The sequence below is a fragment of the Hyphomonas sp. L-53-1-40 genome (genome assembly GCF_000682775.1).
Classification (GTDB): Bacteria; Pseudomonadota; Alphaproteobacteria; order Caulobacterales; family Hyphomonadaceae; genus Hyphomonas.
Genome location: NZ_AWFI01000016.1, coordinates 171,299 through 228,969, shown reverse-complemented (window position 1 = coordinate 228,969; position 57,671 = coordinate 171,299). Strand labels below are relative to the sequence as shown.

The 57,671-nt window shown below is 56.8% G+C and carries 54 protein-coding genes and 1 tRNA gene (2 of these 55 running past the window's edge); 37 read left to right on the top strand and 18 right to left on the bottom strand.

Features of this window, described 5'->3' with window-relative positions:
* On the top strand, positions 1-1,050 hold the 3' portion of the coding sequence (locus tag L53_RS12075) for a Do family serine endopeptidase (protein ID WP_233347789.1). 372 nt of this gene lie to the left of the window's left edge; 1,050 of the gene's 1,422 nt are visible here — the last part of the coding sequence; the start codon falls outside the window, past its left edge; it ends in the stop codon at positions 1,048-1,050.
* 9 nt (positions 1,051-1,059) lie between these two features.
* Here L53_RS12075 and L53_RS12070 read toward each other — a convergent pair whose 3' ends face one another.
* The 3 genes from L53_RS12070 to L53_RS12060 form a co-directional block, all read right to left on the bottom strand.
* The gene (locus L53_RS12070; RefSeq protein WP_034815666.1) at positions 1,060-2,448 is read right to left on the bottom strand and encodes an alkaline phosphatase family protein; all 1,389 of its coding nucleotides are present in this window, start codon (positions 2,446-2,448) and stop codon (positions 1,060-1,062) included.
* A gap of 150 nt (positions 2,449-2,598) precedes the next feature.
* Positions 2,599-3,864: a cytochrome P450 gene (locus L53_RS12065; protein WP_034815664.1), complete on the bottom strand. Its 1,266-nt coding sequence runs from the start codon at positions 3,862-3,864 to the stop codon at positions 2,599-2,601.
* 57 nt (positions 3,865-3,921) lie between these two features.
* Entirely contained in the window at positions 3,922-4,764 is an 843-nt protein-coding gene (locus tag L53_RS12060) for a TauD/TfdA family dioxygenase (RefSeq protein ID WP_034815662.1), read from the bottom strand.
* A gap of 59 nt (positions 4,765-4,823) precedes the next feature.
* Between L53_RS12060 and L53_RS12055 the strand changes: the two genes are divergently transcribed.
* Together L53_RS12055 and L53_RS12050 are read left to right on the top strand one after the other, a co-directional pair.
* Entirely contained in the window at positions 4,824-6,131 is a 1,308-nt protein-coding gene (locus L53_RS12055; protein WP_034815661.1) for a replication-associated recombination protein A, read from the top strand.
* A 90-nt stretch (positions 6,132-6,221) separates the two neighbouring features.
* Positions 6,222-6,863: an RluA family pseudouridine synthase gene (locus tag L53_RS12050; RefSeq protein WP_233347787.1), complete on the top strand. Its 642-nt coding sequence runs from the start codon at positions 6,222-6,224 to the stop codon at positions 6,861-6,863.
* 61 nt (positions 6,864-6,924) lie between these two features.
* Here L53_RS12050 and sppA read toward each other — a convergent pair whose 3' ends face one another.
* Entirely contained in the window at positions 6,925-8,697 is a 1,773-nt protein-coding gene (sppA, locus tag L53_RS12045; protein ID WP_051607892.1) for a signal peptide peptidase SppA, read from the bottom strand.
* A gap of 203 nt (positions 8,698-8,900) precedes the next feature.
* Here sppA and L53_RS12040 point away from each other — a divergent pair.
* The 9 genes from L53_RS12040 (at position 8,901) to L53_RS12000 (ending at position 16,050) form a co-directional block, all read left to right on the top strand.
* Positions 8,901-8,975, top strand: a tRNA-Gln gene (locus L53_RS12040).
* A 407-nt stretch (positions 8,976-9,382) separates the two neighbouring features.
* Positions 9,383-10,150, top strand: coding sequence for a DUF3450 domain-containing protein (locus L53_RS12035; protein ID WP_034815659.1), 768 nt, complete (start codon positions 9,383-9,385; stop codon positions 10,148-10,150).
* A 33-nt stretch (positions 10,151-10,183) separates the two neighbouring features.
* Positions 10,184-11,581 (top strand): MotA/TolQ/ExbB proton channel family protein, encoded by a 1,398-nt coding sequence (locus tag L53_RS12030; protein WP_034815657.1) that lies wholly within the window; start codon positions 10,184-10,186, stop codon positions 11,579-11,581.
* A gap of 35 nt (positions 11,582-11,616) precedes the next feature.
* Positions 11,617-12,126: a MotA/TolQ/ExbB proton channel family protein gene (locus L53_RS12025; protein WP_027838575.1), complete on the top strand. Its 510-nt coding sequence runs from the start codon at positions 11,617-11,619 to the stop codon at positions 12,124-12,126.
* Positions 12,126-12,542 carry a biopolymer transporter ExbD gene (locus tag L53_RS12020; RefSeq protein WP_034815654.1) on the top strand — a complete coding sequence of 139 codons (417 nt, stop codon included), beginning with the start codon at positions 12,126-12,128 and terminating at the stop codon, positions 12,540-12,542. The genes L53_RS12025 and L53_RS12020 overlap by 1 nt, the downstream gene beginning before the upstream one ends.
* Positions 12,543-12,553: 11 nt before the next feature.
* Positions 12,554-12,973 (top strand): biopolymer transporter ExbD, encoded by a 420-nt coding sequence (locus L53_RS12015; RefSeq protein WP_034815652.1) that lies wholly within the window; start codon positions 12,554-12,556, stop codon positions 12,971-12,973.
* Positions 12,974-12,984: 11 nt separating this feature from the next.
* A complete protein-coding gene (locus L53_RS12010; protein ID WP_034815649.1) occupies positions 12,985-13,611 on the top strand; it encodes an energy transducer TonB in 627 nt (208 codons plus the stop codon).
* 317 nt (positions 13,612-13,928) lie between these two features.
* Positions 13,929-14,447: a TonB family protein gene (locus L53_RS12005; RefSeq protein ID WP_198019806.1), complete on the top strand. Its 519-nt coding sequence runs from the start codon at positions 13,929-13,931 to the stop codon at positions 14,445-14,447.
* Positions 14,448-14,646: 199 nt separating this feature from the next.
* Positions 14,647-16,050 (top strand): tetratricopeptide repeat protein, encoded by a 1,404-nt coding sequence (locus tag L53_RS12000; RefSeq protein WP_034815645.1) that lies wholly within the window; start codon positions 14,647-14,649, stop codon positions 16,048-16,050.
* 54 nt (positions 16,051-16,104) lie between these two features.
* Here the strand turns inward: L53_RS12000 and L53_RS11995 are convergent, their stop codons facing one another.
* Complete coding sequence (locus tag L53_RS11995; RefSeq protein WP_034815642.1) at positions 16,105-17,442, bottom strand: VWA domain-containing protein; 1,338 nt, start codon at positions 17,440-17,442, stop codon at positions 16,105-16,107.
* A gap of 12 nt (positions 17,443-17,454) precedes the next feature.
* Positions 17,455-18,435 carry a MoxR family ATPase gene (locus L53_RS11990; protein WP_051607891.1) on the bottom strand — a complete coding sequence of 327 codons (981 nt, stop codon included), beginning with the start codon at positions 18,433-18,435 and terminating at the stop codon, positions 17,455-17,457.
* A 139-nt stretch (positions 18,436-18,574) separates the two neighbouring features.
* Between L53_RS11990 and L53_RS17390 the strand changes: the two genes are divergently transcribed.
* The 8 genes from L53_RS17390 (at position 18,575) to L53_RS11950 (ending at position 28,738) form a co-directional block, all read left to right on the top strand.
* The gene (locus tag L53_RS17390; protein WP_198019805.1) at positions 18,575-19,546 is read left to right on the top strand and encodes a hypothetical protein; all 972 of its coding nucleotides are present in this window, start codon (positions 18,575-18,577) and stop codon (positions 19,544-19,546) included.
* Between the two features lie 70 nt (positions 19,547-19,616).
* Positions 19,617-21,407, top strand: a complete 1,791-nt coding sequence (locus tag L53_RS11980; RefSeq protein ID WP_034815640.1) for an NAD(P)/FAD-dependent oxidoreductase — start codon at positions 19,617-19,619, stop codon at positions 21,405-21,407.
* A gap of 59 nt (positions 21,408-21,466) precedes the next feature.
* Positions 21,467-23,635 carry a primosomal protein N' gene (locus L53_RS11975; protein ID WP_034815637.1) on the top strand — a complete coding sequence of 723 codons (2,169 nt, stop codon included), beginning with the start codon at positions 21,467-21,469 and terminating at the stop codon, positions 23,633-23,635.
* A 178-nt stretch (positions 23,636-23,813) separates the two neighbouring features.
* Complete coding sequence (atpH, locus tag L53_RS11970) at positions 23,814-24,374, top strand: ATP synthase F1 subunit delta (protein ID WP_034815795.1); 561 nt, start codon at positions 23,814-23,816, stop codon at positions 24,372-24,374.
* An 8-nt stretch (positions 24,375-24,382) separates the two neighbouring features.
* Positions 24,383-25,918: a F0F1 ATP synthase subunit alpha gene (atpA, locus tag L53_RS11965; protein ID WP_034815635.1), complete on the top strand. Its 1,536-nt coding sequence runs from the start codon at positions 24,383-24,385 to the stop codon at positions 25,916-25,918.
* A gap of 41 nt (positions 25,919-25,959) precedes the next feature.
* On the top strand, positions 25,960-26,838 hold the full coding sequence (locus L53_RS11960; RefSeq protein WP_034815633.1) for a F0F1 ATP synthase subunit gamma: 879 nt from the start codon (positions 25,960-25,962) through the stop codon (positions 26,836-26,838).
* A gap of 47 nt (positions 26,839-26,885) precedes the next feature.
* Entirely contained in the window at positions 26,886-28,310 is a 1,425-nt protein-coding gene (gene atpD / locus L53_RS11955) for a F0F1 ATP synthase subunit beta (protein ID WP_034815631.1), read from the top strand.
* A 20-nt stretch (positions 28,311-28,330) separates the two neighbouring features.
* Complete coding sequence (locus L53_RS11950; protein WP_034815629.1) at positions 28,331-28,738, top strand: F0F1 ATP synthase subunit epsilon; 408 nt, start codon at positions 28,331-28,333, stop codon at positions 28,736-28,738.
* A gap of 79 nt (positions 28,739-28,817) precedes the next feature.
* Here the strand turns inward: L53_RS11950 and L53_RS11945 are convergent, their stop codons facing one another.
* The 4 genes from L53_RS11945 to L53_RS11930 form a co-directional block, all read right to left on the bottom strand.
* Positions 28,818-29,486, bottom strand: a complete 669-nt coding sequence (locus L53_RS11945; RefSeq protein ID WP_034815627.1) for a DsbA family oxidoreductase — start codon at positions 29,484-29,486, stop codon at positions 28,818-28,820.
* A gap of 43 nt (positions 29,487-29,529) precedes the next feature.
* Entirely contained in the window at positions 29,530-30,996 is a 1,467-nt protein-coding gene (locus tag L53_RS11940; RefSeq protein WP_051607890.1) for a pyridoxal-dependent decarboxylase, read from the bottom strand.
* A gap of 78 nt (positions 30,997-31,074) precedes the next feature.
* Positions 31,075-32,205, bottom strand: a complete 1,131-nt coding sequence (gene ubiA / locus L53_RS11935; protein ID WP_051607889.1) for a 4-hydroxybenzoate octaprenyltransferase — start codon at positions 32,203-32,205, stop codon at positions 31,075-31,077.
* Positions 32,206-32,304: 99 nt separating this feature from the next.
* On the bottom strand, positions 32,305-33,678 hold the full coding sequence (locus L53_RS11930) for an NAD-dependent succinate-semialdehyde dehydrogenase (protein WP_034815624.1): 1,374 nt from the start codon (positions 33,676-33,678) through the stop codon (positions 32,305-32,307).
* 47 nt (positions 33,679-33,725) lie between these two features.
* Between L53_RS11930 and L53_RS11925 the strand changes: the two genes are divergently transcribed.
* Positions 33,726-34,496 carry a 16S rRNA (uracil(1498)-N(3))-methyltransferase gene (locus L53_RS11925; protein ID WP_034815622.1) on the top strand — a complete coding sequence of 257 codons (771 nt, stop codon included), beginning with the start codon at positions 33,726-33,728 and terminating at the stop codon, positions 34,494-34,496.
* Here the strand turns inward: L53_RS11925 and L53_RS11920 are convergent.
* On the bottom strand, positions 34,493-35,125 hold the full coding sequence (locus tag L53_RS11920) for a hypothetical protein (protein ID WP_051607888.1): 633 nt from the start codon (positions 35,123-35,125) through the stop codon (positions 34,493-34,495). The two genes, L53_RS11925 and L53_RS11920, sit on opposite strands and share 4 nt — an antisense overlap.
* 108 nt (positions 35,126-35,233) lie before the next feature.
* On the opposite strand from L53_RS11920, the gene L53_RS11915 reads away from it, so the two are divergent.
* Positions 35,234-36,613, top strand: a complete 1,380-nt coding sequence (locus L53_RS11915) for a glutamate--cysteine ligase (RefSeq protein ID WP_084333411.1) — start codon at positions 35,234-35,236, stop codon at positions 36,611-36,613.
* Between the two features lie 206 nt (positions 36,614-36,819).
* Entirely contained in the window at positions 36,820-38,520 is a 1,701-nt protein-coding gene (locus L53_RS11910; protein ID WP_084333419.1) for a peptide MFS transporter, read from the top strand.
* A 53-nt stretch (positions 38,521-38,573) separates the two neighbouring features.
* Here L53_RS11910 and L53_RS11905 read toward each other — a convergent pair whose 3' ends face one another.
* The 3 genes from L53_RS11905 to L53_RS11895 all read right to left on the bottom strand — a co-directional run bounded on the left by L53_RS11905 (position 38,574) and on the right by L53_RS11895 (position 41,145).
* On the bottom strand, positions 38,574-39,014 hold the full coding sequence (locus L53_RS11905) for a rhodanese-like domain-containing protein (RefSeq protein ID WP_084333409.1): 441 nt from the start codon (positions 39,012-39,014) through the stop codon (positions 38,574-38,576).
* Positions 39,015-39,123: 109 nt separating this feature from the next.
* A complete protein-coding gene (tldD, locus tag L53_RS11900; RefSeq protein WP_034815620.1) occupies positions 39,124-40,527 on the bottom strand; it encodes a metalloprotease TldD in 1,404 nt (467 codons plus the stop codon).
* 63 nt (positions 40,528-40,590) lie between these two features.
* Entirely contained in the window at positions 40,591-41,145 is a 555-nt protein-coding gene (locus L53_RS11895) for a tetratricopeptide repeat protein (protein ID WP_034815617.1), read from the bottom strand.
* Between the two features lie 165 nt (positions 41,146-41,310).
* Here L53_RS11895 and coxB point away from each other — a divergent pair, with 165 nt between their 5' ends.
* The 10 genes from coxB to L53_RS11845 all read left to right on the top strand — a co-directional run bounded on the left by coxB (position 41,311) and on the right by L53_RS11845 (position 50,660).
* Positions 41,311-42,309, top strand: a complete 999-nt coding sequence (gene coxB, locus L53_RS11890; protein WP_034815614.1) for a cytochrome c oxidase subunit II — start codon at positions 41,311-41,313, stop codon at positions 42,307-42,309.
* Positions 42,310-42,329: 20 nt separating this feature from the next.
* A complete protein-coding gene (gene ctaD / locus L53_RS11885) occupies positions 42,330-43,994 on the top strand; it encodes a cytochrome c oxidase subunit I (RefSeq protein ID WP_233347782.1) in 1,665 nt (554 codons plus the stop codon).
* Positions 43,995-44,098: 104 nt separating this feature from the next.
* Positions 44,099-45,052 carry a heme o synthase gene (locus L53_RS11880; protein WP_034815611.1) on the top strand — a complete coding sequence of 318 codons (954 nt, stop codon included), beginning with the start codon at positions 44,099-44,101 and terminating at the stop codon, positions 45,050-45,052.
* Between the two features lies 1 nt (position 45,053).
* Positions 45,054-45,368: a hypothetical protein gene (locus tag L53_RS11875; protein WP_034815610.1), complete on the top strand. Its 315-nt coding sequence runs from the start codon at positions 45,054-45,056 to the stop codon at positions 45,366-45,368.
* Entirely contained in the window at positions 45,365-45,943 is a 579-nt protein-coding gene (locus tag L53_RS11870) for a cytochrome c oxidase assembly protein (protein WP_034815607.1), read from the top strand. The genes L53_RS11875 and L53_RS11870 overlap by 4 nt, the downstream gene beginning before the upstream one ends.
* 77 nt (positions 45,944-46,020) lie before the next feature.
* A complete protein-coding gene (locus L53_RS11865) occupies positions 46,021-46,893 on the top strand; it encodes a cytochrome c oxidase subunit 3 (protein ID WP_034815604.1) in 873 nt (290 codons plus the stop codon).
* A gap of 86 nt (positions 46,894-46,979) precedes the next feature.
* Positions 46,980-47,672, top strand: a complete 693-nt coding sequence (locus L53_RS11860) for an SURF1 family cytochrome oxidase biogenesis protein (protein WP_034815601.1) — start codon at positions 46,980-46,982, stop codon at positions 47,670-47,672.
* On the top strand, positions 47,669-49,048 hold the full coding sequence (gene thrC / locus L53_RS11855) for a threonine synthase (protein WP_034815599.1): 1,380 nt from the start codon (positions 47,669-47,671) through the stop codon (positions 49,046-49,048). Before L53_RS11860 ends, thrC begins: the two co-directional genes overlap by 4 nt.
* Positions 49,049-49,051: 3 nt before the next feature.
* Positions 49,052-49,621, top strand: a complete 570-nt coding sequence (locus tag L53_RS11850) for a GNAT family N-acetyltransferase (RefSeq protein ID WP_034815597.1) — start codon at positions 49,052-49,054, stop codon at positions 49,619-49,621.
* A 10-nt stretch (positions 49,622-49,631) separates the two neighbouring features.
* Complete coding sequence (locus tag L53_RS11845; RefSeq protein WP_034815595.1) at positions 49,632-50,660, top strand: EAL domain-containing protein; 1,029 nt, start codon at positions 49,632-49,634, stop codon at positions 50,658-50,660.
* Here the strand turns inward: L53_RS11845 and L53_RS11840 are convergent, their stop codons facing one another.
* A complete protein-coding gene (locus tag L53_RS11840) occupies positions 50,661-51,221 on the bottom strand; it encodes a YqgE/AlgH family protein (RefSeq protein WP_034815592.1) in 561 nt (186 codons plus the stop codon). It abuts the gene before it with no gap.
* A gap of 119 nt (positions 51,222-51,340) precedes the next feature.
* Between L53_RS11840 and L53_RS11835 the strand changes: the two genes are divergently transcribed.
* From L53_RS11835 to L53_RS11825, 3 genes are all read left to right on the top strand, one after another.
* Positions 51,341-51,823: a peroxiredoxin gene (locus L53_RS11835; protein ID WP_034815591.1), complete on the top strand. Its 483-nt coding sequence runs from the start codon at positions 51,341-51,343 to the stop codon at positions 51,821-51,823.
* Between the two features lie 140 nt (positions 51,824-51,963).
* Positions 51,964-52,875 carry an SPFH domain-containing protein gene (locus tag L53_RS11830; protein WP_034815589.1) on the top strand — a complete coding sequence of 304 codons (912 nt, stop codon included), beginning with the start codon at positions 51,964-51,966 and terminating at the stop codon, positions 52,873-52,875.
* 4 nt (positions 52,876-52,879) lie between these two features.
* Positions 52,880-53,350 (top strand): NfeD family protein, encoded by a 471-nt coding sequence (locus L53_RS11825; RefSeq protein WP_034815586.1) that lies wholly within the window; start codon positions 52,880-52,882, stop codon positions 53,348-53,350.
* Between the two features lie 77 nt (positions 53,351-53,427).
* Here L53_RS11825 and L53_RS11820 read toward each other — a convergent pair whose 3' ends face one another.
* From L53_RS11820 to L53_RS11810, 3 genes are all read right to left on the bottom strand, one after another.
* The gene (locus L53_RS11820) at positions 53,428-53,949 is read right to left on the bottom strand and encodes a polymer-forming cytoskeletal protein (RefSeq protein WP_034815584.1); all 522 of its coding nucleotides are present in this window, start codon (positions 53,947-53,949) and stop codon (positions 53,428-53,430) included.
* A complete protein-coding gene (locus tag L53_RS11815; protein ID WP_034815582.1) occupies positions 53,933-55,156 on the bottom strand; it encodes a peptidoglycan DD-metalloendopeptidase family protein in 1,224 nt (407 codons plus the stop codon). Before L53_RS11815 ends, L53_RS11820 begins: the two co-directional genes overlap by 17 nt.
* Positions 55,157-55,363: 207 nt before the next feature.
* Complete coding sequence (locus L53_RS11810) at positions 55,364-55,828, bottom strand: peroxiredoxin (RefSeq protein WP_034815580.1); 465 nt, start codon at positions 55,826-55,828, stop codon at positions 55,364-55,366.
* 86 nt (positions 55,829-55,914) lie between these two features.
* Here L53_RS11810 and L53_RS11805 point away from each other — a divergent pair, with 86 nt between their 5' ends.
* Positions 55,915-57,671 carry the 5' portion of a DUF3971 domain-containing protein gene (locus L53_RS11805; RefSeq protein ID WP_034815579.1) on the top strand. The gene runs 1,624 nt beyond the window's last position, so 1,757 of the gene's 3,381 nt are visible here — the first part of the coding sequence; it begins with the start codon at positions 55,915-55,917; its stop codon lies beyond the right edge, outside the window.

Here is a 57,671-nt window from a genome sequence, read left to right as displayed (position 1 = left end):
TTGAGTGATCGCCGGGAGTATCCGGCCGAACTTGTGCTTGCGGACGAGCGGACAGATCTGGCTGTCCTCAAAATCGACACTGAAGGCGCTGTGCTGCCCACTCTGCCATACGCGGATACCCGGGCAGCCCAAGTCGGCGACCTTGTGCTGGCGATCGGCAACCCATTCGGGGTTGGTCAAACGGTGACCAGCGGCATCATCTCAGCAACGGCCCGCACGGATGTGGGCATTTCCGACTACGCCTTCTTCCTTCAGACGGATGCTGCGGTGAACCCTGGCAATTCCGGCGGGGCGCTTGTGAACACGAAGGGGGAGTTGGTCGGTGTGAACACTGCAATCTTCTCCCGATCCGGTGGGTCCAATGGTATCGGTTTTGCCATCCCGGCTGAGATGGTGAAGCGCGTTGTCGACGCCGGCATGAATGAGGGCACCTTCGTCCGTCCATGGCTGGGGCTCGCCGCGCAGTCTGTCAGCTACGACATCGCCAAGGCGCAAGGACTGGATCGCCCTGTCGGAGTCATGGTGACGGAAGTTTACGATGATGGCCCAGCGGACAATTCCGGTCTGCGTCGAGGCGATCTCGTGACCGCCATCGATGGGCGGGAAGTGTTTGACGAAAAGGGCCTGAAGTTTCTGGCCGCTGTTCGTAGCCCCGGCGACGAAGCGATACTGACCGTGCTGCGGGGGGGGAAGACGCAGAACATCGGAGTCACGGTCGAGCCGCCACCCGGCGCTCGCGAAGCGGATATTGTACTTCTAGATGGACGAACGGCTTTTTCGGGTGCGCGAGTTGTAGAGCTGTCTCCCCGGCTCGCCGAGGAGAACGGGCTCGACCCGTTCCAGAAGGGATCCGGAATCTATGTGCATTCAGTGATGCGGCGTTCGATTGCCCGGAATTTCTTCCGACCAGGGGATATCGTCCGCTCGGTGAATGGTGCGCAGACCAAGACCGTAGACGAGCTCAAATCTGCGCTCGCAAAGGATGCGAGCAGCTGGGATATCGAGATCGAACGGAATGGCCGTGTGGTGCGAGGAACGGTCCGGCTCTAGGCGGCCTGGCTATTCCGCGGCAACTTGCGATGCAGCGCTCGCGGACCCCTCGAACATGTCCATTATGATGCCATAGGCATCCTCAAGCGGTAGCTTGTCGGCATGACGGGTGGCGCTTCCATCGGCGGTTTGCACCCAGAAGGCTCCATTGCGGCTGTGCTGTGAATTATTCACCTGACCAACCAGCATGAAGAGTTCGTCGAAGGCTTTACGCTCACCGGTTAGGGCGTTGGTTATCTCGAAGCCTGGTTCCGTCTTCGAGATCAGGCCGGACCAGAACATGATCCGATTGGCCGCTCGCCGCCATTCCATGATCGTTTTGCCATTTGACTGCAGGGCTTCGAGCGTTGCTTCTGCTTTCTCGGCCTCTTCCTCGGACGCAAACGTCGCCCAAGCCTGATGGGTCATGACCGGTTCGAAGCTGACCGGTTGCGGACCACCCGCCCAAGCAAACAGGTCTTTGAAGTTATGGGGGCGATAGACAAATTTCCCACCAATATGCTCGTAGCGCGTATTGGCTTCCTGGCTCAGCGCGGTCGCCAGAACGATGCGCCCCGTTGGTCCGACCATGTCGAATGCCTTGCCGATGATCTTGTCCATATGACGATATGAGTCTTCAATCGCGTTGCCGTAATTGAGCATTTCCTCGTCAGAAGGTATCATCTGGTAGACGTCCGGTTGCATATGCCGCCAATACCGGTGCTGGAGATAGGCGGTGGAATTGGCGAAATATGTCGCGAATTGCGGCCGGCGCTTTGACCAAGTGTTTGCAAACACGTCCCACATCAGCAGATCGAGCACGAGTGCGCGGCGCCATTTGCGATCAGCGGAAGATGTCTTCTCACCAGCAATCTGGTTCATCGCCTTTGTGATCGTTTGGAGTGAAAGCCCATGGCTCAGCATGAATTTCACAAAATTGAGCGCGTCAGCACGGGTGGGTTTGGCATTCGGATTGGTGTGTTCAGCCACATGGAAGCTGATGAATTTGTGAAAGGCTTCATAGGCCGGATCGCTTGGGCGCACGCCCGCAGACCAGGGGTCAGGAACGAGGAACACTGTGTCCTTGTGGGCCGTGTCGGCATTCATCGACCCGAACACGATGCTGTCGATGCCGTCTTCTGCCAGCGCGTCCCAGATGCGGGGCGTCTTGATCAGGTGCCCTTCGTCGAGTTCTGAAGCGCCGTGTACGTGTTCCGTCTGCCCCGTGTGGAATGTAGGCCATTGTACCCAAGGCTCCAAAGTCGGGTCGTCGGTATGGGTAACATAGACGTCTGAACTCTTGTGGAGCTTCCGGAAGTTCGGAAGCTCACCATCATCCATCATGCGATCAATGATGGGGGGGCAGAGCTCATTCAGTTCCAGAACCAGAACCGGTGCGTTTTTCGTATTTGAAAACATGACAACTATACCCTTGGAAACCCACGCATTCTGCGCCTTTGCCGATCTTAATGCATGAATTGCGCCATGAGTCGATTACCCGTACCGACGGTATCTGAACTACGAGGCGCAAGGCATGTTTGCAGGGCATTTCCGCCAAAACGTGGGCGTTTAACTGTCTTTTCTCGCGTGAAGAATGACCGGAAGTTTCTCATAGCCGAGCACAAAATTGGAGAGGACCCGCGTGGGTTCGCCCGTTACTTCGACCCGCTCGAACCGGTTCATGATTTCTTCCCACAGAATGCGCAATTGCATCTCCGCAACGCGATTCCCCATGCAGCGATGGATGCCGAAACCAAAAGACAGGTGTCGCCGCGCATTGTCTCGGTCGATGCGGAAATCATCGGGATCATCGATGACATCTTCATCGCGATTGCCTGACGCATACCACATGACGACCTTGTCGCCCTTGCGTATCTTCTGGCCGCCAAGTTCGGTGTCTTCGGTTGCAATGCGTCGCATGTGTGCCAACGGCGTCTGGTAGCGAATGATTTCCGAAACCATATTCGGGATCAGGGACGGATCGGCTCGAAGCTTGTCGTACTCGTCAGGAAACTGGTTCAGGAAATAGACCCCGCCGGAAATGGAGTTCCGGGTCGTGTCGTTTCCACCGACGATAAGCAACATCAGATTGCCGAGCAGCTCAATCGGATTGTCGACCATGTTTTTTGTATCTTCGCTATGGGCGAGCAGCGATATGAAATCGAACTTTCGCGGCTGTGCCGCCCGTTCGCGCCAGAGCTCGGTGAAATAGGCTACGCATTCATTCAAATGCTTCATGCGCCACTCCATGTCGGTGCCGACAATGCCGACCGCATCGCTTGTTGTGGCAACATCCGACCAGAATGGCAGCTTGTGGCGGTCCTCGAAAGGAAAGTCGAACAATGTCGCCAGCATTTGGGTGGTCAGTTCGATTGACACTTTTTCTACCCAGTCGAATTCCTCGCCAACAGGAAGGCCATCCAGGATTGTGCACACACGTTGGCGGATCAGGTCTTCGAGTTCCGAGAGCTGGGTCGGTGCGACGGCTGGCTGGGCCACCTTGCGCTGGATGTCATGAATTGGCGGGTCCATAGCGATGAACATGGGCGGCTGGAAATTGTCGCTCGGGTCGCCAATCACGATGCTGGGTTCTGACGAAAACGTCTTGTGATTTGAATCGACTGCGATGATGTCGTGATATTTGGTGACGGACCAATAAGCGCCGACAGAGCTTTCCGGGCAATAATGGACTGGCGCTTCCTTGCGCAGTCGCCGGAAATACTCCCCCTGCTTATTGTTCAGGAATATCTCTGCCTTTGAGACATCAAAGGTTTCGAGCGGCAGGCTCCAGGGATCTGGAATCGTGCCTTCCGCCTCATACTCTGTATCGGCCATGTTTTCCTCCCGGTTTTTCTTTTCACAGTACGTGCGAAACCGGCAGTGGGCTAGCTATCAGCTCGCGCCAATTGTTGTGCGGTGCAACAGACGCGCATGTCCTGGATAGCCTCCGGTTGCCATATGCAACAGGCAGCGATTGTCCCACATCACCAGCATGTTTTCCTGCCAGACATGCCGATACTGAAATTCCGGTCGGGTTTGCCAGCGATACAGTTCAGCGAGCAATTCCCAACCTTCGTCGGGCGTCATGCCGTCGAACCCGGTGATATAGCCCGCCGTGCCAAAGACGCTCTCGCGACCGGTTTCAGGATGCACTCTAATGATGTCGTGCATTTGAGACGCCTGTGCCTCAGTGGATGCAATGATGGTCATGCTGCGCCCGCTCGCTTTGTCTGCCTCTCCATACATGCCGTCTGGGGCGTAAGCGTTCTTGGCGGAATGAATGGCTTTCTTGCCGTCCAGCCGTTCACGTAGTTCCGTGGGCATCTGCTCCAGCGCCAAATATTGATTGGCGAAGAGCGTGTCGCCACCCTGCGGCGGAATAGTAATACCGAACAGGCAGGTGCCGCTTGGCGGAGCGGGCTGAAAGCTCCAATCAGTGTGCCAGCTTTCAGCGAAGATCGGTGCCGTTTCGTCGGCCGCGCGCTGAACGGCGATTATGTGCTGATGACCGGGGATCGGTGCGATGAATGGGTCTTCTCCAAAGGGACCGAAATACAATGTGAAGCGCTCTAGGTCCTCGTCGCTCATTGACTGATCGGGAAAGGAGAGAACCTGATGTTCAAGCCACGCCGCGCGAATATCTGCAATTGTTTCGGCGGGCAGGGGAACAGACAGATCAACGCCGCGAATCTCAGCGCCGCATGCCTGTCCGGATGGTGTGATCTCGAGTGTCATTTTGTGTCTCCTCCACTTGGCACCTTATCATGCTCTACAATCGCGCCTAGAACGGGCTCATGAACGACCTATTCTCTGCCTCGGGCCTTTCTGAAGGTGCGCCTCAGCCGCTGGCTGACAGATTGCGTCCGCAAACCTTGTCCGAAGTGGTCGGACAGGATCACCTGCTCGGGCCTGACGGACCCTTGCGGCGTATGCTGGAGGCTGGCCGGTTATCGTCCATCATATTCTGGGGGCCACCTGGCGTCGGCAAGACGACCATTGCGCGGTTACTCGCCAGCGAAACTGATTTGGAATTCGAGGCAATCAGCGCCATTTTTTCCGGCGTGAAAGATTTGCGGGCCGCCTTCGAGCGCGCTGAAGCACGGCGTTCGACCGGGAAGGGAACATTGCTGTTCGTTGATGAAATTCACAGGTTCAACAAAGCCCAGCAGGACGGCTTCCTACCTTTTGTCGAAGGGGGCGTCGTGACATTGGTCGGGGCGACCACCGAGAATCCGAGCTTTGAAATCAATGGTGCACTCCTGTCGCGCTGTCAGGTCATGGTGCTCAAACGCCTCGATGAGAAAGGTCTCAGCCTTTTGATTGATCGTGCCGAGGCCAAGGAGGCGCAGAAGCTTCCGGTGGAGCCTGCAGCGCGCGATGCTCTCATCGATATGGCAGATGGCGACGGGCGCTACCTGCTGAACCTTGTGGAACAAGTTTATACTTTTGCCGGTAAAGGCGAGCCGCTAACTATCGCGGCAATGTCGGCTGCACTTCAGAAGCGTGCGCCCGCCTATGACAAGTCCGGCGAGGGACACTACAATCTGATCTCTGCGCTTCACAAATCTGTGCGCGGATCAGATCCAGATGCAGCGATGTACTGGTTTGCACGCATGCTGGAAGGTGGCGAAGATCCGCGTTTCCTTGCGCGCCGTCTGGTCGTGATGGCCAGCGAAGATATCGGTCTTGCTGACCCGACTGCGATGATGGTGGCTGGTGAGGCCGCGCGTGCATTCGAACGTCTAGGTGAGCCGGAAGGATTGATCCCCTTGGCGCATTGTGTGGTGCACCTCGCCACAGCGCCGAAGTCAAATGCAGCCTATATGGCGCTAAAGAAGGCGCGCGCTGCGGCCAGAGAGACCGGCAGCCTCATGCCACCCAAAGCCATTTTGAATGCGCCGACTAGCATGATGAAGGATCAGGGATATGGTGATGGCTATATTTATGAACATGATACGGAAGAGGGGGTCTCCGGACAGAATTACTTCCCGGATGAAATGCCCCGTCCGGTTTTCTACGAACCAAAAGGTCAGGGGCGCGAACGAGCCGTGATGGAACGCATGAGGTTTGTCGCAGAAATCAGGGATCGAAATCGTCGCTAGTACATGAAGAACCGGCCTCTCCCCAATATCAGCGTTGAAGATCGAGCATATGCTGAGAGCCTCATCATATTTGAGGACAGTCAGGTAATCGTGTTTGACAAGCCATCGGGCCTGGCAGTTCAAGGTGGGGGCGGCATCTCCAGATCACTTGATGACCTCCTCGTCGCGTTTGCCAAATCAAACGGGAAGAAGCCGCGTCTCGTGCATCGTCTTGATCGAGGAACTTCGGGGGTGGTCATTGTTGCGCGAACCAAGCCGGCCGCTGCATTTCTTTCTGACGAGTTCGCCGCTCGCCGAGCCGGGAAAACGTATCTGGCCGTTGTATCTGGGAAACTGCCAGATGATGTCGAAGGGGTATTTGACCAGCCTTTGGTGAAGGTCGAGGAGGGGGGGCGTCCTCGCATGCTGATCGCCAAAGCTGGGCGAAAGGGTGGCCAAAAGGCGCTTACGGGCTGGCGTATCCTGGCCCGCCAGGGCGATTACGCGCTGTTCCAATTGAAACCTGAAACGGGCCGGATGCACCAGATCCGTGCACACCTGCTCGGCGCGGGATGTCCGATCCTTGGCGACCACTTGTACGGAACAGGCGCGCAGTCAGCGGAGCGTCTGATGCTGCATGCGCAGTCGCTCGAGATTGGGCTTCCGGATGGAACAAGAAAATTATTCTCTGCGCCGCCGCCCGAAAGTTTCGTAGAAATGGCGATGCAGCTAGGGCTGAGCCTTCCTGATTAGCTGGCCACGAAAAAGGCCCTCCGTTTCCGAAGGGCCTCGTTCATTCTGGATGATCGTTGCGTCACCTCTCGCGGAAGCGCGGAATAACAGCCTGCGTCTGACCTGAGTTTACCGCTTCTGCTGCGGCCAGCTGCTCCAGCAAGGACTGCACGTTCTTGTCATCGGCAAGGCGGTTCAACATGATCGCAGCTTCGGCACCTTCAGCAGACACGCCGAACAGGCTTTCGAGGGCTTCCAGCCCTGTCGGACGATGAGGGTAGTAGACAAGGCGGGGGGTAACATCAGCTTCGATGTCAGCGAGCTCTTTGGCTTTTTCGATGGCGTCGATGAAGGTACCCAATTCATCAACCAAGCCCACTTCAAGTGCGTCTTCGCCGCTCCAGATTCGGCCACGGGCAATTTCATGCACTTCATCATACGTCATGCCACGGCCGTCGGCGACGATACCGAGGAACCGGTCATAACCCCGTTTCAGCGTGTCCTTGACCGCAGCTTCCTGGGTTTCGGTAAACGTGTCGGTTCCGTAGGCATCCGCAAATTCACCCCCAACACTCACACGGTCAAAGGTGATTCCAAGTTTGTTCAGGCCGCCTTCGATTGCGAACTTACCACCATAAATGCCGATCGAGCCGGTAATGGTCGCGCGATTGGCAATAATATAGTCGGCACCTGCAGATACATAGTATCCGCCGGAAGCAGCAAGCGAGCCCATTGATACGATCACAGGCGTCCCATCAGCCTGAACGCGCTCAATGGCATTCCAGATCTGATCTGCTGCGACGGGGGATCCACCTGGGCTGTCGACACGGAAGACGATGGCTTTGATCTTCTCATTCTTGCCAGCGTCGAGGATGGCGCGGGCAATATTGTCCGAAGCAAAACCGGGCGGGGAGGAGAAGGGCGAGTTGCCATCTCCGCCGCCTGTAACAACAGCGCCTTCGCCGCCAACGATGGCGATTTGTGGTGCTCGCAAGCTCGGGGCGGGTGCTGCATAATAGGCAAGGTCGACGAGTTCAGCATCATCGCCTGCTCTTTCCAGGGCGGCTTCGGAGGCTTGTTCCGGATAGCCTGTCTTATCCAGCAGCTTCAGTTCGATGGCTTTCTCCGCTGGGATTGGTCCGCTCTCAAGAGCCGTTCGGACATTGGCAGCATTCAGTGCGCGGTCTGCTGCGATGTCGCCCAAGGCGACGGTCCAAACCGACTCAGCCAGAGTGGCCAGCGCAAGCTTGTGCGGCTCGGTATACTCGGTCTTGTTGTAGGAGTTCGGGGCGTTCTTGTATTCGTAGAACGGATAGATTTCAGGTATCACGCCGATCTTGTCGAACAGCCCCTTGAAGAACTCCGTTTCGAATGTCAGCCCAGGGACGACCAGGTCGGAACCCGGTTGCATCCAGATTTCATCGGCTGCGGAGATCGACCAATAGGCCGACGGACCGCTGACGCCCAGGGTGCCCTGTGAGTGGGCGATGACGAACTTGCCCTGATCACGGAAACTCTGGATCGCCTGACGCAACTCTTCGGCGCGTGCGCTACCAGTCCCGATGAATGCACCTCGGATAAACAGACCTTTTACATGGTCATCGGTTTCGGCCGCTTTCAACTTGGTCAGCAGATCGATGAAACCGGGCGTACCGGACAGGGCAGCAAAACCGCCTGTTGGCGCCTGGTCGGAAATTTCCGAGTTCAGGTCGAGGGACAGGACAACTGCGTCTGGGCGCTCAGGTTTTGAGCTTGATGCCCCAACAATGAGCAACATAAGAAAAGAAAACATCAGGAAGATGAAAATGAACATGGCGGCGAGAGCACCTGCCATGGAAAGGAAAAAGGTCTTCATGTATGAACGGTCTCCATGCACACGGTCTGGGAGTCGTGTCTTTCTGTAAAACGATATTGCCGATTATCGATAAAAAGTAAAGGCGAGCATTTCAGCGCCTGTGAAATTGTCGCCGATCATCGCGTTCCCTGCACAAATCCGCTGCTAAGGATGAGATCGGGTGTTGCCAGCAACGGCAAGAGTGGCTATCTCGGCGCCTTCATTGGGGTGTCGCCAAGTGGTAAGGCACCGGTTTTTGGTATCGGCATTCCCAGGTTCGAATCCTGGCACCCCAGCCATCGTCTTCCAGATCGCCGACCATGCGGGAAGACAACGCGAGACAAATTTGATCGTTACTGTATCACGCCGGTTGCCAATAGGCGTGCGCCCGATATTTTCCTTACTGAATCGTAAAGCATCTTATTGATCCCCGAATTCAGGGTTGTTAGCCTTGAGGATCAAAAGTAAGGGCGTTGCGTACCCGGCGTCTGAGTGGCAAAGGGTATAAACAGAGAGCGGCCCACGCTCCAAAGCTCAGGGGAGAGGTCGGGCGTCTCTACGCCTTTCGCCTTCCACTAGACTACCAGGCCAATTGTGTGTGTGGCCATGGCATTGAAACCGGGACGTCCTCATGAGCAGGGCGCCTGACTGTCGATTTTTACGCGCAATACCTGCGCGACCGTTTGGAGAGTGAGAGGCAAACCTCATGAAGAAACTTCTGTCACCAGCTCGCGGCGTTCTCGCCGCTGCGCTGATTGCGGGCTTGGCCATGCCGGCCCAGGCCCAATTGCGCGAAGCGCTCAATACCGGCGAGCAGGCCACCCGGCGCGCCGAGCAAGTTCAAGATCAGATCAACCAGCTGGACGATGAGCGTACGGACATGGTGCGTGAATACCGCTCCCTGCTTCAGCGCCGTGACGCAGCTGACCTGTACGCCAAGCAACAGGCGCTCGTTGTGAAAAGTCAGGAAGAAGAGATCGAATCTCTGACTGAGCAACTCGGCTCTATCGACGACATCACGGCCCAGACGGTTCCGATGCTTCTCGAAATGATCGAAAACCTGAAGGCATTCGTTGCTGCTGACCTCCCATTCAAGCAGGAAGAACGCACGACGCGTCTTGAAGGCCTCGACGCGGTCATGGAAACGCCGAACGTCACGCCAGCTGAACAGTATCGCCTGATCATGGACGCCTATCAGGCGGAAATGGAATACGGCCGCACGATCAGCACCTGGCAGGAAGAGATCACGCTGGACGGTAACCCGACCACGGTGGACATGTTCCTGTATGGGCGCGTTGCGCTCGTTTATGCTGCGCCAAACGGCGACGCTGCTCGGTACAACCGCACGACCGGTGAGTGGGAAGAGATCAAGGGCGGTTATGCTGCCGATATCGACAAGGCGATCCGCGTTGCACAGGCAAAAGCCCAGCAAGACGTTCTGTTCGCCCCGGTTCAGAAGTTCTCCGTCGAGTAGTCGGCAGGCACCAGAGAATTAAGAGGTAATATAATGTTGAAGTTCAATTCCTCGCTGAAGGCTCTCGGTGCAGCTACGCTGCTCGGCCTCGGCTCAATCGCGGTGTCCGCTCCGGCCTCCGCTCAATCGCTCCAGGATGTTCTTGCCAAAGTCCGTCAGGACTCCAGCCAGATGTCTGCTGAAGACCAGCAGCGCCTGCGGGAATTCCAGGCTGATACTGCAGCTCAATCCCAGAAGATGGCGGACGCCCGTGGCGCTCTTGCGGCTGCAGAATCTCGCGGCCGCGCTCTGAGCGCTCAGTTTGATGCCAACGAGGCAACGCTTGCTGACCTCGAAGCTCAGGTTTCTGAGCAGGCAGGTGACTTCCAGGAACTGCTTGGTCAGTTCCGGTCCGCAGCTGGCGAAACCATGCCGGAAATTGCGAACTCCTTCGCCAACTTCGATTATCAGGGCCGCGTCGAGGGCATCGCTGAAATCGCTGAGGCTCGTACGCTTCCGAACCGCGCGCAACTTGAGCGTCTTCCGGAAGCCATGATCCAGGAAATGGTTGCTCAGTCCGAAGTAAAGTCGTTCACCGCAATGGTTGATGGCATTGGTCCGGATGCGTCAAACGCTGAAGCTGAAGTGATGCGCGTTGGCGTCTTCACCGCGGCGACCGTAGACGGCACAAAGTTTGTTGAAGTGAAGAAAAAAGACAATGGAGACACGTTCCTCCAAGCGTTCAAAAAGCAGCCTTCCGGTGCTTTCGCGTCTTCGATGAACAGCCTTGTCAAAGCGGGCCCGGACCAAATCGTTCGTGCGCCGGTTGACCCATCCAAGGGTAACTTGTTCGGCATTCTGGGCGACCTGCCAGAATTCGGCGATCGCCTGAAGCAGGGTGGCCCTGTTGGTGCTGTTATCATGGCGCTTCTGGCTGTTGGACTGCTGCTCGGTCTCTACAAGATGTTCACGCTCTTCACGATGGGCGGAGCCATGCGCAAGACGGCGAAAACCCGTCAGGCTGGCGACGGCAACCCACTGGCTCGCGTGTTCGAAGCTTATGAGCAAAACAAGCAGAACGACATCGAGACGCTGGAACTCAAACTGGACGAACAGATCCTGCGCGAGAGCCCACGCATCGAGCGTTTCAATGACATCATCAAAGTGCTTGCTGCTGTTGCACCTCTGCTCGGTCTTCTCGGTACCGTTATCGGTATGATCATCACCTTTACGTCGATCACCATCTACGGTGCCGGCGATCCGAAGCTGATGGCCGGTGGTATCTCCGTTGCCCTTATGACGACCGTGTTCGGTCTCGTGGCGGCTATCCCGCTTCTCCTGGTCCATGCAGTCGTGTCCGCAATGGCACGCGGCAACCAGCAGATGCTTGACGAGCAGGCTGCTGGCCTGGTCGCCGAGAAAGCGGAATCCACGCGCGGGGCGATGGCGTAAGCCATCCCCCTCGTACACCCGAGGAGTAACCCGATATGGGTTTTGCAGACTTACAGGCTTTCCTCGATCGTGGCGGTCCAGTGTTGCTGGTCATTATGCTTGCAACATTCTTCATGTGGGGCCTGATTTTGGAACGCGTGTTCTATTTCAGGTTCGCACATAAGCAGGTAGCCGCCGATGCGATTGCGGAGTGGCGTTCGCGCTCCGACCGGAAATCCACACTCGCGCACTGGGTAAAAGACAAGCTGGTATCCGAAGTCCGTATGAAAGCGGAACAGAATGTCCAGCTGACCAAGGCAATGGTGGCGCTTGCGCCACTGCTCGGCCTGCTGGGCACCGTGACCGGAATGGTTGCAGTGTTCGACATCATGGCGATCACCAGCGGTGCAGACGCAAAGGCCATGTCGGCCGGTGTGTCTCGTGCAACGATCCCCACGATGGCAGGTATGGTCGCCTCGCTCTCAGGCATTCTATTCACGTCCGGTATGGACCGCCGCGTTAACCGCTCGGTCCAGCAGGTCGAAGATGCGATGGAGATTAGCTGATGCGAGGACGTACACACAGAGCACCGGAAGAGGCGAATGTTGACCTCACGCCCATGTTGGACGTGGTCTTCATCCTGCTGATCTTCTTCATCGTGACCTCGACTTTTGCCCAGGAAGAGACGATCGGCCTTGAGCCTCCGCCTCCGCCTTCGCCAGATCAGCAGGACCAGCCGCAAGTTCCGGCTATCCTGATTTATATCGACGAGTCGAACCTGATCACGGTCAATGGCCGCGTCACTGACATCGGATCTGTTCGTGCCAATATTGAGCGCGTGCGGGCCGAGAACCCGGAAAGCCAGGTGGTGATCCAGGCTCATCCGAAGTCGAGAAACGGGGTAATCGTCCTTATCCGGGACGCCGCCTATAACGCTGGCTACACGACAGGGGTTAACCTTGTCCTGTCGCAGACAGAGTAGAGGAGCACCGCATGGCACGCAGAAAACGTCAATCGATGGCCGGCGGTGGAGGAGCTGAGGATGATGTAAACCTCACTCCAATGCTGGATGTGGTCTTCATCCTGCTGATCTTCTTCATTGTTACGGCTCAGTTCATCAAGGAGCCCGGCGTCGACATCGTCCGGCCCGAAGTGGACAACAAGGCAATCGCCAAGCCGCTTGCGATCCTGGTTGCGATCAATGCTGAAAGCCAGATCTACATCGACAAGAAGGAAGTCTCGCCAGATGAGGTGTCCTTTACGCTGAAACAGATGCGTGAAGACAATCCTCGTGGTAAGATTGTCATTCAAGCCGATGTAGCTTCAGAAGCTGAAGTGCTCGTCGACCTCATGGAGACCATCAACAAGCTTGATGGTTCGACCGTGATCGACGTGTCGGCGTCGAGAGAATAGGAGACATTCACATGCTAAATAATCCTTTTCTTCGCCTCTTGATTGCACTCGGTATCGCTATTCCGATCGTGTACGCACTCTTCATGATGATGAGTTATCTCATCAGTGTGAAAGAGGTGAAACTTGATCAGAGCGAACAGCGGGTCCTGTCGGCGATTACGCCACAACAGCAGGATGCCGATGTCCGGGTGCGTCAGCGCTCGAAGCCGAAGCGGATCGATTCCGCACAGAAGCCGCCTCCACCTCCAAAAGTTTCGGCAACCAAGTCTCAGATCAATCTGCCAACGCCCCGTATTGAGGGCGCTGCGCCGACGGATCTGAACCTTGGCCGGATGAACTCTCTGGCAATCGACCCGGTTGCAATTTCTGACCGGGATGCCCAGCCAATCCGTCCGCCAGCCCCGTCTTATCCGCAACGAGCGGCAGAGCGCGGCACGGAAGGTAGCTGTGATGTTCGCTTCGATGTGGATACACGCGGTCGTCCGTACAACATCTCTGCCACTTGCACAGACAGTGTCTTCAAGCGGGAAGCAGAGCGGGCTGTCAGCAAGGTTGAATTTGCTCCGAAGATCATTCGCGGCAAAGCGGCTGAGCGTCGCAACGTGGTATATCCATTGGAATTCAAACTGGCCGACTAAGGCTCGTTCGACGACGAAACTTTAGAAGGGTGCTCCAAGGAGCGCCCTTTTTGATTCCGGATTGTGTCGCCAAAAAGCTTTTGCTTGCCGTTAGGGAATGGTAATGATATAAAGTAACAAAAAGTGGAGGGAGTGAAATGGCAGCCAGTTTGAATTCGAGCACGGGAACCGCGCTAGCCTTCGGCGAAGAAAGGCGTATATGGCTTCCAATCAAATCCGACCCCGGTCGGTTTCTCATGGCCGTCATTCCTGCCGCCGCTGTCACAATTGGCTTGTTCGCAATCATGAACCATTTGATCCATGTGGAGGAAGTGAGGATGGCAACGCCATCCGAGCGCATTTTGGACAAGATCGTATTCGACGCGGACCCGATGGACGATCCGGTGAGACCAGATCGTCCGATATTCGAGCCTATTGAGGCCAAAGCACCTCCCCCTCCACCGAAAGTGACGATGTCATCTTCAGACGTGGGTATGCCGGCCATCGTGGATGTTGGCGCCGTGCCGACGCGCACACCTGTTGGGTCCCTTGGTCCCATCATTACAACATCAAGCCCCGTCGGTGACCGAACCCCTGTGCCCGTCTGGCCTCCATTGCCAGCGTATCCGAGCGCGATGGCCAAACGAAACTTGGAAGGTGATTGCGTCGTCCGCTTCAATCTGACAGCTCGAGGTCTGCCCTTTGATGTTATCGCTGAATGTACGCCCTCAGGTTTCGAATCGGAGGCCCGTCGGTCTGTCTCCAGGGCAGAGTTCCTGCCACAAATCATTGACGGACAAGCACAGGAATCGCGCGGTCTGAGTTACCCGCTCGAATTCCGCCTTAATGAGGAGTGATAATCATTAAAACCCTGTAGTACATCGTTGACGCAACGTGTCGCTTGCACCCATATTCGGCACGAAACGTAACAGATTTACACTCGGACGACGCGCGAGCATAAAAAGCCTTATAAAGCGCGCGGAAGTCCTTGATCCGACCGGTCAATTCCGGTTGAAAGAGCTGAACCCCGCGGTCCCTGCGGACAGGAGAGGAATTATGGGATTTAAAGCTACCCTGAAAGGTGCCGTTCTTGCCGGCATGATGGCAGCATTTGGTGCCGGCGCCGCTATGGCGCAGGCGGCTTGTGAAGAGACTCAGTTTTCATCTAAGACCGGGGAAACCTATCTGAAGGCCGAACAGGCCGCGATGACGAACAAGGACTTCAATGCCGCGGCACAGGCTCTCGGCCAGCTGAAGGCGATGGAGCTCAATTGCTACGAGGAAGGCGCAGTTCTCAAACTGTCCGCCTATATCAACATCGAACGCGGAGATCGTCAGGGCGCCATTCGCGACCTGATGTCGGCGCTCGACAAGGGCTACATCCCGGCGAAAGATGCCGCGCAAACCTATTACAACATTGCCCAGATCTACCTGCAGGATGAGAACGTCGAGAAGTCGCTCGAATACATGCAGAAGTGGCAACAGGCTGGCGGCAAGCCAGACCGCCAGCAGAAATGGCAGCTTGCTGTTCTGTACCAGCGCGTCGATGATTTCCGCACGGCCATCAAATGGACCGAAGAAGTCAAGCGTGATGACGGCAATAACTACAAACAGGAAGTCTATGACCTGCTGATCTATCTCTACAACGCGGTAGACGACAAAGCGAAGCTGGCGGCTGTTCTGGAAGAAGTTCTGGTCCGCAATCCGACAGAGCGGAAGTATTGGGACGCCATTGCCGGCAACTACTTTGCGGCCGATGAAGAGCGCAAAGCCTTTGAAGTGCAGAAAGCCATGTATCTGGCGGGCCTGCTGACGAAGGAAGACGAGATCATGCGGGTTGTGAACTTTTACAACCGCTTCAACGCGCCCTACCACGCCGCTCAAATTCTTGAGAAAGAAATGAATTCTGGTCGGGTGACGAAGTCTCTCAAAAACCTCGAATTGCTTGCGAACCTTTACCAGGTTGCTCGTGAACACGAAAAGGCGATCCCGGTCATCCGCCAGGCAGCTGATGCTGGTGGTGGCGGCGCTATGCTCGAACGTCTCGGCCGGTCCTATGCCGACCTCCAGAAGTGGGAGGAGACAGAAGATGCGCTCCAGCAAGCACTCAAGATGGGCGGCCTCAAGGATCGTGCGACGGCTTATGTGATGATCGGCCAGTCTCGCTACGAGCGGGAAGATCGGTCCGGCGCGCGTGAAGCGTTCCGCCAGGCCGGTAACCGCGCGGGTCGTAGCTGGCTGCAGTTCATGGACTCTGAAGAAGCCACCGCTGATGCGCTGGTCTGTTTTGAAGTCCAGTCAGCTTATCTCAATGTCGAGAACGAAGCGAAGATCTGTAAGCGTCTCGCGGTTCTGGGTGAAGAGAATGTCCCGGAAAACTGCAAGACTGTGCCAGAGCGCCTGAAGGCGGCTCAGGAGAAGTTCAACAACACACCGGAATGCCGCGCACAGCGTTCTTAGTTGTTAGATCGAACCCAATGAAGAACCCCAGCCATCGCGCTGGGGTTTTTTGATTCAGGAATACGCGCTCAGCACGTCATCTACGGCGCGCTCAAGATCCCTGAGGGTCGCGACATGGCTCATGGTCGAGCAATAGGGCCTGTAGCGCGGGATTTCACTGTCACCTGTGCCCCACGCAGCCAGCGGCTCAGGATTTAGCCAGATGGTACGCTTGGCACGTGAGGCGCAGCCTCGGAACAGATCTGTTCGTGGATCGTCATAGTTCGACCGGCCGTCGCCAAGAACGATGATGGTTGTTCGCCGATCGACCAGCGCTTCGTGATCTTTCTTCAAATCAGACCAGGCCTGGCCATAGTCCGTCGACCCCATGCCGGCCACACGGATGATAATATCCATCGCGTGCTCAAAGGGATTGTCTTCCAGAACATCGTCCACCTCGACCAGCTTGTTGGAAAAGGCAAAGGCATGCATGTCCGGAACGACGTCCTTCATGGACCATAACAACAACAGCAAAAAGCGAACATAGCGGGCCACGGAACCGGAAACGTCGCAAATCACGACGATCTTGGGCCGCTCCCGCTTCTTCTGGCGCCACACAACGTTGAATGGCACGCCATCAACGCCAGCATTTGCGCGCATGGTGCGGCGTATGTCGAGCTGGCCACGATTTTTCTTTCGCCGCCGGCGTGAGTGTTTCACAGCAAGCCGCTTGGCGATCCGTGCGACCAGCACTTTCATTCTCGCCATGTCGCTCAACTCAATAGCCGACAGTTTCTTGTTTTCCGCAAATTCATTGCGGAACTGTTCAGTCTCGCCCTTGCCGAAAATATCATAGCTTCGTTGGACTCGCTCGCGCGCGCGCTTTGTCAGTTCACGTCGCATTTCGATCAGGCGTTCAGCTTCAGCTTCGCCTTCCTCGCTGCGCTCATCGAACGCCTGCATCATGCGTTCCTGCAGTTTCTCTCCACCCATCTGTTTGAGCATTTGTTGGGCATAGTAGGCAATTTGCGTCGAAAAGCGGATGTCGTCCGCATCGACGGCATCCGCGGCGCGCTCGAGTGCAGCCGCGATCGCGACCTCATCTCCAGAATCCATCAACTCGACAGGGTCAGGCTGGCCTGAGGGTGAATCCCGTGATGCATCGCCGTCGGAGTCAGACTTGTCCGCACTCGAAAGATTTCGCTTGGCAAAAAAGGAATCGAACAACTCGTCAAACGTAATGGCCTCATCCGGAGATTTGGCCAGCGTGCACCGGAGGGAATCCTTCAGGAGGGTGCGGTCAGCATAGCCCGCGACGGATACAGCGCGTGCCGCGTCCAATGCCTCACCGGTTGATACCCGCACATCTGATGCGCGCAGGGCCCGAATGAAGCTGGTGATCTGACGGTCCATATCAGTTCCGGATCAGCGTGTGATCTGTCCCGCATAGGCAGGTTTGCCATTGGTCGCTTCACGGACAAGTTTTGGTACATCTCCGGACACGGCGGCAATGTCGCTCTCATGCTTGAGCAATACATTCAGCGTGTCCTTAACGAAGCGCTCATCGAGGGCATTTGCGTGGAGCAACAGCAATGTTTTCGCCCAATCGACCGTCTCGGCAATCGAAGGCTGCTTCTTTATGTCCAGGTCTCGCACCGACTGAACGAAGCAGACCATTTGGTTGAGCAAATCTTCCGAAATGCCTTCCACGCGCGCTTGCACAATGCGCTGCTCGCGCTTGTGGTCCGGAAAGCCGATATGAAGGTGCAGGCAGCGCCGCTTCAAGGCGTCTCCCAATTCGCGTACATTATTCGAAGTTAGAATAACTATCGGTGGAACATTGGCCTTGATTGTGCCGATCTCCGGTACGGTTACCTGATAGTCTGAGAGGACTTCGAGCAAAAAGGCTTCAAATTCCTCATCAGACTTGTCGATCTCGTCGACCAGCAGAACGCTGCCCGCGGACTGGCGCATGGCGGTCAGCAGGGGGCGAGCCTCGAGAAACTGTTCTGAAAAGAATAGGTCTTCAAAGGAACCGAGTTTGGCCAGCGAGGATTCGAGCGATTTCTCATCGCCGACGACTTCGTTCAGCTTTTCCTTCAGCAGTTGGGTGTAGAGAAGCTGCTTGCCATACTTCCACTCATACAATGCTTTGCCCTCATCGAGGCCCTCATAGCATTGCAGTCGCAGCAGTGGCACGTCCAACCAGCGCGAAAGCGAAGCGGCGAGATCGGTCTTGCCGACGCCTGCTGGCCCTTCAATCAAAATTGGCTTGCGCAGGCCAAGTGCCAGGAAAACAGCAGTCGAGATCTGCTGGGTCGAAATGTAGCCGACGGATTCGAGGCCAGACGTGATCGCTTCAATCGACGTCATGGGCTCATAGCCGGTGGAGATTGTTTTTGTCATCTCTGAAAGGGGTAGGGGCGCTGGCCGGAGCTGGCAAGATGTATCGCTGGGGTAGGCACTCGGTCATCTACGTAGTGTGCCGGATTATTCCTGCGGTTAATATTGCGTTAGGCTGCGGCCGAAACACAGGAGGTTGATGGTGAGCGACGTACAAAAACTGAAGGTTCGCGAAGCCGTCGGCGTGTTTGAATCCGAGGATGCCCTGCAAGCGGCCATCGACGACCTTCTGTCCCACGGGTTCGATCGAGCCGAGATATCGCTGCTCGCCGCAACAGATAGTGTGGAAAAGAAGCTCGGCCACGCTTACCGAAGGGTTGCTGAAATTGAGGACGATTTTTCCGCGCCCCGGATCGCCTATGTGGCAGAGGAGGATGTTGGCAACGCAGAAGGCGCGGTGATTGGCGGCCTGATCTATATTGGTGCGATTGCAGGCCTCATCCCGGTTGTGGCGTCCGGTGGTGCTATGGCTGCTGCGCTCGCGGCATTGGTTCTCGGCGGCGGAAGCGGCGCCACTATAGGCGTTGTGTTGGCAAAGCTGATTGGAAAAGAGCATGGGGAATATGTTGCCGACCAGATCAAGCACGGTGGCCTGACCCTCTGGGTCCGAACCTGGAATGCGGGGGATGAGCGTCGCGCAGTGCAGATACTGAAGGCTCATTCGGGCAAGGAGGTTCATTTGCATGGCCTTCCAGACCATGGCTATGTTCCAAAGGCGCCGGTGCTTACCGTTCGGGCGAGTGAGCAACAAGATGAAGCGATTATCGACGACGGTAGCGGCGTTTTCTATGTGTCGGGCAAGATATTCCCCGATCGTGCCTCCGCAGAAGCGTATCTCGCGCGACAACGATATCTTGAGAAACTGTACCAATCGAGTCGATCTCTGGACATCGACCTCGACGCGGCAATGCTCGATCCTGCCTCTGTATTCCATTCGGTCGGTGACCTCATGAGGGTGCCCTGTTCCGACGAGGTCAAACTCGAACTGCTGCATCGCTGGGCCTACGATGTGAGGACGCTTGAAGTGGCCGATGATGAAGGCATGACTGGTCCCTCCAAGGCGGATCTCATGCAGGAAATCGAACGTGCCATTTTGAATCTGGAACATGCTTGATTTCCGTTCGGGGAATGTAGGCAAGATGACCCTATAAGCGGACCTGATCCGCATTCTTATGGGGTAGGAAATGAGCATCACCGCGCTGGACAAGGACAAGATCAAGCAGAAGTACCGCGACGAGCGTGACAAGCGGATCAGGTCCGAGGGAAACGCCCAGTACAAGCGACTGGCCGAATTCGAAGACCTGTCCGATGATCCCCATAAGCCCGTGATCGAGCGGGCGCCTGTAACAGATCATGTGAAGTTTGCCTTTATTGGTGGTGGGTTTGCCGGCCTCGTTGTCGGCGCTCGGCTCAAAAAGGCCGGTATTGATGATGTTCGAATTGTTGAAAAAGGCGGTGACTTCGGCGGCACCTGGTATTGGAACCGCTATCCGGGTGCGCAATGTGATACAGCGTCGATGATCTATATGCCCCTGCTCGAAGAGACAGGGCATATGCCCACCGAGAAATACGCCCATGCCCCGGAAATCCGAGACCACTGCAAACGCATCGCGTCGCAGTTCGATCTCTACGACAAGGCGCTATTCCATACCGAAGTAACGGCGCTGGAATGGAATGATGCCGCGAGTCACTGGCTGGTGCGCACCTCTCGCGGCGATGCATTCACGGCAAAATATGTGGGTATGGGGACCGGGCCGCTGCACGTCGCGAAACTGCCCGGCATCCCGGGTATTGAAACGTTTGGCGGAAAGGCGTTTCACACCAGTCGGTGGGACTACGACTATACCGGCGGCGATCCGTCCGGTGCTCATATGGACAAGCTTGCCGACAAGCGGGTCGCACTGATCGGGACGGGCGCCACATCGATCCAGTGCGTACCGCACCTGGCCAAGTCAGCGAAACAATTGCTGGTGTTCCAGCGTACACCATCCTCCGTCGACGTTCGGAACAATGCGCCTATTGACCCGGACTGGTTCAAGGAAGTCGCGGGGCCCGGCTGGCAACAGCGCTGGTACGACAATTTCGTGGAAAACCAGTCGCAGGGCTTGCCGGAGACAGATCTCGTAATGGACGGCTGGACCGAATTATCGCGCCGCATCCGCGAGAAAGTCATGGCGCTTCCCCCGAGTGAGTGGACGCCCCAAAATATGATGGTTGCCTTCGAAGATGCCGACTTTGAAAAGATGGAGGAAATCCGTAGCCGCGTGGATTCCATCGTCGAAGATTCCGAGACCGCAGACAAGTTGAAAGCATGGTACCGTCAACTCTGCAAACGCCCGTGCTTTCACGACTCCTATCTGCAAGCATTCAATGAGCCGGGCACGCAACTCGTCGACACAGACGGGCAGGGAGTTGAGCGCGTAACCGAGACAGGTTTGGTCGCAAATGGTTTGGAGTACGAAGTCGATTGCATCATCTATGCGTCGGGCTTTGAGGTAGGGTCGACCTACACATCGCGCGCTGGCTTTGATCTTGTCGGTCGGGACGGGCAGACACTTTCGGACTGTTGGCGTGACGGTATGCGCACGCTACATGGCAATCAGGTTCACGGGTTTCCAAATGCCTTCATTGTTCAGCCAAGTCAGGCAGCGAACCTGATCTCCAATGTGCCGCACAATATCGTGGACCATGCAAACACGATCTCCGCGATTGTATCGCACACGGAGAAAAATGGATTTTCTGAAGTCGAGCCGACCGAAACAGCTCAGGATGCGTGGGTCGACCTTGTGCTGAGCGGTTCTGGCATGATGATCGGATCCCCCGATTGCACGCCCGGTTACTACAATAATGAAGGCAAGGGTCTGACGGAGCTGAACAAGTATGCGGTTGGGCACCCTGGTGGCCCCCGCGCCTATTTTGCGCATATTTCCGCTTGGCGACAGACTGGTCGGTTTGACGGTGTGGAGTTTCGTTGATGCCAGCGAATGCCGTGAGGGGTTCGACACTGTAAGGGGGACGCGCTAGGGGATTGCCCATGCCTGTCGCCCGGATTCTCTTTCCATTGCCGTTGCCCGAACCATTCGATTATGCGGTTCCGGACGGGCTCGACGTTCAGGAAGGCTCCTATGTCGCGGCGCCGCTCGGCAAGTATGAACGGCTGGGCGTTGTACTGGAGTTATTGCCAGACAGTGCAGGCGAAGGTCGGAAACTGAAAGACGTGAGTGGAGTCTATTCAACGCCACCCATGACGGCTGCCATGCGGGAATTCGTCCAATGGGCTGCGCGTTACACAGTTTCTCATCCGGGACATGTATTGGGTATGGCGCTGCGCTCGCGGGGCGGTCTTGAGCCGTCACCTACGGAGACGGTCTATTACCTGACCGGTGAGTCACCCCCACGTGTCACCGAAGCCCGCACCAAACTGATCGAGGCAGCCGAGCAGCTGGGCGCTCAGACTGCCTCGACGCTTGCCGAGGCGGCGGGCGTGTCGTCTGGCGTCGTGAAGGGACTGGCTGAAGCGGGCGTGTTGCGGGCTCAATCCATGCAGACAGATCTTCCGTTTGATGTGCCATCACCTGACTTGCCAGGCGCTACGCTGACAGACGAACAGTCTGAGGCTGCTGAAGCGTTGAAGCGGGCCGTCAGCGCGCGCGGCTTTTCTACCTTCCTGATTGATGGTGTCACCGGCTCGGGAAAAACCGAAGTCTATTTTGAGGCCATCGCAGAGTCTTTGCGAACGGACCCGGATGCGCAGATACTGGTTCTATTGCCGGAAATTGCTCTGACGCAGGCCATTCTGTCCCGGTTCGAAGTGCGGTTTGGCGCCAAGCCGGCGCCTTGGCATTCCGGCTTGTCCGACAAGGAACGCCGCCGGACGTGGCGGGAAGTGGCGCATGGTCGTGCCCGCATCGTAATCGGGGCGCGATCCGCCCTGTTCCTGCCATTCCATAAGCTGAAACTCATCATCATCGATGAAGAGCATGATGGCAGCTACAAACAGGAAGACGGGGTCACCTATCATGCGCGTGATATGGCGGTGATGCGCGCGAAGCTCGAAGGGGCAATTGTCGTGCTTGCCTCTGCGACGCCCGCGCTTGAGACAGTGGTGAACGCCGAGACAGGCCGGTATCACCGCCTGCAATTGTCCGCGCGTCCGGGTGCTTCACGATTGCCGGATGTTGATCTGGTTGACTTGCGCCGCGCGCCGCCAGAGCGAAATCACTGGCTGTCGCCTCACCTGATACATGCCATGCAGGAAACGCTGGCGGTGGGCGAACAAACTCTCTTGTTTCTCAACCGCCGGGGTTACGCCCCCCTGGTGCTCTGCAAGAGTTGCGGTGAACGTTTAAAGACACCCGGTACAGAGAACTGGCTGACCGAGCACCGTTATACGGGGCGTCTGGTGTGTCATGTGACCGGCTATTCCATTCCCAAGCCAAAGGTCTGCCCCCATTGCGGGGCCGCTGACTCGCTGATGGGGGTTGGGCCGGGCGTCGAGCGCGTGGCCGAAGAGGTCAGAACCCTGCTGCCGGACGCCCGCATCGAAATCTTTTCTTCCGACACTGCACAGGGTGGGGAGGCGACGCGCGGGATCGTGGAGCGAATGGAGCAAGGTGAAATTGATGTCCTGATCGGCACGCAGATCGTGGCCAAGGGACACAATTTCCCAAATCTTACCCTAGTTGGTGTTGTAGATGCTGACAGCGGTATGAAGGGCGGAGACTTGCGCGCTGGTGAGCGGACCTACCAATTGCTCAGCCAGGTTGCGGGCAGGGCAGGGCGGGCCGAGCGCCCCGGGCGCGCACTGGTTCAGACTTATGCGCCCGACAATCCTGCCATGATGGCGCTGGCCGACAATAACCGTGACGGATTTTTGCAGATCGAGCGGGAAGTTCGCGCGGAACTTGGCCTCCCGCCATTTGGACGACTCGCCGCAATGATTCTGTCTGCGCCGTCTGCGCAGCAAGTGGATGAAATCGCGCTGCAAATCATACAGCAAGCGCCCAATGGTGAGGGCGTTGAGGTTTTCGGGCCAGCGCCCGCTCCAATCGCCGTGCTCAGGGGCCGTCACCGTCGGCGCTTTCTCGTGAAATCGCCCAAGAACATTGACCTTTCAGCCTATATGGCAGCATGGATCGCTCGGTTGAGGCTGCCAAATGCGGTGAGGATGTCAGTCGACATTGATCCATACTCTTTCCTGTAAGCCCATGGTTTTGCAGTGAATGCCATTTCGCCGCATACATTGCGTCTTTGGCTCTGTTGTCAGGCTGAAAGACTGATGCTAAGCGGCGCACAGTTTGTATGGGCGCGTGCCGAAGGGTGCTGTGCCTTGCTTTGTATTTCCGGTCGATTTGGCCGACTCAACCACGGACGACAGAACCTTGGCTGCATCTAAAGTGACACAAGCGAGCGAAGCTGCCCGGCGCTATGCCAGCGCTCTGTTCGACCTTGCTCAGGACAAGGGTGAGCTCGCCAGTGTCCACAAGGATTTTCAGGCTTTTGCAAAGCTCCCGGGAGAGGCTAAAGACCTCGCCACACTGATGGCGTCTCCGGCCTTTTCTGCAGATGAAAAAGTTTCTGGCCTGTCGGCAATCATGAAAAAGGCCGGCTTCTCCGGACTTCTCGTGAATTTCGTGGGCGTAATGGCACGCAATGGCCGTTCTCAGGATATTCTGGGTGCCCAAATCGCCTTTGACGAATTGTATGCGAAACAGCGCGGCGTGAAGCGCGCCGTTGTTCGAACCGCAAAGGAAATGTCTGGTGCCGAGCGCCAGCGTATCGAATCTATCCTCGCAAAGGCCGTTGGCGGCGAGGTCGAATTGTCCAGTGAGGTTGATCCCTCGCTGATCGGCGGCATTCAGCTGCGCATCGGCTCTCAGCTCGTTGACGCAAGCCTTGCTGCCAAACTTGATCGCATGAACACCGCCATGAAGGGAGCATGAGTAGCTCGATGGACATCTCACCAGCAGAAATTTCGGGCATCCTGAAATCGCAGATCGAAAACTTCGGCGTTGAAGCTGAAGTTTCCGATGTCGGTCAGGTTCTGTCAGTTGGCGACGGTATCGCCCGCATCTACGGTCTCGACAGCGTACAGGCTGGCGAAATGGTTGAATTCGACGGCGGCATCAAAGGCATGGCGCTGAACCTTGAGAGCGACAATGTCGGCGTCGTGATTTTCGGCGACGACCGTTCGATCAAGGAAGGCGACACCGTTAAACGTCTCGACGAGATCGTGGCCGCGCCAGTGGGCAAAGGTCTGCTCGGTCGCGTCGTGAACCCGCTGGGCGAGCCGATCGACGGCAAGGGCCCGCTGACGGACGTTGCTGAGCGCGCACGTGTTGATGTGAAGGCTCCTGGCATTATCCCGCGCAAATCCGTTCACGAGCCCATGATGACGGGTATCAAGGCTATTGACGCCATGATCCCGGTTGGCCGCGGTCAGCGCGAACTCGTTATTGGTGACCGCCAGACCGGCAAGACCGCCGTGTGCATCGACACCATCCTGAACCAGAAGCCGACCAATGATGCCGCCAAGAGCGACAGTGAAAAGCTGTTCTGCGTTTATGTCGCCATCGGTCAGAAGCGTTCTACCGTGGCTCAAGTCGTCAAGACACTCGAAGAGCGCGGTGCCCTCGACTATACAATCGTCGTATCCGCGACGGCTTCCGAGCCGGCTCCACTCCAGTACCTCGCACCGTTCACCGGCTGCGCCATGGGCGAGTGGTTCCGCGATAACGGCATGCATGCCCTGATTATCTATGATGACCTCTCCAAGCAGGCTGTCGCGTATCGCCAGATGTCCCTGCTGCTGCGTCGTCCTCCAGGCCGCGAAGCCTATCCGGGTGACGTGTTCTATCTCCACAGCCGTCTGCTTGAGCGCGCCGCCAAAATGGGTGATGCGGCTGGTAACGGTTCGCTGACGGCCCTGCCGATCATTGAAACTCAGGCCAACGACGTGTCGGCCTACATCCCGACGAACGTGATCTCGATCACCGACGGCCAGATCTTCCTCGAAACGGACCTGTTCTACCAGGGTATCCGCCCGGCCGTGAACGTCGGTCTCTCAGTGTCTCGCGTGGGTTCGGCTGCTCAGACCAAGGCGATGAAGAAAGTCGCCGGTTCGATGAAGGGTGAACTCGCCCAGTATCGCGAAATGGCCGCCTTTGCGAAATTCGGCTCTGACCTCGATGCCGCAACCCAGCGCCTGCTGAACCGTGGTGCGCGCCTGACTGAACTCCTGAAGCAGCCACAATACTCGCCGTTGCTGATGGAAGAGCAGGTCTTCGTGATCTATGCCGGTACACGCGGTTATCTTGACAAGGTCGAACTGAAAGACGTCACCCGGTACGAGAAGGAACTTTTGGCTCACATTCGCGGCGCCAAGACGGATCTCTTGTCGAAAATTCGTGAGGAGAAGGCTCTCACGGACGATATCGAAGCCGGTATCAAAAAGACGCTCGACGACTTCACGGCGAAATTCGCCTGATATCACCCGCAGATTGAGAACGAAGAACCAGAAGGCCTGACATGCCCAGCTTGAAGGACCTCAAGAACCGGATCAGCAGCGTGAAATCCACGCGGAAGATCACGAAGGCCATGCAGATGGTCGCGGCAGCGAAGCTGAAGCGGGCGCAAGAAGCCGCGACAGCCGCGCGGCCCTATGCCGAACGCATGGCCTCGGTTCTGGCCAACCTCTCAGCTTCGGCTGGTGCGGGCGGACCGAAACTCCTGACCGGAACCGGTGAAGACAAGACCCACTTGATCGTCGTCCTGACGGCGGAACGCGGCCTTGCCGGCGGCTTCAACACCTATGTTGTAAAACTCGCCAAGCAAAAAATTGGTGAGTTGCGCGCCGAGGGCAAAACCGTGAAAATTCTCACGGTTGGCAAGAAGGGCCGTGAACAGCTGTCCCGCGAATATGGTGATCTCATCGTCAACCATATTGATTTGTCCGGCGTTAAGGGCGGTGACTTCTCGGAGTCCGCTATCAGCTTGGGAAAATTGTTGACCCACGAATTTGAAGCAGGTGAGTTCGACGTCGCCACGTTGATCTATTCCCAGTTTGTAAATGTGCTCAGCCAGCTTCCGACCGCTCAACAACTGATCCCGGCCTCTGCGCCAGAGGATGCGGAGACGGTCGACCTCGGCAACGCGCTCTACATCTATGAGCCATCCGAAGAAGCCATTCTTGAGACGCTGTTGCCGCGCTACATCAACACCCAGATCCTGTCTGCGATTCTGGAAAGCGCTGCCGGCGAGCAAGCAAGCCGCATGACCGCGATGGACAATGCCACCAACAATGCTGGCGAGATGATCGACTCTCTGTCGCTGCAATATAACCGTGCCCGTCAGGCCCAGATCACCAAGGAGCTGATCGAGATCATCTCCGGTGCCGAGGCGCTGTAAATGGCCCAGACTGTATCCATATACCCGCTCCAAAGGAGACGACCCGCATGAGCACTCCCGCAAACGCTAAAGGCCGCGTGTCCCAGGTTATCGGTGCTGTTGTCGACGTCGAATTCGACGGCGAACTGCCCGCCATCCTCAACGCGCTCGAAACCGACAATAATGGCAACCGCCTGCTGCTAGAGGTTGCTCAGCACCTCGGCCAGAACACGGTCCGCACCATCGCCATGGACTCCTCTGAGGGGCTCGTGCGCGGTCAGGCTGTCGCCGATACCGGCGCTCCGATCATGGTTCCTGTCGGCCCGGCCACGCTCGGTCGCATCATGAACGTGATCGGTGAGCCGATCGACGAACGCGGTGCGGTGGATACAGAGATGCGCCGCTCGATCCACGCAGAAGCGCCAGAATTCGTCGACCAGTCGACCGAATCTGAAGTGCTCGTCACAGGTATCAAGGTCGTCGACCTGCTTTGCCCCTACGTGAAGGGCGGCAAGATCGGCCTGTTCGGTGGTGCTGGTGTGGGCAAGACCGTTCTGATCATGGAATTGATCAACAACATTGCGAAACTGTTCGGTGGTTATTCCGTGTTCGCGGGTGTTGGTGAGCGGACCCGCGAAGGGAACGACCTCTATCACGAGATGATCGAATCCAAGGTTATCAACCTCGAAGGCGAAAGCCGCATCTCACTGGTCTATGGCCAGATGAACGAGCCTCCAGGTGCTCGTGCGCGTGTTGCTCTCACCGGCTTGGCCCAGGCCGAGTACTTCCGCGATGAAGAGGGCAAGGACGTTTTGTTCTTCGTCGATAACATCTTCCGCTTCACGCAGGCGGGCGCCGAGGTGTCCGCACTTCTGGGGCGCATTCCTTCCGCTGTGGGGTATCAGCCAACGCTGGCCACCGACATGGGTGGCCTTCAGGAGCGTATTGCTTCAACGAACAAAGGATCCATCACTTCGGTTCAAGCTGTGTACGTGCCGGCCGATGACCTTACAGACCCTGCGCCAGCAACCTCTTTTGCCCACCTCGACGCTCAGACGGTTCTCAACCGTTCGATCGCTGAAAAAGGCATTTACCCAGCTGTGGATCCACTGGACTCCTCCAGCCGTATTCTCGACCCAAGAATTGTCGGCGAAGAGCATTACAGCGTCGCGCGTGGCGTGCAGGAAATCCTGCAGCGCTACAAGGAACTGCAGGACATCATCGCGATCCTCGGAATGGACGAGCTGTCGGAAGAAGACAAACTGGCCGTGGCACGTGCCCGCAAGGTTGAGCGCTTCCTGTCCCAGCCATTCGACGTGGCCGAAGTCTTCACCGGCTCCCCTGGTGTTCAGGTGAAACTGGAAGACACCATCACGGCATTCAAAGGCCTCATCGCCGGTGAATACGATCATCTTCCAGAGCAGGCCTTCTACATGGTTGGCAATATCGATGAGGCGAAAGCCAAAGCTGAAAAGATGCTGGCTGACGCCTAAGCGACAACGGACAGGGACGAATGGCCAACAAACTCCACTTCTCACTCGTATCTCCCGCCAGAGAACTTTTCTCCGGCGAGGTGGATCACGTGATTGCCCCCGGCTCGGAAGGTGAGTTCGGTGTGCTCGCAAACCATGCTCCGTTCATGACCACGCTCAAGAACGGTGTTGTTCGTGTTCTGGAAGGCGACACCGTCAAGATGCGCATCTTTGTGCGTGGCGGTTTTGCCGATGTGACGGCCGAAGGCCTGACCATCCTGGCGGAAGAAGCCCGTATGCTGGATAAGCTGAAAGTTGAGGATGTCCAGAAGGAGCTCGACGAGACTCTTCTGAAAATCCAGTCACTGGACAAGGGCGACACCGCCAAGCTCGCATTGCAAGAGCACTACGATTATCTCGAAAGCCTCAAGGCGGCGATGGTTCACTAACCGAACCGACAGTTAGGCAAACAGGAACGCCGCCCTTTCGGGGCGGCGTTCTGCGTTTTGGGAGTGGTAGATCGTCTGATCAGCCCTGGGCTGAGCGTTCTTCCGGTAACTGCGTTGCTGCGTGTTGGAGAAACTTTGCCAGCTTTTCAGCAGTCTCGGCCCCTTGGACGGCGATACGCCGATGCGCGATGTAGGTCGGCACACCACTTATACCCATTTGCTGGAAGAGGGCTTCTTCGTTGCGGACATTCTCGACGTCGGCATCGGTGGGCATTAATTCAGCGACGATGGACGGGTCGAGATTGATCTCACGCGCAATGTCGACAAGTACCTCGGTCTCTCCGATGTCACGTCCGTCGGAGAAGTAAGCCTTGAACAGGGCTTCCTTGGCTTCAGCACCCTTCTGCTGGCCCTGTGCCCAGCGCACGAGGCGATGCGCGTTGAAACTGTTCGGGCGGCGTGTGATCCGGTCAAACTGGTACGGGATGCCTTCTTCCTGTCCGTACTGGATCAGGGCGTCACGCATTGTGTTGGCGCGATCCTTTCCGGAATCAGAGCCGAACTTTTCCTTCATATGCGCCTTGTAGTCGACGCCTTCGACAGGAATTGTCGGGTCCAGTTCAAAAGGACGGAAGATCAGTTCCACACCCAGTTCCGGGACCAGTTTAATTGCGTCGTCCATCCTGCGCTTGCCAAGCCAACACCAGGGGCAAACCAGGTCCGATACCATTTCGATTACAAGTGTCATGAGCCCAATCTAGGTGTGCATCTGCGCAGACGCAAATAACGTGTCAGTCAGAACTCAGGTCTTCCCGCGCAATTCGCAGGATTTCACGAACGAGCAGGTCCAGGTCAGAGCGCTGGGTCCGGTGGTTTGTTATGTTCACGCGGATCGCCACGCGCCCATTTATCTTCGTGGTTGACGGTGCTGCTACACCTTGCAGTTGCAGCTGGACGACAATCTCTGCGTTCAGTTCGTCCAATCCGGTATCGGAAAGGCCATCGCGCAGATATCGAAAGCAACAAATCTGCATTGAGACAGGAAGCAGCAATTCCAATTCAGGAGTTGTTCGAACCAGTTCGCCAAGATAAGCAGCTTGGTCGCAATTCTGAGTGATCAGCCTGCCCAGCTTGCCTTCACCATGCTCGGCAATTTGCGCCCAGACTTTGAGCGCCCGAAACCCGCGCGATAGTTCCGGCCCGAGTTCAACAGGCCAGGTACCACCCGCGGCCAGCCCGCGGTCTGCTGATTTCAGATAATCCGGACGGTCTGAGAAAGTTTTCAGGTGCGTCTGGCCCGAGCGGATCAGGATGCAACCCGCATCGTAATTCACGTGAAGCCATTTATGAAAATCGAAAGCAATTGAGTCCGCCCGATCCAGCCCGCTCAGACGCGGGCGCAACCGGTCGCTCAACATGCCGAGTGCACCGAATGCACCATCAACATGGAACCACAGGTCTTCCGCTTCCGATATTTCCGCCAGCGCCGCGAGGTCGTCGACGGTACCCGCATTCACCGAGCCGCACGTGCCTGCGACGAGAAAAGGCTCGAATCCTGCTGCGCGGTCTGCTGTGATCGCCTCCTGCAACACCGAGACATCGATTTGGTGTGCTGGCGTAACCGGGATCTTGCGCAATGCAGCGGTGCCTAGGCCGAGCAAGTCGAATGCCCGCGCAATGCAGGCATGGGCTTCACTAGACGTATAGCCAACAAGTCTGTGCGCTCCCATGCCTTCGGCGCGACTCAGGAAGTCGAGATGGGCATCGCGCGCAGCCTTCAGTGCAATGATGGTCGCCATTGATGTGCCTGAAACAATCAGGCCGCTCGCATCCTGCGGAAAAGAGAAGAGACGCTTGCACCAGTCTATCAGTTGGCGCTCAACCTCAATCGCACCATGGTTGCGACCGCCAGTATTCGCGTTGATCGCCGCTGTGGCAATATCTGCAACCAGATTGGACGGCGTGCCCGCCCCGTGCACCCAGCCGAAAAAGCGTGGATGCGTGTTTCCGACACCATATGGCAACAACCCCCGCAAAATAGCGTCTATACTTTCCGGCGGCAGGCCGGTTTCCGAAAGACTGAAAGCGTCTTTCATGTCTTCAGGAAGTGGCGTCCAGACCCTGCCTTCGCGCGTGCGCTCCATCTTGTCGACCGCAGTGTCGACCATTGCATGCAACCGCCTGCGAAAGGCGAGCCAGTCAGCTGGATCCAGATTGTCTTCAGAAAATGGTGGCTGTGTTTGATCGTAAGAGGTCATACCCTTCGATCTCGCCTTTTTGCTGCGGAGACAACGGGCGCAGACAGGGGCGAGCGCATGCGTCGCACCTTGTCGGGATCAAGAAGCCGGGGGCGCGCCTTCGTCCGGCCCAATCACGCCTTCGCGCTTGAGGGCTCTCAGGGCTGCACTTGCAAACCATGTCTCACCAGATTCTGCAGGAGATGGGCGGGCATGTTTCATCTCGAACCCGAAGGGCAGGCTCATCGTGGAGGGCGGTCCGTCTGGAACAAGCTCATGGTCAGCAAATAGCGAGCTCTGTTTGGGCTCCGGTGCCATGGCGGACAGGGCGAAGCCAAATGCAACAAGGGCGCCCGCCCAAACATTGGATTTGAACACGGCAAGCGCGGCTTGCTCACGGCTCGACTTCAGTCGCACCGACTGCCAGACGCCGTGCGCGAGGAAAAGCAACGCCGTCAGCGCGCCTATTCGGCCAGCTTCATTCAGAGCAGCTGCAAGGGCGATAAGTGCCGCTGCGCCGAGGTGGAAGCAGAAGCTGATCAGTACCGCCCGCTTGCCGAAGAGGCGCGCGGTGGACCGGACGCCAATCAGGGCGTCATCTTCACGGTCCTGCAGCGCGTAGATGGTATCGTAAGCGATCGTCCACAGTATCAGGCCGGCATACAGCACGATGACGGGAAAGCTGACATGAGACGCGACCGCTGCGCCGACCAGGACGCCCCAATTGAACGTCAGGCCCAACCAGGCTTGAGGCCACCAGGTCACACGCTTCATATAGGGGTATGCGCCAACCAACGGTATTGAGAGTAGCGCGACGAGTTTTGCGTCCAGTGGCAACAGGAGCCAGATGGTAAATCCGACCAATAGCTGGGCTCCGAGAAAATAATAGGCCTGCTTCAGTGTGACCGCGCCGGATGGGAGCGGCCGCAGTGCGGTGCGGCTCACGCTGGCGTCAAAGTTCCGATCGGTTATGTCGTTCCATGTGCAGCCTGCTCCGCGCATGGCTACCGCGCCGAGCAGGAACAGGATCGCCCAGACCAGATCGAAAACATAAACGCCCGTAATCAACCGCTGAAATGACAGACCGATCAGGCATGGCAGATAGAGCAACCAGATACCCACCGGCCGGTCCCACCGGGCCAGCATGGCATAGGGTTGCCAGCCAAGCGGCAGGCTAGACAGCCATCCGGGCAGGGCGCTATCGGCTGGAATCGTGCGTGTGTCGTCCATCGCAGCGGCTTATACCGAAATTCTGTGTTTCAAACAGCCACAGACAAGCACGAGGCGAATAGTGCTGGAAAATCCCTCTGGCCGGTAACGCAGTCTGGTTCAGGCGATGAACACAGTCTTGCGGTTCACGAACGCCTTGATGCCGTCAGCGGCCAACTCTCGCCCATAGCCGGACTGTTTGATCCCCCCGAACGGCATCCGAGGGTCAGATGAGACCATCGCGTTAACGAAAGTGGCCCCAGCCTCCAATTCGCTGACGGCCTGATCCATTTCGGCTTGGTCTTGCGTGAAAATGACTGATCCAAGACCAAAAATACTATGGTTTGCGCGGCGGATGGCCTCGTCCAGATCATTCACCTTCCAGAGATTGGCGACAGGTCCGAACATTTCCTCGTCGGCTGACGGGCTGCCCTCTGGAGCGTCGCTCACGATGCACGGATCAAACCAGTTTCCGGTATCGGGCAGGGTATTGCCCGCGTGGAAAACGGTGGCACCAGCCTTGACCGAATTTTCGACCTGTTCGGCCAGTTCATCGCGAATGGCCGCAGTCGCGAGAGGTCCAATATCACTGCCGTCCTTCGTTGGGTCGCCGACTTTGAGGCTTTTGAAGCGAGCCTCAAAGCCGCTTTTGAAAGCATCGTAAATGTCTGCGTGGACGAAAAAGCGCTTTGCGGCGATGCAGGACTGACCGTTGTTCTGAGTCCGGGCTTTGACTGCTGTGTCGAGCGCTTTTTCGAGGTCAGCGGAAGGCATGACGATAAATGCGTCGGATCCACCAAGTTCGAGAAGGGAGGGCTTGATGGCCTTGCCTGCGGTTGCTGCAACCGCTCCACCTGCAGGGCCGGAGCCTGTAAGCGAAATGCCTTTCACGCGATCATCCTTGATAACACCTTCAACGTGTTTTGACCCGATCAGGAGTGTCTGGAAAGTGCCTCGCGGAAAGCCTGCTTCCACGAAGACTTCTTCGATGTTGAGGGCAGACCGGAACACGTTGGATGCATGTTTCAGCAGGCCCGTATTGCCCGCCATCAGGATCGGGGCAGCGAAGCGGAACACCTGCCAGAAGGGAAAATTCCAAGGCATCACTGCGAGGATCACGCCGAGGGGAAGGTGGCGGACATAGGCCTTTTGGCCACTGCTCTCCATGGGTTCGTCGGCAAGGTAGTTCGCGGCCTGTTCGGCATAGTGCCGACACACCCAAGCGCACTTGTTCACTTCGGCTCTGGCCTGGCCGAGAGGTTTGCCCATTTCTGCGGTCATGTCAGCGGCGTAACGGTTAGCATTGGCGTCCAATACGTCCGCTGCCTTCAACATCAGCTCGGCGCGATATTCGAAGCTGGTCTTGCGCCAGTCAGAAAAGCATTCGTCCGCGTCTTTTATGGCGGCTGTTACTTGCGCTGGAGTGTGGGGTGTAAATTCCTCGATGACTGTGTCATTCGCCGGATTTACGGATTTGATAGTCTGGTCCGCCATGATCACCTCGTGCTGAGTTTCCTGCTGATAGAAGGTATGTCGTACATATGAGTTCAATACCGCGACTTTTTGTGTCGGCCCTTCTCGAGCCTTCTGTACCACTCCGGTTGGAAGAGGACGCGTCAAAATATCTGATACGGGTCATGCGTTTATCTCCGGGTGACCGGCTTCGTGCATTCAATGGCCTCAACGGGGAGTGGTTGTGCGAGCTCGGGGCACCTGAGGGCAAGACGGCGATTGTCATCCCGGTCGAGCAAACGCGCGAACAGGTGAGTGCGGAAACACCCCATCTCGCATTGTTGTTTGCGCCGGTGAAAAAGGCGGAAACTGACTTCATCGTCGAGAAAGCAACCGAACTTGGTGCCCGGTCCATTCAGCCTGTGATCACGCAGTTCACGCAAACACGAACTGTCCGGCTGGATCGCTTCAACAAGATTGCCCTCGAGGCTGCGGAACAAACTGAACGGCTTGATCTGCCGGAAATTTCTGACCTCGTGGTTCTGGAAGAAGCGCTTGCTCAACTGGACGACGACACGGCGCTGATCTTCTGTGATGAAGCTGGTGAGGACGAGTCCAAGCCTTGGGGCGGGGAGTCCGGACGGGCAGGCGCCGCTCTTTCGGTGCTGGACTCCCTGAAAGATCGCAGTGCAGCGATCCTTATCGGCCCTGAAGGTGGATTCAGCCCGGATGAACGCCAATTCCTGCGTGCGCGTGCGGATACTTATCCCATTAGCCTTGGCCCCAGAATTTTAAGGGCGGAAACGGCGGTCGTCTCGGCGCTCACCCTTTGGCAAGCGGTGTGTGGTGACTGGACCTAGAAGGGCCACCGCTTCATGGGCTTCGGTACGGCACTTTCCCATCGACGTTGCCACTCAAGCGTTATCCCGATGCGATGTTCCAGCTTGCCGTCCCAGTGAGCGTTCAGCCCAACGGCCTTCAGCGTATCAAAGATTTCCTGGCCAATCTGGAGGAATACTGCGTCCGCCGTATTATTTGAGGCTCCGTAGCTGAGATAGAGATTGCCGGATTCGACCGCGCTTTCCGTGTCCTGCTGATGAAAGAAGACATAGCCGCGTGCCCGACGGCCATAGGCTTCGAACTCTTCAATTTCGAGATTGATCTCCGCAGCTCCGCATGTGCCGCAGCACGTGAAATTCTGTCGGGCGACAATATCCTTGTCATCCAGCATGTCGAAGGCGAGCTCCAGACGGTCGAAGTCTGTCAGCACGGGCCACTTGGCCTGCTCTGACTGTACGGCCTCGATTTCCTGAATCAGTGCAGACCGTATCTCGGATTGCCGGTCACGCTCCGAAATAGGCGACTCGAACTCCTCGGTCAGATCCAGAAGGATTTCCTCGATTTCCTCGACGGGTTCATAGCCACCGCGCACATGGATGCGTGCCCAGACTCTGAGGTCATCGCGTTCTTCTGTGGTAAATCGCGTCATCAGTCTCACCTGCGGGAATAAACGAACTTGTGAGAATAACCCGGTTGGCGCTCGAGCGAAACATCCCTATGTGCACTCACAGCAAGAGTTTGAGGGGAGGCCTCCATTGTGACCACGCCGACGTCGGATATCGACGAAAACTCCCAGCGTATCTCGGGGAAATCCGAGCTGGTTGAGTATTTCGAGGCTGGCAACAAGCCGAAAGCAGATTGGCGAATTGGGACCGAACACGAGAAGTTCGGCTTTCTCCGCGAGGGTTTGCGCCCGCTGCCCTACGAAGGTGAGGCCTCCGTATTGGCAATTCTGGAAGGCCTGCGCGACCGGTTTGATTGGCAGCCTATCGTCGAAGGTGGCAAGCTGATTGGCCTGAAGAAGGATGGCGCGAGCGTATCGTTGGAACCGGGCGGTCAGTTTGAGCTGTCGGGTGCGCCACTCGAAACCATGCACCAGACTTGTAACGAAGTAGGTTCGCATTTGCGCGAAGTCCGAGACATCGCCGATCCGCTAGGCGTTGCCTTCATGGGCCTCGGTGCGAGCCCGGTCTGGAGTCTCGCCGAAACGCCGGTGATGCCCAAAGGCCGCTACCGCATCATGATGGACTATATGGACAAGGTCGGCCGTCTGGGACGGCAGATGATGTTTCGCACATGTACGGTTCAGGCCAATCTCGACTTTGCCTCCGAAGCGGACATGGTGAAGAAGTTCCGCGTCTCGCTGGCGCTACAGCCGCTCGGCACGGCGCTGTTTGCGAACTCGCCCTTCATGGAAGGTCGCCCGAACGGCTTCCTGTCCTACCGGTCGCAAATCTGGACAGATACCGATCCGGACCGCACGGGCATGCTGCCGTTTGTTTTCAAGGATGGGTTCGGATTCGAACGTTATGTGGATTACGCGTTGGACGTGCCGATGTATTTCGTCCGGCGCGGCGGCAAATACCTAGACGCAAGCGGACTCTCTTTCCGTGACTTCATGGATGGCAAACTGCCCATTCTGCCTGGCGAGAAGCCGGCGATGGACGATTTCGCGGACCATCTCTCGACGATCTTCCCTGAAGTCCGTCTCAAGCAGTTTCTGGAGATGCGCGGTTCTGATGGCGGTCCATGGAGTCATCTATGTGCATTTTCCGCCTTCTGGACCGGATTGCTCTATTGCTCAGATAGTCTGGATGCCTGCTGGGACCTGGTGAAGTCCTGGTCAGATGCCGAACGCGAATCGATGCGGCAGGGGGTACGTACCCTGGGCCTGCGTACGCCTGTGCCAGGCGGCCGTACCATGCAGGACCTTGCGCTTAGCGTGCTGGACATTTCCCGGGCCGGCCTGAAACGCCGCGCAAATCTCTCTGTGTCTGGTGATGACGAAACGGGCTATCTCAGCGAACTTGATGAGATCGCGCGGACAGGACTCACGCCCGCTGAACGCCTTCTCGAAAAATATCATGGCGAGTGGCAGGGCGATCTGAGCCGCATTTTCGTCGATCAGGCCTATTAAGGGAATAAATTCCCTCATCGGGGCTTCTCAATTGGCACAAGCTGCCTTGAGAGCTTGGCGTTTGCGTGGTCAAACTACCGGTTCGTAAGAATTTCCGGGGAGTTGAACGCGTGACAAACATCACTGCGAATGGTGCAGCGGGCAAACCCCGCGATACCTCATTTTTCGGCCATCCTAAGGGGCTGGCCATTTTGTTCTTTACCGAGATGTGGGAGCGTTTTTCCTACTACGGGATGCGCGGCCTGCTGGTCCTTTACCTGACCCAGCATTTCCTCTTCTCGGATGAGAAGTCATCAATCATGTATGGGGCCTACACGGCGCTGGTCTATGTGATGACCATTATCGGCGGTACGCTGGCTGACCGCTATCTGGGCCAGCGCAAGGCTGTCACGTTCGGCGCGATCCTGCTCTGCCTCGGCCATTTCGGCATGGCGTTCGAGGGCAGTGGCTCAAAGGAATACGTGGTCACGGGCGGATCCGAGATCGAGATCCAGCATGAAGGCCGAGGTGATCAGCGTCAGTTGTTCGTGGACGTGGACGGCGAAACGCGCCGGATCGTCTTCGAGCAGGGCAGTGGGGATCTCCAGATCCTGGAAAGCGCGGACGATGCCAGAGAGCCGACTGCTGCCGTTTATCAGCAAATCGCAAAAGACGCCTACACGACCCGGATCGAGCAGCAGGTACTCTATACAAACATCCTGTTTCTTTCGCTGGCCTTCATTATTGCCGGTGTTGGCTATTTGAAGGCCAACATCTCCACGATCGTCGGCGCGATCTATGAGTTTGACGATCCGCGGCGGGATTCCGGATTCAGCCTGTTCTATATGGGCATCAATCTCGGTTCGCTGCTGTCCTCTCTGAGCTGCGGCATCATCGGCATCCTCTGGGGCTGGAAATACGGCTTCGGGCTTGCCGGTATCGGTATGCTGGCAGGTCTGCTCGTCTTTCTCTGGGGCCAGAAATACCTGGATGGGAAAGCCGAGCCGCCTAATCCCGAGACCCTCAAAAAGTCTTTCCTGGGGCCTATCACGGTCGAGATGGCCTGCTATCTCGCAGGTATTGTGGTGATCGGCGTAGCCATGCTGCTGGTGATGAATGCGGAGGTGATTCCGGACTGGTTCGTTGGCTCGCTAGGCATTGCGATTTTTATCGGACTGCTGCTCTATTCATTCATCCAACTGCAAGGTACTGAGCGGAACCGCATGTTCGCGGCAATCTATTTCGTATTGGCGCAGATCCCGTTCTGGGCGCTGTTCGAACAGGCCGGCTCGTCGCTGACCCTGTTCACCGACCGCTTGGTCGACAAGGAAATGTTTGGGATCAACGTGCCGACGCCGGTGTTCCAGTTCCTTAACGCAGGCTATATTGTCATCTTCGCTCCGATCTTTGCCTGGATGTGGATTGCCCTGTCCAAGCGGAAAATGGAGCCGTCGACGCCCGTGAAGTTTGCGATTGGCGTATTCCTCGCGGGCCTTGGTTTCCTTTCCTTGGTTGGGGGTATCGGCATGTCCGGCGCCGGGATGACCGCCGTAGGTTTCATCTTCCTGATCTATTGGGTCCACACAATGGGCGAACTGATGGTGTCGCCGGTTGGCCTGTCGGCAGTGACAAAGCTGGCGCCGGCGCGCGTTGTCGGGATGACCATGGGTGCCTGGTTCCTGTATTCAGGACTGTCCAACTATCTGGCCGGTGTCATCGCGCGGACGACGGGCGCGGAGACCATCGGCGGCCAGATCACCGACGTCGCGGCGGCCAAGGCAACCTATATAAGCGTCTATTCCAACGTCGGATATGTCGCGATGGGGATCGGCGTATTCATGCTGATCATCTCACCAGTCATCAAATACTGGATGAAGGGAAGCGAGCTACCGGCAGAATCTTCCATGGTCTCTGACGAAATGTTCTAGCAAATCATCAGCTTCCACTGGAGCTGCCCTTTTTCTATTGCACCGAATGTTTCCTAGCGGTCGGGCGGTAGAAACTGGTCCGTTGGCAAACCCCGCTTGATCCAGCCATCGCCAATGCCCTCCAGGCCGGCCATACCCTCGGTGATTTCGTAAATCTCCGCAAAGCCAGCAGCCTCGAGCTGAGATGCAGCAAGGGTGGAGCGGTTGCCCGCTCTGCATATGACCGCAATGGGGTATTCAAGATCGCCCAAAACCGCGCCGCGTGCCTGAGCTAGGAAGTCCACATCCTTGACGTTCGCTCCCACGCTGTCGCGCGGCATGCCCGTCATCGCCCATTCTGACGGTGTACGTACATCCAGCAGGATCAACTCGCCGCGTTGCACCAATTTGTGCGCGGACTCCGCGGAAAGATTCTGAACGTCCGCGAAAGCGGGCAATGACAATGCTGCATATATGGATGCAACAGCCAAAACGGACATAGATCGACGTGTCATGTGGAACTCAACTGTAACTTAACTGCATTGAGTCGGAGCTCAAATATGGCGGCAAAGTGTCAAAGTGAGCGTTGGGCCGCAAGTCTGGCCAACCAAGATGACAGCAAATTTAGCCTGCGCCGCCTACAGTAAGGGCACCAACCTTGAGGGTTGGCTGGCCAACACCCACAGGTACCGACTGTCCGGCCTTGCCGCATACGCCGACGCCATCATCCATGGCGAAGTCGTTGCCGATCATCGTGACGTCTTGCAACACCGTTGGTCCATGTCCGATCAGCGTGGCGTTCTTGACAGGCGCAACGATTTTTCCGTTCTCGACGAGATAGGCCTCGGTGCACTGGAACACGAAATTGCCGGAGGTGATGTCGACCTGGCCGCCGCCGAAGTCGACCGCCCAAAGACCGCGCTTGATCGAGCCCACAATTTCGTCCGGATCCTTGTCGCCGCCGAGCATCACCGTATTCGTCATGCGTGGCATGGTGGCTGATTCATAGCTTTCGCGGCGGCCATTGCCGGTCGGGGCCTGACCCATGAGGCGCGCATTCATCCGATCTTGCATGTAGCCTTTCAAAATGCCGTCTTCGATCAGAACGGTCCTCTGCGTTGGCGTACCCTCATCATCAAACGAGAGTGAGCCTCGGCGGCGTTCGATGCTGCCATCATCAACAATGGTGACACCCTTGGCAGCGACCTGCTCACCAATGCGACCAGAGTATACGCTTGTGCCTTTGCGGTTGAAGTCACCCTCAAGGCCATGACCTACCGCTTCGTGCAACAGAACGGCCGGCCAGCCTGGCCCAAGCACGACCTCCATCTGTCCGGCAGGGGTAGGGATGGATTGGAGATTTACTGATGCCTTCTTCACGGCGCGCTGGACCATTGCCTTCCAGCGATCCGGTTGGATCCAATCTTCATAAGCAGCACGGCCACCGGCACCGGCCCCAGCGGATTCGCGGCGCCCGTTTTCTTCCAGCGTCACCGACACATTCAAACGAACGAGCGGCCGAACTTCCGAGAAGACCGCGCCGTCCGGGCGAACAATGTCGATTTCCTTGTGACTGCCGGCGAGCGAGACCGAGACCTGAACCACGCGCGGGTCGTATGCGCGTGCCCAAGCGTCGATTTCAGCCAATAGGCCAGTCTTCAGGGAGAAGTCTGGCGCAGAGGTTGGGTCAATCGGGTCGTAGAGCCGACGATTTGTCGGGGTCGGTCCGGTCGCGAGATGGCCTGAATAACCGCGCTTGGCCTGCGACGCTGTTTCGCCCGCGCGGCGAATCGCGTCCAGCGACAACTCAGAGGCATAGCCGGAGCCGGTCGTCTCACCGGCGACGACCCGAAGACCGAAGCCCTGATCGGTATCAAATGCGGCAGACTTCAGCCGCCCGTCATCAAATACGAAGCTTTCTGATCGGGAACGCTCAACAAAAAGATCGCCATCGTCGGCGCCTTTTGCGGCGTCGGACAAGATTTCAGAAGCCTTGGTCAGGTCGAAGGGCAGGGATGTCTGTGTCATCTTGAATAGATGCGTGACACCCCGGCGCGTCGCAAGGGCAAAGGCGCAGAAACCCGCTCCTGATCAGTTCGTGCTGATCTCGAAGCGTGACAGCTGCCATTCGGCCAACTCCCAATCAGGCTTCAATTCCAGCGCTCGGCGAAAGTCGTAATAGGCGCCTTCCACATCATCCAGTTTTTCCTTTGCCAGTGCGCGATTGTAGTAGGCGGCGTGTAAATCGTTAGAGCCATATGCGATGGCCTGGTCCAGGGATTGGAGCGCTTTGTCATACGCTTCGATGAATATGTAGGCTGCGCCCTCATTGAGATAGGTTTCGCCAGTGTCAGGGCTGATGCGCTTGGACTTGTCATAGTCAGAAAGCGCTTTCTCGTAGAGCCCGGCGCGCATGTAGAGCACGCCGCGATTCGTGTACGTGGCGGCACGATTGCTCAACTTCATCGCTTCATGCTGGATCGCCCTGGTGCAGATTGCAGCGCCTTCTCGCGGGGAAACGGATCCAAATTTCGCTGCTTCATAACAGTCCTCGGCAATTCCTCCCCCGAGTACCAATACCTGCGCATTTGCGGGCCCAACGCCCATTCCGAGCAGAAGGAAGGCGGTAAGAATTGAGTTTTTCATTGCTTTTGACCTTTCATTTCATGTTCCGGCCGTGGGGAGAACATACCACAGATCGAAGGTATCGCCGACAACCTGCGACAATATTGAGCGCGTAAAGTGGTAGGTTGCGGCTATCACGTATTGTAGATAGAGGGACACAGATTCCAATGAGACGAGGATAACTTCGTGCGACACCTTATTGCCGCCTTGTGCGCTGCCGTCATGGCCGGTCCGGCGCTGGCATTCGTTCCTCAAGACGGTGCGCTGGGTTTCCAGCCTGCCGCAACGCGCATCGCAGAGCGCATTCACACCTTCCACCACTTCGTTCTGATCATCATCGTCTTGATCACTCTGCTGGTGCTTGGCCTGCTGATGTGGATCATCTTGCGTCACAATCGCAAGGCCAATCCGGTGCCGAAGAAGTTCAGCCACAATACGCTGATTGAAATCATCTGGACGGTTGTTCCGGCGCTGATCCTCGTTGCAATTGCGAGCCAGTCCTTCCCGAACCTGTATTATCAGGACGTGGTTCCAAACCTTCAGCAGATTACTGACAAGTCGGATGCGATGATTGCTGACGGAAAGACGGCTCAGCATGAGCGCTTCGCCAAGGACTATTTCCCGGAAGCGGCTGAAAAAGGCTTCGTGAACGTCAAGGCGCAGGGCAACCAATGGAACTGGACCTATACCTATCCGGACCTGATTGATGATTCGGGTTATCCGCTGGAATTCGTTTCCAACCCGGTTCATGTCGGTATTTCGACAGATGGCGACAACTACGCCGGGGCAACAGGCCGTACCGATTTCGCATCCAAGCCCAAAAATCTCGCCGTCGATTACCCCATGGTTATCCCGGAAGATCGTTTCGTGCGTTATTACACGGCCGCAGCTGACGTGATTCATTCTTGGACCGTTCCAGCCTTCGGTGTGAAGACGGACGCCGTTCCGGGTCGCCTGAACGAGGGCTGGTTCCTCGTCGAGGAGCCGGGCATCTACTATGGCCAGTGCTCCGAGCTTTGCGGGGTGAACCATGCCTTCATGCCCATTGAGGTGCGCGTGGTCAGCCAGGCGCAATTCGACAGCTGGGCCGAGTTTATGCTCGCGGGTGACTATGAAGCCGCCTACGCAACCGTCGACGTTTTTGCATCCACTGAGCAGGCGACCCAGTTCGCCGCCAAACAGTAATTAGGGAAGAGTGACACGCCATGCCTATGGATGAAGTGGCCATCGACCATCACGACTCACACGATCACAAGCCCGGCTTCTTTACGCGCTGGCTGTTTTCGACCAATCACAAGGATATCGGGACGCTATACCTGATCTTCGCGCTGATCGCGGGGGTCGTGGGATACACGCTGTCTGGCCTGATTCGTTGGGAACTTGCTGAGCCGGGTATCGGAGTGATGACACAATTCGTTGCTGGTGAAGGCGACGTGGCCATTCAAAATGCCAAGCATTTTTATAACACTGTGATCACCTATCACGGTCTGATCATGATCTTCTTCATGGTGATGCCGGCGCTCATTGGTGGCTTTGGAAACTGGTTCGTTCCGTTGATGATCGGCGCGCCAGACATGGCCTTCCCGCGCATGAACAACATCTCGTTCTGGCTTACAGTTGCAGCTTTTGTGCTGGCCTGTATCTCGATGACGGTTCCGGGTGGACCCGGCGACGGGTTCGGAGGTGGCTGGGTGCTTTATCCGCCACTGTCGTCCACCACGGGCCATCCCGGTCCGGCAATGGATGTGCTCATCCTGTCGCTGCATACGGCGGGTATCGCGTCGATCCTCGGCGCCATCAATTTCATCGTGACCATTCTGAACATGCGCGCGCCTGGCATGACCATGCACAAGATGCCGCTGTTCGCTTGGGGCGTGCTCATCACGGCCGTCCTGCTGCTGCTGTCGCTGCCGGTGCTTGCTGCCGCGCTGACCATGCTGTTGACCGACCGTAACTTCGGATCGCAATTCTTCGCACCTGCGGGTGGTGGTGACCCGATCATGTTCCAGCATCTGTTCTGGTTCTTTGGTCACCCTGAAGTCTACATCATGATCCTGCCGGCCTTCGGCATCGTCAGCCACATCGTGTCGACCTTCTCCAAGAAACCGATCTTTGGCTATCTTGGTATGGCCTACGCCATGGTCTCCATCGGGGTGATCGGCTTCGTTGTGTGGGCACACCACATGTACACAGTCGGTATGGATGTGGATCTGAAAGCCTACTTCGTTGCGGCCACGATGGTGATCGCCGTTCCGACGGGTATCAAGATCTTCTCTTGGATCGCGACCATGTGGGGCGGGTCCATCGACTTCACGGTCCCGATGCTCTGGGCGATTGGCTTCATCTTCCTCTTCACTGTGGGCGGTGTTACCGGTGTGGTCTTGGCTAACGCCGGTATCGACCACGCCCTGCACGACACCTATTACGTCGTCGCGCACTTCCACTACGTGCTGTCGCTTGGCGCCGTGTTCGGCCTCTTCGCAGGTTGGTATTATTGGTTCGAGAAGATGTTCGGCATCAAGTATAATGGCATGATCGGCGGCCTGCACTTCTGGCTGATGTTCATCGGATCGAACGTATTGTTCTTCCCGCAGCATTTCCTGGGCCTGCAGGGCATGCCACGCCGCTACATTGACTATGCTGACGGCTTTGCCACCTGGCACATGTGGTCGTCGATCGGGTACGCGATCACGCTTGTGGCGACACTGATCTTCTTCGTCGGCCTCGTCGAAGCCATGATCCGCCGTCGCAAGGGTGAAGCCAATCCATGGGGCGAGGGTGCCACGACGCTGGAATGGACGCTGCCTTCGCCGCCGCCATTCCACCAGTTCAACGAGCTGCCGCACGTGTCCAATAAAGGCGGCCACTAACAGCCAAAAGGAAGGGCCCGGCCTTCCAGACAGTCTGAAAAACCGAGGCGGCCCGGCGCAAGATGCGCTTGGGCCGTTTCGCTTGAAGGGACCCGACAGAGATCATGACCGACATGAGTGCATCGCAAACGAAACGCTACGCGACCGCAGGCGACTATGTGCAGCTGCTGAAGCCGCGCATCATGATGCTGGTTGTGTTCACCGCGATTGCGGGTCTGATCGCTGCCGTCGGCGTTACCGGTGTGCCGATCAACCCGGTCATGGCAGCGATAGCGACACTGGCCATTGCGCTCGGATCGGGCGCGGCTGGCGCGATCAATATGTGGTACGATGCCGATATCGACCAGATCATGACGCGTACATCGACAAGGCCAGTTCCATCGGGCGCTGTGCCAAAGGAGGAGGCCCTCGCCATGGGCCTTATTATGAGCGGCGTATCGGTTCTGCTCATGTGGCTCGCCTCTAATTGGTTGGCCGCTGCGCTCCTGGCATTCTCGATATTCTACTACGGGGTCATCTACACGATGTGGCTCAAACGTTCGACGCCTCAGAACATCGTCATTGGCGGCGGCGCGGGCGCGTTTCCGCCTGTAATCGGATGGGCGGCGGTCACAGGCAACACACCTGTCGACGCGTGGATACTGTTCGCGATTATCTTCTTCTGGACGCCGCCGCACTTCTGGGCGCTCAGCTTGTTGGCACATGGCGAGTATGAGAAGGCCGGTGTTCCCATGTTGCCTGTAACGCATGGCGCAAAAGCAACGCGAAACCAGATACTGCTTTACACGATCTTGCTCGTGCCGCTCGCATTGCTTCCGGTTGCAACCGGTCTTGGCGGGTGGATTTATGGCTTGGTTACGTTGGCTCTGGGGCTCGTCTTCCTGGGTTACGCAGTCCGTGTTTGGCGCTCGAGGGCGGGCGACGCCGGAGCTAGCGCTGCCGACATGAAACTCGCGCGCAGCATGTTCTTCTTTTCCATCCTGTACTTGTTCCTCGTCTTCGCGGCCCTGATTGTTGAGCATGCCGCAGGTTTGCACTTCCCTGTAGGAGGGGCCTGATTTGTCTGACGAAAAAGAGAAATATGCCGGTGAATTCACCGACGCCTACACGCCGGAAGAGGCGGAATTGCGCGCCCGCAAAAGCCGGAATCTCTGGTTAGGTTTGGCACTTGCAGGCTTTGTGATTCTCGTGGGCGTTGTCACTTTTATCCGCTTGTCGTCATCCGATTTGAGCCAGAGTGGCTTTTATTATTCAGTCGATGACAAAGGTGAGCGCATCAATGATCTGCCCGAGGGCATGACGCCGGATCAGGCGGCACCCCCACCAAATCTGACACCAATCGACGAAACGCGACCGGAAGAGGGCGAACCATGAAGCTGTCGAACACGAAGGTAGCACTTGTTTCGCTGGGCGTTTTCACAGGCATGCTCGGGCTCGGTTTCGCAGCGGACCCGCTGTACGACACCTTCTGCAAGGTGACGGGCTTTGGGGGCACGACACGCATTGCCACGGCGGCCCCGGAGAAGATGGTCGAACAGGAAGTGATGGTGCGTTTCGACGCCAATGTCGCTGATACGCCGCTGATCTTCCATCCGCTACAGACAACGCAGACATTGAAGCTTGGCCAGCATGGCTTGGCCTTTTATGAGGTTTCCAATCCAACAGATGAGGAAATCCGTGTTATTGCGAGCTATAATGTGACGCCGCACTATGCGGGTCTCTACTTCAACAAGCTTGAGTGTTTCTGCTTTGAAGAACGGGTCGTTGCACCTGGCGAAACGAAGAAACTGCCGATCGTCTATTTCGTTTCTGCAGACATGCTTGAGGACCGGGTGGCTAAATCCCTGGAGACGATCACGCTCAGCTACACGTTTTTTGACAGTTCCAGCTATTCGGGCGAGAAAAAAGCCGCCCAGAAGGGTGCGGCGAATTCAGCCAATGCCGGCTGATGCAGTTGCACATACAGGCCGGAGCGGTCTAAAGAGCGCTCTGATTCATGTGATTTTTTAGAGGGGTCAAAAGGGCCATGGCTCACGACGAAGTCAAACACGATTTCCATCTCGTCAATCCGTCTCCCTGGCCACTGCTGGGGTCATTGTCGGTAGTCGTTACCGCGCTCGGTGGTGTTACCTATATGAAAGGCCTGTTTGGCCTCGAAGCCGGAACCTGGTGGCTGCTGGCAGTAGGCTTGGCGATGGTCATGTGGGTAATGTTCGGCTGGTGGCGCGAAGTCATCAAGGAAGGCGGCATTGGCGACCACACGCCTGTCGTTCAGATCGGCCTGCGTTACGGCATGATCCTGTTTATCGCGTCTGAGGTGATGTTCTTTGTCGGCTGGTTCTGGAGCTTCTTCGAATTCGCCATCTTTGAAAGTGCGCGTGTCGGTGAGACATGGGATTCGGCCAACGCGCTATACGCCGACGGCCTGTCGCGGTTTGCAGATTGGCCACCAGTTGGCGTCGAGACCTTTGACCCGTTCCACCTGCCGCTGATCAACACGCTGATCCTTTTGCTGTCGGGGACGACGGTCACTTGGGCGCACCACGCGCTGCAGCACAATGACCGTGCCGGCGCCAAGCTTGGCCTCGTCTTTACGGTGCTGCTCGGCATGGTGTTCACCCTGCTGCAGGCCTACGAGTACAGCCATGCGGCCTTCACCTTTGACGGCACGCTTTATGGCTCCGCCTTCTTCATGGCGACCGGCTTCCATGGCGCGCACGTCGTGATCGGTACGATCTTCCTCGCAGTCTGCTTGATCCGTCTGTTGATGGGCGGCATGAGCGCAGAGAAGCATCTCGGTTTCGAATTTGCGGCTTGGTACTGGCACTTCGTTGACGTGGTCTGGCTGTTCCTGTTTGCCTTCGTTTATGTCGTGCCATTCCTAGTTTATGGCGGATAGATCGCCACCGGCCATCGTAGCTTAATTAACAGGCCCGCCGGCGCACAGCCTGGCGGGCCTTTTTTCAGGACCTTTCGGACACGCCAATGCGCTTTCGCCCCTATCCCGTTTTGACCCTGTTTACAGTGGTATCGCTTGCGATCCTCGTCATGCTGGGGAACTGGCAATATGATCGGTTCAGCGCGAAGATGACATTGGATGAAACAGAGCCAAACTGGGTGAGCCTGGAAGGTCGGGTCGTGCCGGGCAGTGAAGCCATGGTCTATGCCTATGCCGACGGTGCATCGTCGTGGCGACGCGTCGTGGCGATTGATGAAGGCGAACGGGTCGTCTTCACGACTATCGAACTTCTCTATCAGGTCGAGCCGCCAACGCCCTGTCAGGGGCCCGAATGCGGGACCAATCTGAATTTCTCGGCGCGAGGGATCTACAAGACACCCGGCAGCCGCAATGCCTTCGCGAGCCCCGACGCGCCGGAGGCAGGTGTTTTCTACGCCTACAGTATTGATGATCTCGCAGATCTTTTGCCGGGGGATGTCGCCGAGCGCGTGGTGCCGGAAGCATTCGAGCCCCAGTCGTTGCGGCTGGTTGAAAATAGTCGCGCAATGGCTGGGCCAAATCCGTTTGCGCGATTGCGCATGGATGATGACCTGCCGCCACAGCGGCATTTCGGATATGCGATCACATGGTGGGGGCTCGCCATGGCGCTGTTGGGTGTGTATCTGGCCTTCCATTATCAAAAGGGTCGGTTGCGGCTTCGCAGAAGGGACGGGGAATGAAGTATATTTCCACACGAGGGCAGTCTGAGCCCGTTGATTTCATCGGAGCGTGCCTGGCCGGGCTTGCGCCGGATGGTGGCCTCTACATTCCTGAATCCTACCCCTCCATCGAGCCAGCCAAACCCGGAGAACCCTATTCCCGGGTCGCCGCGCGGGTCATTTCGGCCTTTGCGGGCGATACGCTGACGCAGGAAGAGGTGCTGGGCCTGTGCGAACGCGCTTATGCGACCTTTGCTCACCAATCGGTGACACCGCTAACCCAATCAGGTCCGACCAGCTGGCTCCTGGAGCTACATCACGGCCCGACCCTCGCCTTCAAGGACGTCGCTATGCAGCTGATTGGTCAGCTGTATGATCTTGTACTCGGCAAGACGGGACGGCGCATGACGATCATGTGCGCGACCTCTGGCGATACAGGAGGCGCGGCCGCGGCTGCGTTTGCAGGTGCCAAGCATGCCGATCTCGTGATCTTGCACCCATTTGAGCGTGTCTCTCCCATCCAGCGTCTGTTCATGACGACAACCGGTGCGGACAATGTTCTCAACCTCGCCCTCGATACCGACTTTGACGAGTGCCAGACGATTGTGAAATCGCTCTTCGCAGATCGCGATTTTGTTGATCGTGTAAGCCTGTCGGGCGTGAACTCGATCAACTGGGCGCGAATTGCAGCCCAGATGGTGTATTACGCCACGTCTCAAGCTGCCCTTGCAGGTCAGCAACTCCGCTTTGTTGTCCCAAGTGGAAATATGGGTGACGCCTTGGCTGGATACGTAGCAGCGCGTTGCGGACTGTTGCCGGGCGGGTTGGATATTGTTTGCGCGGTGAACGAGAACGACGCCTTGCTGCGACTGTTCAATTCGGGTGTCATGTCAAAGCGTCAGACCGTAGCGACGCCAAGCCCGGCCATGGACATTTCCATTCCGTCCAATTTCGAGCGGATCCTGTTCGAGCTGTCGGGTCGCGACAGCGATGCGGTGCGCGGCGTCTATGAGCGGTTCAAACAGGCGGGTGAAGCGGAGTTGCCCGAGACAGCCAAGGGCCGACTGGGCTGTTCAGGCATTCGAGTGCAAAGTGTCAGCAATGCAGACACGATGGAGGAGATGCGCCAGTTCGAATCCGATACAAGCTGGCTGATCTGTCCTCACACCGCCGTCGGCACGCGCGTCGCCCGCCTCGCACCCAATTCGGACGTCGCCACGGTTGTCCTTGCCACGGCATCACCCGCCAAGTTCCCGGAAACGGTACTTGAAGCGACAGGGCGCGAGGCGAGATTGCCAGATTTTGCCACAGGCGTGATGTCCAATGAAGAAATGTTCGAACGGGCAGAGCCGACCCTCGGTGCTGTGCGCTCGCGCGTGGAACGATTGGCCGACTAGGTCATGGCCGCGCACCGCAAGGATACGGTCATTGTTTCAAAGCGCCTGGTCATTGAGCCTGCGCGCAAGAAGGATTTTGAGGATTGGTCCAGCCTTCGCAAGCGTAGCCGAAAGCACCTGCAACCCTGGGAGCCGACGTGGCCAAAGGATGCAAACTCCCGCGCAGATTGGGCGCGTCGGTTGCAAGCGTGGAAGCATGGGTGGAAATCCGGTCGCGCTTACGTGTTCATGATACGGCGATTGAAGGACGGAAAACTTGTCGGTGGGGTATCCTTGACCAATGTCCGTGGTTGGCCCGCCAACAGCGCCAGCCTTGGTTACTGGCTTGGACAAGATCATCAGGGGCAGGGACTGATGCAGGAAGGCGTAGGCGCTGTCTGCGACTGGGCATTCCGGGAATTACATCTTTATCGCGTCGAGGCCGGAATTCTGGCATCAAACCTGCGTTCCCGCAAAGTCTTGGAATCAAACGGCTTTCGGGAAGAGGGACATGCTAAAGAATATCTCGAGATCGCGGGCGTACGCCGCGACCATGTCCTTTTCGCACTCGTCAGGCCCAGTGCTTCGCGATAGGTTGCACGAGATGATGTCAGATCAGTCGACCCAGCCTCAAGGTAGTTGGCACTGGAATGCTGCCAGCAGGCATCTCCTAATCGAGGCGCCAAAGGGTAGCGATCATTCCGATCTGGCCGGTCAATGGTCGATCGACGCCATTGAGCAGATGTTCGAGGGGCTCAGCCGAGGGCGATTGGCGCAGGCATTCAGTATATCTGAGGGACCTGTTCGTTGCGATTTGAGACTGTCCAGCGGGGCAGACATTCATCTGGTGGGTGCTTTCATCAGTGAAGAAGACGCGCACGGCATGCTGTTGGCCGGGAACGAGTTTGCGGAGATTGATCCGTCGGACTTGCAGCCGGGTCCCGATCTCTACCCGGTTTTTCAGCCAATTATCTCGCTTGGCAGTGGACATATCGCCGGTTTTGAAGCGCTTGCCCGCTGGGACGATGGCGAAGTTCGTAATCCACCGAGCCGGTACGAGGATGAAGCCCTCGCGTCCAACATGTTGATACGCTCTGCCGAGACGCTTTCAAAATTACGGGAGTCTTCCGGCAGATCCGATCTCTTCATGCACGTGAATTTGACGGCACGGGATTTGTCGCGCAGTACGTTGCCAGCGCTCGTGGAGGCGCTGATGCAAGGATACGACTTGCCTGAAAAGGCGATCCGCATCGAACTGACGGAACAAGCTGCGCTCCGCGACGAAAGCCACGCGCTTGCGGCTGTCATGGCCTTGAAGGCCGTGGGTGCGGGATTGGTGCTGGATGATTTTGGGACTGGTCATTCTTCTTTCGCCTGGTTGGCAGATTTTCCAGCCGATAGTCTGAAGGTAGACCATGGCCTCACGCGCCGTCTGGGTCAGCACCGCACCGACACGATACTGGGCACGCTGACCTTGCTGGCGGCGCGACTGGACATGACGACAACGGCGGAAGGCGTCGAGCACAAGGACGATGCCGCAAAGCTGCGCAGTCTGGGCTTTGACTACGCTCAAGGCTTTGCTTTCGCCCGTCCGATGGAGGAAGCCGCAGCGATCGCCTTTCTGAACAATTGATCAGGCGTTTCCAGGCAGTATCTGTAATCGACCGCTGTCTATACCCAGATGGCCAAGTGCGGCTTCCCATTTGGCCTCGTGGCTCTCGCCGAATACCAGTTCCGTATCGGGTTCGCCAATCAACCAAGCATTTTCGGCCAATTCGTATTCAAGCTGACCAGCGCCCCAGCCCGAATAACCCAGTGCGAGAACTGAGCGCTTTGGCGCGTCCCGAGTTCCTATGGCGTGCAGGATGTCGCGGGTTGCCGTCATGCAGAAAGTACCGTCGATCTCGAGTGTGGCACCCTCACTGATGACATCATCAGTATGAAGAACAAATCCGCGATCACTGCTCACCGGGCCGCCATCGAGCACCAGATCTTCCGATACGTCTATCTCCACTGGGACATCGAGCTGTTCCAGCAATTGCGGCAAGGTCAGGCCGGCCATTGGTTTGTTGAGTACAATTCCCATGGCGAATTCGGGAGAGTGGGCGCAGATAAGAATAATTGAGCGCGCGAAACGCGGATCGCCGATACCGGGGAGGGCGATAAGCAGTTTGCCTGTGAGGTCGGCGTCCATCTGGTGACCCTTTCGAAGATGATGCTGGGCGAATTGTATCGCTTTGGCAAGGTGTGGCGCGCTTGCCGTGAGGCCGTTCGCGTCCTATCTGGGCAACACAGCATCAAGGAGACCAGCTGATGAGCATCAAAGTCGGAGACAAGCTTCCCGAAGCCACATTCATGGAAATGACGGCAGACGGCCCTCAGCCTCGCACAACCGAACAGGTGTTTGGTGGCAAGACCATCGCCCTGTTTGCGGTACCTGGCGCGTACACGCCAACCTGTTCCGCACGCCACTTGCCGGGCTTCGTCGACAAGTCCGGAGATTTGAAATCCAAGGGCGTGGACGAAATCGTGTGTACCTCGGTGAATGATGTATTCGTCATGGGTGCCTGGGGTAAGGATGCCGGTGCAGGAGAGACCGTGCGCATGCTGGCTGATGGCAACGGTGCATTTGCCAAGGCGCTTGGCCTGGAAATGGATGCAAGCGGCTTTGGTATGGGTCAGCGTTCGCAGCGCTATTCCATGATCGTGAAAGATGGTGCGGTTGCCGAACTCAACGTGGAAGATGGCGGTGAGTTTAAGGTTTCCAGCGCCGACTACATGCTGAACCAGCTCTAAATCAGACAAGGTTTCTTAAGCAACTTATGAGAAGAACGGCGCGTCTGGTGGGGCTGGGCGCGCCGTTTTTCGTCAAATATTTATTGAAAAACGGAAAACCTCTCCCACATTAATTCTGAGTAACAGAAGGAGAGGAATACATGGATCCGTTTTTTGCTGTGGTCGTTTTGGTGGCCGTCGTAGGCCTGATTGGCCTGACATCTGCGTTCAAGTTCGTGCCTCAAGGCTACAATTACACGGTTGAGCGGTTTGGACGCTACACCCGCACACTCAATCCGGGCATGTCGATCATCACACCTTTCCTAGAGCGGGTGGGCCGGAAGATGAACATGATGGAAACCGTGCTCGATGTGCCGCAGCAGGAAGTCATAACCAAGGACAATGCAATGGTGTCGTGTGATGCGGTTGTGTTCATCCAGGTAGTTGATGCAGTGGCTGCTGCGTATGAGGTCAATAATCTTAACCATGCCATCACGAACCTCTCCCTCACCAACATTCGTACAGTTGTCGGCTCAATGGATCTTGATGAAGTCTTGTCCAACCGGGATGACATCAATGCGCGCCTTCTGACTGTCATTGATGCAGCTACCAATCCGTGGGGCGTGAAGGTTACTCGAATTGAGATAGCCGATCTGAGCCCGCCAGCCGATATTACCGAAGCCATGGCGCGCCAGATGAAGGCCGAGCGCCTGAAGCGGGCGGAAATCCTGACCGCTGAAGGCGATAAGCAGTCGGCTATCCTGAAGGCCGAAGGCCAGAAGCAGGCCCAAATTCTTGAAGCCGAGGGGCGCCGGGAGGCTGCCTTCCGCGATGCCGAAGCTCGCGAGCGCGAGGCTGAAGCCGAAGCCAAGGCCACAGCCATGGTGTCCGAAGCAATTGCGCGGGGCGACGTCAATGCGGTGAACTACTTCCTTGGCCAGGCTTATGTCGAAGCGTTCGCGAAACTGGCGGAGTCGGATCAACAGCGAACGGTAATCATCCCGGCGGAGTTCTCGAGCCTCATCGGAACGCTTGAGGGCATCAAGGGGCTGACCGGTAACAAGGGAGATTGATCTAATGGAACAAATCTTCTCTGAACTCACATTCTGGCACTGGCTGGCGCTTGGGCTGATCCTTTTCGGGATCGAGATGATGAGCGGGACGTTCGATTTGCTCATGGTTTCCATCGCCGCTTGGCTGACGGCTGCTTTCACCTATTTTGCCCCAAACTCATTGTCGGCCTGGCAGGGTCAGATGATCGTATTCGGCATGGCTGCAACTGTGCTGGTCATCCTTGGACGCACGGTGCTATCCGGGATCCGAAAAACGTCGCCTGAGCATCCGACGCTTAATCGACGCATGGCTTCCCTAGTCGGCCAGCGGGGGCTTGCGATGGGTGATTTCATTTCCGGAACCGGGCAGGTCCGGATCGGCGATACCGTGTGGCGGGCCGAAGCGGTGGAGGGCGAATTGGTGCGAACCGGCGACACCGTAGTGGTCGAAGGAGCCAAGATGACGACCGCGATTGTGCGTCGCGTAATATCATAGTCGATAGCTGAAAACAAAACGGAAAAGGCCAGCTCAATCGAGCTGGCCTTTTTTAATTCAATTGGGGTCTCGAATGATCAGGAAGCGGACGTCGAAATTCCGTATGCCGATGGGCCGGAAGATGCGACAGGCTTGGATTCGTTGGCTGCCGCCGCTGCTTTAGGTGAGGTGTCCTTCAGCGGATCATCCGCATGTTTGACCTGACCTTCGAAAACGGCGTTCGACTGGATTTGGAGCGACGAATGGACGATGTCGCCTTTGACGTGCGCACCGGTTTCGAGTTCAACCTTACGCGCTCGGATCGAGCCTTTGATGCGCCCTTTGACGCGTACAACTTCGGCTTTCACTTCACCGGTTATGTGACCGCTGGCGCCAATCGTAATGTCTGTCGCGGCGACATCACCATCGACAGTGCCGTCGATCTGGAGGGCGCCTTCGGAAGAGACAGACCCATTGATCTTCATGTCGGCGCAGATGATAGAAGCTGCACGGGCGGCAGGCTTGGAAGACGCGCCGCGGATCGCGTCCTGCGCGGGCGCCGTCTTCATGGGTTCTGGTGGGGTAGGGGTGTCATTGGATTTGCTATTCTTCGTGAACATGACGGCCTGCTTTCAAAAACTTTACTGGATCATATGCTTTACCGTTGAAAAACACCTCAAAGTGAAGGTGATATCCGGTACTTCTTCCGGTCGTGCCCATCTTCCCCACGAGATCGCCCACTTCGACCGTATCGCCCTTTGATACAGTAATCGAGCGGAGGTGACCATAGCGCGACTTGAAGCCGTATCCATGATCCACTTCGACCACGCGTCCATACCCTGACCGTGCGCCTGCGAAGCTGACGGTGCCCGGCCCGGACGCCACGATCGGCGCCCCACCATAGGCAGCGACATCAATTCCGTTATGCCAACGCGGTCTCTTGATGAAAGGATCTACCCGGATGCCATAAGGGCTGGTGTACCGGAAGGGCACGCCAACCGGGGCACCAAGGGGCAGGCTTTCAACAATCTGTTCGTAATACTGCATCTCGGCGACGCGAGCCTGAGTCTCGGTCAGTCGGTTGTAGAAGCTGGCGTCCTGCGCCGACAGCGTCTCGCCGCCAGCCGTCAGGTTTGCCATCGAGACAAGCGGACCGCCCATCTCTGCGCTTTCCATGATGCGGTCGCTGCCAATCGTGGTCAGCTGGATCACGCTGCGCGCGCGTTCAGCGCGCTCAATGGCGAGGTCTTCCGCCTCGTCGAGCATGCGTTCCTGATTGTATTTTAGGTTCTTGACGCTGACGCGATTGCCTCGCGTGTCGAGTGTGGCCGTCATGCGGAAACTGTCACGAGACTGACGGTCGTCGGCTTCTTCGATAGACGCCTGAACCAACAGGTCGGCCCCATCGCCTGTAAGGGCCGAAACATCGAGCGTTTCATCGCCCTTCAGCTGCTCAAACAAATCCTCGAGCGCTTTCTGGCGGTCTTCCCATTCGGCTGTTTCACGTTGAAAGGCATCTGTGCGCTCTTCCAATAGTGACCGCGACAGCGCATCCTTGGCGCGAAGCTCCTGGACCCAGCGCTCATACTTGGCGAGTTCGCGATCATCAGAGCTGCCGGTAAGCGTGCCCGTAGAACCGCCAAGGGCGAAGGTGCCTGTCAGGAAAATTGTCCAACCAGCAAGCGCCGTGGCGCCGAGAGCGCAAATTGCCTGCTGCCATGGAGAAATGGAAATGTAACGGACGGTGCCGCCACTCCGATGATATATTTGTCGTTCTGGAAATGCGCGATCGAACGTCGCCTTGAGGTTCGCACTCCATTTCGCCATTAACGCCACCCGTCGACTGGAATCACACACCGCCTACTGCAATCACACCTACAGCAAGTTCCCAAACCCGTAGAAATATAAATACCGAAATCACTAAGGGACGGAACCCCTTGCGAGCATAATTCCTGAAAATATTCCCCTATTTGGGTAAATCTCTCGTTAATACTCGTTTTTGGGGGCTTAAACCTTGTCCTTGCTCGGTTTTGTTCAGGCCGGCAGGTGGCTCAATACGTCCTCTGCGTGGCCTTTCACCCGGACTTTTTTCCAAGATTTAATGATTGAGCCGTCCGGTCCGATCAGAAAGGTTTGTCGGGCAATGCCCATATAGGTCCTGCCGTACATGTTTTTCTCCACCCAGGTGCCGTACATCTCCGTGGTCTCGCCCGACTCATCGCTGGCAAGAATCACTTTGAGATCGTGCTTGGCCGAGAACTTTTCGTGTTTGGAAAGCGGATCGCGCGAAACGCCGACGATTTTGGCATTGCGGTCCGCGAATGCGTCGATCAACGCAGAAAAGTCTTTCGCTTCGTTCGTGCAACCGGGTGTGTCGTCCTTGGGGTAGAAGTAAAGAACCAGATAGCTGCCCGAGAAGTCCTCGAGTTTGATCTGCCCGGTCGTGGAGGGCATCGAGAAATCCGGAGCCTTTTCACCGTCTTGCAGTACTTTCGCCATGTATTCCTCCTATGGTGCGGTCAGCTTGGTGTGCATATATCGCCATAGAACGCAATTTTTAGACGTAGATTTTCGGAGTCCCTGATTTGGTCCGCCAGAGAGCCTCACTTGTAATTCTTGAAATACTCGGCGGACTTATCCTGGTTGTTCTGGTTCTGGCGGGGTTGCTCGTCTTCCGTTTGTCCAGTGGGCCGATCGAATTGGAGATGTTCCGAGACGATATCGAGCAGGGCCTGACCAATTCGCGCAATGGCAGACCGGTAACTGTCGGCGATGTGTTTCTGGAATGGTCGTCGGAAGACAAGCGCGTTCTTGTCACCGGAAATGACATCAAGATGCTGGATGGTGAAGGTAATGTGGCTGCGGAGGCCGAGCGTGCCCGCATCGTGCTGTCCAGCTCTGCGCTCGTAATGGGTGATGTGGAGGTCCTTGGGCTCGATCTGGTTGATGGTTGGATCAATGTTGCTCAAGCAGACGACGGTATCTGGTATATTGCGGGCGATCCGCTGCCCGAGATTCCGGTCGGTGAGATGCCACAAAATCCGAGCGAATGGCTCGAACGGATAGATGCCGTACTTCCCCAAATTCTTGTGGTGCTACAAGAAGAGAAGGCTGACGTCAGTCTCGAGCGTTTGTCCTACGAGGACTTTGAAATGCGCGTTTTCGGCACTGACAAGTCGCCTCTGTTTACACTGACGGACTCCAAAGGGCTGCTCTCCGTCACGCAAGACGGAGTAGATTTGTCTATGTCCGGCAGTGGTGTAGGGGCCGGTTTGCCGGCTGGGTTGGCGCTGGACATTGATACGAGCGATTTCGGTAGCCGTATGCAAGCCTCTCTTGCTGTCGCTCAATGGTCGCTTGCAGATCTTGCGGCGCGGCTGGGTACCGACAGCGAGTTCCTGTCCGGTGTGCCAGCAGACATTACCGTCAAGTTTGACACATCTAGCGCGGCGGGCGTCGAGAAAATCGTTGTGGAGGCCAGCCTTGCTGAAGGCAAACTGCCGTTCGGAGAGAGCGGCATGAATGTGACGGATCTCGATCTGGAGATGACCTATGCGGCGACGGGTGATGAATTGCTCATCTCGGGGAATTCGCTGCGATTTGGCCCATTCGCTGGTTCAGCGGATTTAACTCTCCAAAACGCGCTGAAAGGGACCGGACCACGCCCGTTCAAACTGCGAAGCAATGCCGCGACACTCGATTTCACACCATCTTTTGCAGAGCCACTTGGTTTGCGCGATCTCCGCGCTGACGGCGAAGTAGATTTTCCGGATCGCAGCTTAAAAGATACCCGGATTTCGTTCGTATCCAATGACGCACAGTTCCAGTTCATCACTGATATCGCGATGACCCCAGATCGTGAGAAGAATGAACCTCCGATCATCGGAACCATCGAACTGGAAACTGAGGGAACAGTCACGAAGGACACCGTGCTTGCCTTTTGGCCCGTGTCGCTGGGAACGGGAGCGCGATCCTTTACGGCCAAACGGATCAGCAACACGGACGTAGATAATCTGCGCGCGCAGATGACGCTTCAACGCGATAGTTTCGCGGAAGGCTATCTGAGGGATGAAGACCTGAACCTTACCTTCGATATCAACTCGGCGGACGTTAAGTTTCTCGATGACTTGCCCGCTGCCCGGAATGCCGTCGGCAAGGGGCGCCTGACGGGCAACAGTTTCAGGGTAACTGTTGACCAGGGCGACTATGGTGGTTGGGACATTGACGAGGCCCTCGTTGACTTTCCAGCCTTCAATCCGAAAGGGGAGGATTTCCGCGTATTTGCAAAGGGGCATGGCCCTGCAGCAAACGTTATCACGACGTTGAACGAATCCAGGCTTGA

Coding starts and splice junctions, on each gene's coding strand:
- L53_RS12070 (WP_034815666.1), bottom strand. CDS start 2,448: ATGTTTTCAAATACGAAAAACGCACCGGTTCTGGTTCTGGAACTGAAT.
- L53_RS12065 (WP_034815664.1), bottom strand. CDS start 3,864: ATGGCCGATACAGAGTATGAGGCGGAAGGCACGATTCCAGATCCCTGG.
- L53_RS12060 (WP_034815662.1), bottom strand. CDS start 4,764: ATGACACTCGAGATCACACCATCCGGACAGGCATGCGGCGCTGAGATT.
- L53_RS12055 (WP_034815661.1), top strand. CDS start 4,824: ATGAACGACCTATTCTCTGCCTCGGGCCTTTCTGAAGGTGCGCCTCAG.
- sppA (WP_051607892.1), bottom strand. CDS start 8,697: ATGAAGACCTTTTTCCTTTCCATGGCAGGTGCTCTCGCCGCCATGTTC.
- L53_RS12035 (WP_034815659.1), top strand. CDS start 9,383: ATGAAGAAACTTCTGTCACCAGCTCGCGGCGTTCTCGCCGCTGCGCTG.
- L53_RS12030 (WP_034815657.1), top strand. CDS start 10,184: ATGTTGAAGTTCAATTCCTCGCTGAAGGCTCTCGGTGCAGCTACGCTG.
- L53_RS12025 (WP_027838575.1), top strand. CDS start 11,617: ATGGGTTTTGCAGACTTACAGGCTTTCCTCGATCGTGGCGGTCCAGTG.
- L53_RS12020 (WP_034815654.1), top strand. CDS start 12,126: ATGCGAGGACGTACACACAGAGCACCGGAAGAGGCGAATGTTGACCTC.
- L53_RS12015 (WP_034815652.1), top strand. CDS start 12,554: ATGGCACGCAGAAAACGTCAATCGATGGCCGGCGGTGGAGGAGCTGAG.
- L53_RS12010 (WP_034815649.1), top strand. CDS start 12,985: ATGCTAAATAATCCTTTTCTTCGCCTCTTGATTGCACTCGGTATCGCT.
- L53_RS12005 (WP_198019806.1), top strand. CDS start 13,929: ATGGCAACGCCATCCGAGCGCATTTTGGACAAGATCGTATTCGACGCG.
- L53_RS12000 (WP_034815645.1), top strand. CDS start 14,647: ATGGGATTTAAAGCTACCCTGAAAGGTGCCGTTCTTGCCGGCATGATG.
- L53_RS11995 (WP_034815642.1), bottom strand. CDS start 17,442: ATGGACCGTCAGATCACCAGCTTCATTCGGGCCCTGCGCGCATCAGAT.
- L53_RS11990 (WP_051607891.1), bottom strand. CDS start 18,435: ATGACAAAAACAATCTCCACCGGCTATGAGCCCATGACGTCGATTGAA.
- L53_RS11980 (WP_034815640.1), top strand. CDS start 19,617: ATGAGCATCACCGCGCTGGACAAGGACAAGATCAAGCAGAAGTACCGC.
- L53_RS11975 (WP_034815637.1), top strand. CDS start 21,467: ATGCCTGTCGCCCGGATTCTCTTTCCATTGCCGTTGCCCGAACCATTC.
- atpA (WP_034815635.1), top strand. CDS start 24,383: ATGGACATCTCACCAGCAGAAATTTCGGGCATCCTGAAATCGCAGATC.
- L53_RS11960 (WP_034815633.1), top strand. CDS start 25,960: ATGCCCAGCTTGAAGGACCTCAAGAACCGGATCAGCAGCGTGAAATCC.
- atpD (WP_034815631.1), top strand. CDS start 26,886: ATGAGCACTCCCGCAAACGCTAAAGGCCGCGTGTCCCAGGTTATCGGT.
- L53_RS11950 (WP_034815629.1), top strand. CDS start 28,331: ATGGCCAACAAACTCCACTTCTCACTCGTATCTCCCGCCAGAGAACTT.
- L53_RS11945 (WP_034815627.1), bottom strand. CDS start 29,486: ATGACACTTGTAATCGAAATGGTATCGGACCTGGTTTGCCCCTGGTGT.
- L53_RS11940 (WP_051607890.1), bottom strand. CDS start 30,996: ATGACCTCTTACGATCAAACACAGCCACCATTTTCTGAAGACAATCTG.
- ubiA (WP_051607889.1), bottom strand. CDS start 32,205: ATGGACGACACACGCACGATTCCAGCCGATAGCGCCCTGCCCGGATGG.
- L53_RS11930 (WP_034815624.1), bottom strand. CDS start 33,678: ATGGCGGACCAGACTATCAAATCCGTAAATCCGGCGAATGACACAGTC.
- L53_RS11925 (WP_034815622.1), top strand. CDS start 33,726: ATGAGTTCAATACCGCGACTTTTTGTGTCGGCCCTTCTCGAGCCTTCT.
- L53_RS11920 (WP_051607888.1), bottom strand. CDS start 35,125: ATGACGCGATTTACCACAGAAGAACGCGATGACCTCAGAGTCTGGGCA.
- L53_RS11910 (WP_084333419.1), top strand. CDS start 36,820: ATGTGGGAGCGTTTTTCCTACTACGGGATGCGCGGCCTGCTGGTCCTT.
- L53_RS11905 (WP_084333409.1), bottom strand. CDS start 39,014: ATGACACGTCGATCTATGTCCGTTTTGGCTGTTGCATCCATATATGCA.
- tldD (WP_034815620.1), bottom strand. CDS start 40,527: ATGACACAGACATCCCTGCCCTTCGACCTGACCAAGGCTTCTGAAATC.
- L53_RS11895 (WP_034815617.1), bottom strand. CDS start 41,145: ATGAAAAACTCAATTCTTACCGCCTTCCTTCTGCTCGGAATGGGCGTT.
- ctaD (WP_233347782.1), top strand. CDS start 42,330: ATGCCTATGGATGAAGTGGCCATCGACCATCACGACTCACACGATCAC.
- L53_RS11880 (WP_034815611.1), top strand. CDS start 44,099: ATGACCGACATGAGTGCATCGCAAACGAAACGCTACGCGACCGCAGGC.
- L53_RS11870 (WP_034815607.1), top strand. CDS start 45,365: ATGAAGCTGTCGAACACGAAGGTAGCACTTGTTTCGCTGGGCGTTTTC.
- L53_RS11865 (WP_034815604.1), top strand. CDS start 46,021: ATGGCTCACGACGAAGTCAAACACGATTTCCATCTCGTCAATCCGTCT.
- L53_RS11860 (WP_034815601.1), top strand. CDS start 46,980: ATGCGCTTTCGCCCCTATCCCGTTTTGACCCTGTTTACAGTGGTATCG.
- thrC (WP_034815599.1), top strand. CDS start 47,669: ATGAAGTATATTTCCACACGAGGGCAGTCTGAGCCCGTTGATTTCATC.
- L53_RS11850 (WP_034815597.1), top strand. CDS start 49,052: ATGGCCGCGCACCGCAAGGATACGGTCATTGTTTCAAAGCGCCTGGTC.
- L53_RS11845 (WP_034815595.1), top strand. CDS start 49,632: ATGATGTCAGATCAGTCGACCCAGCCTCAAGGTAGTTGGCACTGGAAT.
- L53_RS11840 (WP_034815592.1), bottom strand. CDS start 51,221: ATGGACGCCGACCTCACAGGCAAACTGCTTATCGCCCTCCCCGGTATC.
- L53_RS11835 (WP_034815591.1), top strand. CDS start 51,341: ATGAGCATCAAAGTCGGAGACAAGCTTCCCGAAGCCACATTCATGGAA.
- L53_RS11830 (WP_034815589.1), top strand. CDS start 51,964: ATGGATCCGTTTTTTGCTGTGGTCGTTTTGGTGGCCGTCGTAGGCCTG.
- L53_RS11825 (WP_034815586.1), top strand. CDS start 52,880: ATGGAACAAATCTTCTCTGAACTCACATTCTGGCACTGGCTGGCGCTT.
- L53_RS11820 (WP_034815584.1), bottom strand. CDS start 53,949: ATGTTCACGAAGAATAGCAAATCCAATGACACCCCTACCCCACCAGAA.
- L53_RS11815 (WP_034815582.1), bottom strand. CDS start 55,156: ATGGCGAAATGGAGTGCGAACCTCAAGGCGACGTTCGATCGCGCATTT.
- L53_RS11810 (WP_034815580.1), bottom strand. CDS start 55,828: ATGGCGAAAGTACTGCAAGACGGTGAAAAGGCTCCGGATTTCTCGATG.